At 59.8% G+C, this 44,133-nt stretch carries 38 protein-coding genes and 1 pseudogene; 9 read left to right on the forward strand and 30 right to left on the reverse strand.

What is annotated here, in order from left to right:
- The 3 genes from F6S12_RS14370 to kdpF all read right to left on the reverse strand — a co-directional run.
- A partial coding sequence (locus F6S12_RS14370; protein ID WP_315869013.1) for an HAD-IC family P-type ATPase occupies window positions 1–1,199 on the reverse strand: 1,199 nt, incomplete at its 3' end.
- A gap of 10 nt (window positions 1,200–1,209) precedes the next feature.
- On the reverse strand, window positions 1,210–2,904 hold the full coding sequence (gene kdpA / locus F6S12_RS14375; protein WP_161466124.1) for a potassium-transporting ATPase subunit KdpA: 1,695 nt from the start codon (window positions 2,902–2,904) through the stop codon (window positions 1,210–1,212).
- A gap of 11 nt (window positions 2,905–2,915) precedes the next feature.
- The gene (gene kdpF / locus F6S12_RS14380) at window positions 2,916–3,005 is read right to left on the reverse strand and encodes a K(+)-transporting ATPase subunit F (protein ID WP_019092894.1); all 90 of its coding nucleotides are present in this window, start codon (window positions 3,003–3,005) and stop codon (window positions 2,916–2,918) included.
- 342 nt (window positions 3,006–3,347) lie between these two features.
- Here kdpF and eat point away from each other — a divergent pair, with 342 nt between their 5' ends.
- Together eat and F6S12_RS14390 are read left to right on the forward strand one after the other, a co-directional pair.
- Entirely contained in the window at window positions 3,348–4,712 is a 1,365-nt protein-coding gene (gene eat, locus F6S12_RS14385; protein WP_053159716.1) for an ethanolamine permease, read from the forward strand.
- A 132-nt stretch (window positions 4,713–4,844) separates the two neighbouring features.
- Window positions 4,845–5,012 (forward strand): DUF2897 family protein, encoded by a 168-nt coding sequence (locus F6S12_RS14390; RefSeq protein WP_011062571.1) that lies wholly within the window; start codon window positions 4,845–4,847, stop codon window positions 5,010–5,012.
- Window positions 5,013–5,056: 44 nt separating this feature from the next.
- Here the strand turns inward: F6S12_RS14390 and F6S12_RS14395 are convergent, their stop codons facing one another.
- The gene (locus F6S12_RS14395) at window positions 5,057–5,908 is read right to left on the reverse strand and encodes an urea carboxylase-associated family protein (RefSeq protein ID WP_011062572.1); all 852 of its coding nucleotides are present in this window, start codon (window positions 5,906–5,908) and stop codon (window positions 5,057–5,059) included.
- Window positions 5,909–5,923: 15 nt separating this feature from the next.
- On the reverse strand, window positions 5,924–6,577 hold the full coding sequence (locus F6S12_RS14400) for a GntR family transcriptional regulator (RefSeq protein ID WP_041119412.1): 654 nt from the start codon (window positions 6,575–6,577) through the stop codon (window positions 5,924–5,926).
- Between the two features lie 194 nt (window positions 6,578–6,771).
- Between F6S12_RS14400 and F6S12_RS14405 the strand changes: the two genes are divergently transcribed.
- Window positions 6,772–7,332, forward strand: a complete 561-nt coding sequence (locus F6S12_RS14405; RefSeq protein ID WP_072442838.1) for a TetR/AcrR family transcriptional regulator — start codon at window positions 6,772–6,774, stop codon at window positions 7,330–7,332.
- 25 nt (window positions 7,333–7,357) lie between these two features.
- Here the strand turns inward: F6S12_RS14405 and F6S12_RS14410 are convergent, their stop codons facing one another.
- The 15 genes from F6S12_RS14410 to mtnA all read right to left on the reverse strand — a co-directional run bounded on the left by F6S12_RS14410 (window position 7,358) and on the right by mtnA (window position 26,520).
- Window positions 7,358–8,152: an SDR family NAD(P)-dependent oxidoreductase gene (locus tag F6S12_RS14410; RefSeq protein WP_103289558.1), complete on the reverse strand. Its 795-nt coding sequence runs from the start codon at window positions 8,150–8,152 to the stop codon at window positions 7,358–7,360.
- Between the two features lie 201 nt (window positions 8,153–8,353).
- On the reverse strand, window positions 8,354–8,683 hold the full coding sequence (locus tag F6S12_RS14415) for a ComEA family DNA-binding protein (protein WP_125063004.1): 330 nt from the start codon (window positions 8,681–8,683) through the stop codon (window positions 8,354–8,356).
- Between the two features lie 111 nt (window positions 8,684–8,794).
- A complete protein-coding gene (locus F6S12_RS14420; RefSeq protein WP_125063003.1) occupies window positions 8,795–10,789 on the reverse strand; it encodes a polysaccharide biosynthesis protein in 1,995 nt (664 codons plus the stop codon).
- A gap of 92 nt (window positions 10,790–10,881) precedes the next feature.
- A complete protein-coding gene (locus tag F6S12_RS14425; RefSeq protein WP_125063002.1) occupies window positions 10,882–11,901 on the reverse strand; it encodes an MraY family glycosyltransferase in 1,020 nt (339 codons plus the stop codon).
- Between the two features lie 88 nt (window positions 11,902–11,989).
- Window positions 11,990–12,952 (reverse strand): UDP-glucose 4-epimerase family protein, encoded by a 963-nt coding sequence (locus tag F6S12_RS14430; RefSeq protein ID WP_125063001.1) that lies wholly within the window; start codon window positions 12,950–12,952, stop codon window positions 11,990–11,992.
- A gap of 445 nt (window positions 12,953–13,397) precedes the next feature.
- Window positions 13,398–13,694, reverse strand: coding sequence for an integration host factor subunit beta (gene ihfB, locus F6S12_RS14435; protein ID WP_053153140.1), 297 nt, complete (start codon window positions 13,692–13,694; stop codon window positions 13,398–13,400).
- Window positions 13,695–13,834: 140 nt separating this feature from the next.
- Window positions 13,835–14,116, reverse strand: coding sequence for a hypothetical protein (locus F6S12_RS14440; protein WP_125063000.1), 282 nt, complete (start codon window positions 14,114–14,116; stop codon window positions 13,835–13,837).
- A 198-nt stretch (window positions 14,117–14,314) separates the two neighbouring features.
- Window positions 14,315–16,009: a 30S ribosomal protein S1 gene (gene rpsA, locus F6S12_RS14445; protein ID WP_007931318.1), complete on the reverse strand. Its 1,695-nt coding sequence runs from the start codon at window positions 16,007–16,009 to the stop codon at window positions 14,315–14,317.
- Between the two features lie 121 nt (window positions 16,010–16,130).
- Entirely contained in the window at window positions 16,131–16,820 is a 690-nt protein-coding gene (gene cmk, locus F6S12_RS14450; RefSeq protein WP_011062580.1) for a (d)CMP kinase, read from the reverse strand.
- Window positions 16,817–19,024, reverse strand: coding sequence for a bifunctional prephenate dehydrogenase/3-phosphoshikimate 1-carboxyvinyltransferase (locus tag F6S12_RS14455; RefSeq protein ID WP_152686815.1), 2,208 nt, complete (start codon window positions 19,022–19,024; stop codon window positions 16,817–16,819). Before F6S12_RS14455 ends, cmk begins: the two co-directional genes overlap by 4 nt.
- Window positions 19,025–19,052: 28 nt before the next feature.
- Entirely contained in the window at window positions 19,053–20,165 is a 1,113-nt protein-coding gene (hisC, locus tag F6S12_RS14460) for a histidinol-phosphate transaminase (RefSeq protein WP_152686354.1), read from the reverse strand.
- A gap of 10 nt (window positions 20,166–20,175) precedes the next feature.
- Window positions 20,176–21,270, reverse strand: coding sequence for a prephenate dehydratase (gene pheA / locus F6S12_RS14465; protein WP_011062583.1), 1,095 nt, complete (start codon window positions 21,268–21,270; stop codon window positions 20,176–20,178).
- Complete coding sequence (gene serC, locus F6S12_RS14470) at window positions 21,270–22,355, reverse strand: 3-phosphoserine/phosphohydroxythreonine transaminase (RefSeq protein ID WP_161466125.1); 1,086 nt, start codon at window positions 22,353–22,355, stop codon at window positions 21,270–21,272. Before serC ends, pheA begins: the two co-directional genes overlap by 1 nt.
- 64 nt (window positions 22,356–22,419) lie before the next feature.
- The gene (gene gyrA / locus F6S12_RS14475; protein ID WP_011062585.1) at window positions 22,420–25,089 is read right to left on the reverse strand and encodes a DNA gyrase subunit A; all 2,670 of its coding nucleotides are present in this window, start codon (window positions 25,087–25,089) and stop codon (window positions 22,420–22,422) included.
- Between the two features lie 354 nt (window positions 25,090–25,443).
- The gene (gene mtnA, locus F6S12_RS14480; RefSeq protein ID WP_123431300.1) at window positions 25,444–26,520 is read right to left on the reverse strand and encodes an S-methyl-5-thioribose-1-phosphate isomerase; all 1,077 of its coding nucleotides are present in this window, start codon (window positions 26,518–26,520) and stop codon (window positions 25,444–25,446) included.
- Window positions 26,521–26,629: 109 nt separating this feature from the next.
- Here mtnA and F6S12_RS14485 point away from each other — a divergent pair, with 109 nt between their 5' ends.
- The 5 genes from F6S12_RS14485 (at window position 26,630) to F6S12_RS14505 (ending at window position 31,491) form a co-directional block, all read left to right on the forward strand.
- On the forward strand, window positions 26,630–27,961 hold the full coding sequence (locus F6S12_RS14485) for a TRZ/ATZ family hydrolase (RefSeq protein ID WP_065365452.1): 1,332 nt from the start codon (window positions 26,630–26,632) through the stop codon (window positions 27,959–27,961).
- Window positions 27,962–28,023: 62 nt separating this feature from the next.
- Window positions 28,024–28,722 carry a bifunctional 2-polyprenyl-6-hydroxyphenol methylase/3-demethylubiquinol 3-O-methyltransferase UbiG gene (gene ubiG / locus F6S12_RS14490; RefSeq protein ID WP_011062588.1) on the forward strand — a complete coding sequence of 233 codons (699 nt, stop codon included), beginning with the start codon at window positions 28,024–28,026 and terminating at the stop codon, window positions 28,720–28,722.
- A gap of 3 nt (window positions 28,723–28,725) precedes the next feature.
- Window positions 28,726–29,397: an N-acetylmuramic acid 6-phosphate phosphatase MupP gene (gene mupP, locus F6S12_RS14495; RefSeq protein ID WP_072442814.1), complete on the forward strand. Its 672-nt coding sequence runs from the start codon at window positions 28,726–28,728 to the stop codon at window positions 29,395–29,397.
- A gap of 56 nt (window positions 29,398–29,453) precedes the next feature.
- Window positions 29,454–30,194 carry a YciK family oxidoreductase gene (locus tag F6S12_RS14500; RefSeq protein WP_015636577.1) on the forward strand — a complete coding sequence of 247 codons (741 nt, stop codon included), beginning with the start codon at window positions 29,454–29,456 and terminating at the stop codon, window positions 30,192–30,194.
- 370 nt (window positions 30,195–30,564) lie between these two features.
- Window positions 30,565–31,491 (forward strand): GGDEF domain-containing protein, encoded by a 927-nt coding sequence (locus F6S12_RS14505; RefSeq protein WP_152686355.1) that lies wholly within the window; start codon window positions 30,565–30,567, stop codon window positions 31,489–31,491.
- A gap of 96 nt (window positions 31,492–31,587) precedes the next feature.
- Here the strand turns inward: F6S12_RS14505 and F6S12_RS14510 are convergent, their stop codons facing one another.
- The 7 genes from F6S12_RS14510 to F6S12_RS14540 all read right to left on the reverse strand — a co-directional run bounded on the left by F6S12_RS14510 (window position 31,588) and on the right by F6S12_RS14540 (window position 39,408).
- Window positions 31,588–32,340, reverse strand: coding sequence for a TenA family transcriptional regulator (locus F6S12_RS14510; RefSeq protein ID WP_409999841.1), 753 nt, complete (start codon window positions 32,338–32,340; stop codon window positions 31,588–31,590).
- Window positions 32,341–32,417: 77 nt separating this feature from the next.
- Entirely contained in the window at window positions 32,418–34,877 is a 2,460-nt protein-coding gene (locus F6S12_RS14515; RefSeq protein WP_011062592.1) for an EAL domain-containing protein, read from the reverse strand.
- Window positions 34,878–35,085: 208 nt separating this feature from the next.
- A complete protein-coding gene (locus F6S12_RS14520) occupies window positions 35,086–36,867 on the reverse strand; it encodes an ABC transporter ATP-binding protein (RefSeq protein WP_169892275.1) in 1,782 nt (593 codons plus the stop codon).
- A gap of 31 nt (window positions 36,868–36,898) precedes the next feature.
- Entirely contained in the window at window positions 36,899–37,501 is a 603-nt protein-coding gene (locus F6S12_RS14525; protein ID WP_169892285.1) for a DsbA family protein, read from the reverse strand.
- Between the two features lie 36 nt (window positions 37,502–37,537).
- Window positions 37,538–38,479 (reverse strand): rhodanese-related sulfurtransferase, encoded by a 942-nt coding sequence (locus tag F6S12_RS14530; protein WP_011062595.1) that lies wholly within the window; start codon window positions 38,477–38,479, stop codon window positions 37,538–37,540.
- Window positions 38,480–38,580: 101 nt separating this feature from the next.
- The gene (locus tag F6S12_RS14535) at window positions 38,581–38,880 is read right to left on the reverse strand and encodes a BolA family protein (RefSeq protein WP_011062596.1); all 300 of its coding nucleotides are present in this window, start codon (window positions 38,878–38,880) and stop codon (window positions 38,581–38,583) included.
- Window positions 38,881–38,892: 12 nt separating this feature from the next.
- Window positions 38,893–39,408 carry a DUF2059 domain-containing protein gene (locus F6S12_RS14540; protein ID WP_015636579.1) on the reverse strand — a complete coding sequence of 172 codons (516 nt, stop codon included), beginning with the start codon at window positions 39,406–39,408 and terminating at the stop codon, window positions 38,893–38,895.
- Window positions 39,409–39,601: 193 nt separating this feature from the next.
- Here F6S12_RS14540 and F6S12_RS14545 point away from each other — a divergent pair, with 193 nt between their 5' ends.
- The gene (locus F6S12_RS14545; RefSeq protein WP_011062598.1) at window positions 39,602–40,996 is read left to right on the forward strand and encodes a class II fumarate hydratase; all 1,395 of its coding nucleotides are present in this window, start codon (window positions 39,602–39,604) and stop codon (window positions 40,994–40,996) included.
- Window positions 40,997–41,069: 73 nt separating this feature from the next.
- Here the strand turns inward: F6S12_RS14545 and F6S12_RS14550 are convergent, their stop codons facing one another.
- From F6S12_RS14550 to F6S12_RS14560, 3 genes and pseudogenes are all read right to left on the reverse strand, one after another.
- A complete protein-coding gene (locus F6S12_RS14550; RefSeq protein WP_019093385.1) occupies window positions 41,070–42,029 on the reverse strand; it encodes a DMT family transporter in 960 nt (319 codons plus the stop codon).
- Window positions 42,030–42,176: 147 nt separating this feature from the next.
- Window positions 42,177–43,361, reverse strand: a complete 1,185-nt coding sequence (locus tag F6S12_RS14555) for a thiolase family protein (RefSeq protein ID WP_011062600.1) — start codon at window positions 43,359–43,361, stop codon at window positions 42,177–42,179.
- Window positions 43,362–43,463: 102 nt separating this feature from the next.
- A pseudogene (locus F6S12_RS14560) lies at window positions 43,464–44,133 on the reverse strand (polyphosphate kinase); the annotation flags it as partial.

Below are 44,133 nucleotides of genomic sequence, written 5' to 3' on the forward strand. Positions count from 1 at the left end.
TAATCGACCCCGGACAGCCGGGTTTCAGCGCTGAAAGGCACTGCCGTCAGCAGATCGCTGCCCGGCTCGGGCTGTGGATAAAGCTCCCGCAGGTACTCGACGATGGACTTGCCTTCGGCGGTGTCGTCCGCCAGGGAGGCCATCAAAGCCGCTTCGGCCAGTACCTGGGCACTGACGCCCGGCGCCGGGTAGATGGCGCTGCAACGGCGGTTACCGAAAGTGATGGTGCCGGTCTTGTCCAGCAGCAACACGTGCACGTCACCCGCCGCCTCCACCGCACGCCCGGACTTGGCGATCACGTTCAAGCGCACCAGGCGGTCCATCCCGGCGATCCCGATGGCCGAGAGCAGGCCGCCGATGGTGGTGGGGATCAGGGTCACCAGCAGCGCCACCAGGAACACCAGCGGCAGGCTGCCATTGGCAAAGTGGGCGAAGGGCTGCAGAGTCACCACCACCAGCAGGAAGATCAGGGTCAGGCCGATCAGCAGGATATCCAGGGCCACTTCGTTCGGTGTCTTCTGCCGCTTGGCGCCTTCCACCAGAGCGATCATGCGGTCCAGAGTCGACTCGCCGGGGTTGCTGGTAATGCGCACCAGCAGCCAGTCGGAGACCAGCCGGGTATTGCCGGTCACCGCCGAACGGTCACCGCCGGATTCCCGGATCACCGGAGCCGATTCACCGGTGATTGCCGCTTCGTTGACCGCGGCGATACCTTCGATCACCTCGCCATCGCCGGGAATCATTTCGCCGGCTTCGACCCGTACCACGTCGCCTTTGCGCAGATTGACCGCCGGCACCAGCTGATAGCTGCCGTCGCTGGCCCGGCGGCGGGCGCTCAAGCCCTCGCTACCGGCCTTGAGGCTGTCGGCACGAGCCTTGCCGCGGCCTTCCGCCAGGGCCTCGGCGAAGTTGGCAAAGAGCACCGTGAACCACAGCCAGAGAGCAATCTGGGCGGCGACGAAGGTCGGCACTGCGGTGTCCGAAATGAAACACAGCACGGTGGTCAGGATCGCTGTCAGTTCCACCACCAGCATCACTGGCGAGCGCTGCAACTGGCGCGGGTCAAGCTTGACGAAAGCCTGGATCAGCGCCGGGCGCCACAGGGCCGAGATTGCGGTACTCGCCACTTCGGCCTCGGCCGGCTGGCTCTTGGCGAGCGCATCGGCGGCTTTGTTCGAGGCAGGAACATGCATATTCATCATCAGGTCCTCAGAAGCCCATGCTCAGGTGTTCGGCGATTGGGCCCAGCGCCAGGGTCGGCAGGAAGGTCAGGCCGCCCACCAGCAAGATGGTCACGGTCAGCAAGGCCACGAACAGCGGGCCATGGGTGGGAAAACTGTTCTGGCCGATGGGTGCGGTCTTCTTCATCGCCAGGCTGCCGGCCAGGGCCAGCACCGGCAGGATGTAGCCGAAGCGACCGATCAGCATGCCCAGGCCCAGCATCAGGTTATGGAACGGGGTATTGGCGCTGAAGCCACCGAACGCCGAGCCGTTGTTGGCGCTGGCCGAGGTGTAGGCGTAGAGCAGTTGACTGAAGCCATGGGGCCCCGGGTTGCTGATGGCTGCTGCCGGCCCCGGCAAGCTGGCGGCCAGGGCGCCCAGCACCAGGACGCCGATGGGCATCACCATCAGGGTCACTACCAGCAACTGCACCTCCTTGGCCTGTAGCTTCTTGCCCAGGTATTCCGGGGTGCGACCGATCATCAGCCCGGCCAGGAACACTGCGATCAACACGTTCAGCAACATGCCGTAGAGGCCCGCACCGACGCCGCCGAAGATCACTTCGCCGACCATCATGTTGATCAGCGCCACCATGCCGCTCAGCGGGTTGAGGCTGTCGTGCATGCCATTCACCGAACCGTTGGAGGCCGCAGTGGTGGTCACCGACCAGAGCACCGTGGCAGTGGTGCCGAAGCGGACCTCCTTGCCTTCCAGGGGCGCAGCCTGCTCTACCGCTGCGTTCTGCAACGCCGGGTTGGGTTGATACTCCGCCCACAGCGAGGTAGCACCGCCGATCAGGAACAAGGCGAACATGCAGGCGATGATCGCCCGGCTCTGACGCAGGTCCTTGACGTAATGGCCGAAGGTGAACACCAGGGCCACCGGAATCAGGATGATCGATACCAGTTCGAACAGATTGCTCCAGGCCGTGGGGTTCTCGAACGGGTGCGCCGAGTTGACGCCGAAGAAACCGCCACCGTTGGTGCCCAACTGTTTGATGGCAATCTGACTGGCGGCCGGGCCCAGCGGAATGACCTGGTCATTGCCCTGCAGGGTCAGGGCATCCACGTAATGGGCAAAGGTCTGGGGTACGCCCTGCCAGACCAGGAACAGCGCCAGCAGCAGGCACAGCGGCAGCAGGCCGTAGAGGGTGGCGCGGGTCATATCGACCCAGAAGTTGCCCAGGGTGCGCACCGAACGCCGGCCAATGCCACGGCACAAGGCAACCAGCACCGCCAGCCCGGTGGCAGCGCTGACGAAGTTCTGCACGGTAAGGCCGACCATCTGGCTGAGGTAGCTCAGGGAGGCTTCGCCGCTGTAGGACTGCCAGTTGGTGTTGGTCATGAAACTGACTGCGGTGTTGAACGCCAGCGTCCATTCCTGCCCCGGAAGATGCTGCGGATTGAGCGGCAGGTGATCCTGAAACAGCAAGATGGCAAACAGCAGGACAAACCCGGCCAGGTTGAAGGCCAGCAGAGCCAGGGTGTATTTCTGCCAGCTCTGCTCAACCTGTGGATCGACCCCGGAGATTCGATAGCAGACACGCTCCACCGGGCCCAGAACCGGGGTCAGCCAGGTGCGCTGGCCCTCCATCACCCGGTAGTAGAAGCGCCCCAGCCAAGGTGCGGGCAACAGCACCAGAGCGAAGAAGGCGAGGATCAGCCAATAGTCATAACTGTGCATAACCGCAGCTCCTAGTTCCGATCCGCGCGCAGCAGCGCAACCAATAGATAAATGAACAGGCCCACTGCCAGCAGCAGCGACACCGCGTCCAGAATGTTCATTGAATGTCTCCGTGGTACGGCGATTGCCGCGAATGCAGACATTGTCCGCAGGGTGCCTGTAAAGGAACGAGATCGACGGGGCGGGCAGCGCATAAAGAAAGCGTAAAGACTGGCGTCATCCAGCCTTTACGAGGGGCGATGAAGCGCATCGCTCGCCTCTGGAGCGCGGCTGCCCCGATGCGAGGCATCACGCCCCCATGCACTGAAGGTCAATAGTGCTAAAAATCGGCGAAACATCCTCGATACGACAGCTTTTCGTGCTTTACGACGGTGTTCCAGGAACTGGCATGGGCACTGCACAGAACAGCCGCGAGCACGTCCTAATCGTTCAGGGAGCAACCGATGAGCACACAACTCAAGCCCACCTTGGGCACGCTGCATTTATGGGGCATCGCAGTCGGACTGGTGATTTCCGGGGAGTACTTCGGCTGGAGCTATGGCTGGGGCGTGGCAGGAACCCTGGGGTTTCTCGTGACCTCGCTGATGGTGGCGACCATGTATACCTGCTTTATATTCAGTTTCACCGAGCTGACCACGGCGATTCCCCACGCGGGCGGCCCGTTTGCCTACAGCCGTCGCGCCTTTGGTGAAAAAGGCGGCTTGATCGCGGGGCTGGCCACCCTGATCGAATTCGTCTTCGCCCCTCCCGCCATCGCCCTGGCCATCGGCGCTTACCTGAACGTGCAATTCCCGGCCCTGGATCCGAAACATGCCGCGGTTGGCGCCTACATCGTATTCATGGGCCTGAACATTCTCGGGGTGAAACTGGCAGCCACCTTTGAACTGGTGGTCTGCGTGCTGGCGGTGGCCGAACTCCTGGTGTTCATGGGCGTGGTGGCCCCGGCCTTCAGCTTCAGCAACTTCGCCCTCAACGGCTGGGCAGGCGCCGACGCCTTCGGCGCCCCGGCAATTGCCGGGATGTTCGCCGCCATTCCCTTCGCCATCTGGTTCTTCCTGGCCATCGAAGGCGCGGCCATGGCTGCCGAAGAAGCCAAGGACCCCAAGCGCACCATTCCCAAAGCCTATATCAGCGGCATCCTGACCCTGGTGCTGCTGGCCATGGGGGTGATGTTCTTCGCCGGCGGCGTGGGGGACTGGCGCAGCTTGTCGAACATCAACGACCCGCTGCCCCAGGCGATGAAGACCGTTGTGGGTGACAGTTCCGGCTGGCTGCACATGCTGGTATGGATCGGCCTGTTCGGCCTGGTGGCAAGTTTCCACGGGATCATTCTCGGCTACTCGCGCCAGTTCTTCGCCCTGGCCCGGGCCGGTTACCTGCCTGCCTCCCTGGCCAGGCTGTCGCGCTTTCAGACGCCACATCGGGCGATCATCGCCGGCGGCCTGATCGGCATCGCCGCCATCTACAGCGATGGCCTGATCAACCTTGGCGGCATGACCCTCACTGCCGCCATGATCACCATGGCGGTGTTCGGTGCCATCGTGATGTACATCATGAGCATGCTCAGCCTGTTCAAACTGCGCAGGGCGGAACCGAATCTGCCACGCAGCTTCCGCGCCCCGGGCTACCCGCTGGTGCCGGCCATCGCCCTGGCACTGGCCGCGGTCTGCCTGGTGGCCATGGCCTGGTTCAATGCCCTGATCGGCCTGATATTTCTGATGTTCATGGCCCTGGGCTTCATCTACTTCCTGCTGACCGGGCAACTGCGGGCCGACGCGCCGGTGGACGCCATGCTCACCGGCCGTTGAACCGCGCTCTGCTCGCACCAGGCGGATCAGGCATACAATGGAACCACTGCGAAGCGCTTTAACTCAAAGCGTTATAGGCAGGCCCGAAGGCGAACCTTCGCCTGCGGGCTACTGCCCATTAAGGAGAGCCCTATGCCCTGGTATGCCTGGTTGATTCTGGTGGTTGCTATCGGTTCTATCGTTGGCGGCTTGATGATGCTGCGCGACACCGCCAACAAGGTCGAGCTGACCGATGAGCAACGCAAGCGCGTGGCCGAGCGCAACGCACAAATGGATGCCAAGGAAGCGCAGGATCGTTAAGCCTACAGCCCCTTCACCCTAACGTGCAGGGGCTGCCTGGAAGCTCAGCGCTCCCATTCGGCCTTGGCAATGTGCAACCCGTGCTGGCCCTTATAGGCTGCACGTTGCGGCTGGCTCCAGCCTTCGAGCAGCGATTCGTCCAGACGATAGATTTCCACTCCCAGTGGACGGCACACGCTTAACGGGTCCTGGGCTTCAGGCCCCCACATCGGCAAGGACAGATCTCCGCCCGGACAGGTCGACAATGCACAGAGCAGGTCGATTTCGGCGAAGAACTCCAGATAATCCCCCTTCTGCGCCGGGCAGGCCTTCATGAAGTACATGTCGTCATGGTTCAGGCCCGTGCACTGGAAGATGTTCAACACATCATGCACATCGAACTCGGTCAGGCCATGAGGCAGCACTGCCCGCGTCAGGTTGGAATGGCAGTGATGGTGAAAGTCCTCGCCGGTAAGCATGCGATTCACATAGGGGTCGCAACGGGTGCCCAGTAGATCGTGCAGGCGGCCACCATGCTCGTCGATGCCGTAATGGGCCAGGCTGTCATCGGTGATGGTCACCAGCGGCCGCAGAAAAGGCAGGTTCGACCAGAGCCGGTCGTGGGTACTGACATGCGCCCCCTGCAACTGCCGGGTGCGCGCAGCCCAGAGGCGCTCACGCGGATCGTTGGCATTCCATACGTTGAAGTCGCCCACCTGCGGCCCTACCGGGGTGGTCACCCGAAATACGTGCCCGGCGGGCACCTTCCAGGCGCGTCCGGTACGGATCGGAACCTCGAACTGCTCGATCAGATGGCGTTGGCCCTGATTGTGCCGAATGCGTTCGTAAAACGCCTTGTCCACCTGTAGCGCCGAACCTTTGCTGACCTGATAAGCCGCTGGATAGTCTTTGTACATGGGTATCGCCCTCATTCAGTGACACAGGGATTGGTCGAGCATGTCCAACAGCAGGCGCTCCGAGTCGTCCAGGTACAACTCCATGGCCTCGATGGCGGCCGCCTTGTCACCCTCCAGAAGCCATTCATGGATCTGTCGGTCACGGACCAGCCAGGGCGCCTGAAACCGCGCCTCATCCGGCGCCGTACAAAACACCAGGCGCAACTGCGCCACCACGTTGGTGAAGAACTCATCGAATAGTGGCGAGCCCAGCAACCCCACCACATGCTGGTGAAAACGCAGGCCATGGGTTCCCACGGCGCGCCAGTCCTCGCGCTCCCGGGCAAGCTCCGCCGCTTCGATGGCATCGAGCATGCGATCGGACTGGTACTCGCGTAGCGGGCGAGCATTGGCGATGGCCTGCAACTCCAGGGTACGGCGCACTCGGAACAGATCCCGCACGTCATCAGCACCAAGGCGACGGACCACCACGCCTTTGTGCCGCACGTACCAGGTCAGCCCTTCCTGCCCCAGGCGGTGCAGGGCTTCACGGATGGTATTGCGTGAGGCGTTATAGGCACTGACCAGCTCGCTTTCCACCAGCGCCATTCCGGGCAATAAACGACCACCGATGATGTCAGCCCGCAGTTCCACAGTAATGTGGTCCGCCAGGGATAGTCCGTCGCTCATGGGGGCACCTCACGATTGTTCAACAATTCATGAACAGCAGGTAATCACTTATCGTGCCAACTTCAATCACCCCCCTTATGCCCTCACGAAAAGCTGTCGGGAAGCTGTCAACGCTGACAATCCCTGCCTAGAAGTAGGGGCATGATCTGATAATCCTTGGTTAAAATGGCCTTCTAGTTGCGGAGGTTTCTCAAATGCGTTACTCGCCAGACCATAAAGCCCAGACTCATCAACGCATTATCAAGGAAGCTTCAGAACGTTTTCGGCGTGACGGGATAGGTGCAACAGGTCTACAGCCCCTGATGAAAGCCCTGGGGTTGACCCATGGCGGCTTCTATTCCCACTTCAAGTCCAAGGATGAACTGGTAGAAGAAGCCCTGCGCGCCGCCGCCCAAGAGCTGGACGCCCATTGCGCTGCACTGTTCGCACAAGAGCATCCACTGCCAGCCTTTATCGATAACTACCTCTGCGAGTGGCACCAGAAGTCCCCTCATCAAGGCTGCCCGCTACCGACCATGAGCTCGGAACTCGGCCAGCGCGGGCAACCCAGTGCGACTACAGATGAGGTGCTCAACACCAGGCTGGAACAACTAGAATCGGTGCTGGAAGGCGAACAGAAAGCCGAGCGAAGCCTGATGCTCATGTCCACCTTGGTCGGTGCACTCATGCTTTCTCGTAGCGTGGAAAACCCGGAGTTGGGAACTCGGATACTGGAGGTGGTTCGCGAGGGCCTGAAGGAACAGGAGCGGCGCTGAAGCGATCCGCTCCAACCTACTCTTCTTATTTATAGCGAGCGGCCGCACTGCTCCTGGACAGATTGGGGCCAAGAGCCAAGCGCGCCGCCACCAAAGCCTGCCAATCCGCAGGATCGGGTAGCGAAGGCAATGTAATCAACTCACCCTGATCCAAGCCGCTCAACGCCGCATCGACCATCTCCTGTACCTCCATCACCATTTCCGCCGGAATGGCCTTGGCATCGAGCCCTGAACGCTCCCAGATTTCGGTACGAGTGACACCCGGCAAGACAGCCTGTACACGAACCCCGCTGCCCTTCAACTCAGCCTGCAGCGACTGAGTCAAACTGAGTACATATGCCTTGGTTGCACTATAAGTCGCGTTGAAACGCTCAGGAATCAAGGCCACCACCGAGGCAATATTGATAATCGCCCCACGCCCAGTCGCAGAGAAACTCGTTGCAGCCACCCCGGCCAGCCGGGTCAGTGCCACTACATTGAGCTGAATCATGTGCTCCATCTGATCCAGGTCGGCGCCAGCCAAAGCCCCGTTGGCAGCTACTCCCGCATTGTTCAGCAGCAAGCTGATACGGGAGTCGTCGCGCAAACGTTGCTCGACATTCAGTAAGTCCTTCTTGAGCGTCAAATCCGCCTTCAACACCTCCACTTGCACGTTATATTTATCGCTCAACGCATTGGCTGCCACCTTCAAACGTCCCTCATCCCGAGCAACCAGCAACAAATCAAAACCTCGCGCCGCCAGTCGCTCGGCATAAACCGCTCCAATACCGGATGAGGCCCCAGTGACCAATGCTGTACCTTGGGATTGAATCGAACTCATAGCTGGACTCCTGACAATGCATGAAAGTAATGAGCGCCTTCGGCCAGAAACATTTGGCGCCCAAAAATATTATTTCCATAATATTTTCGAGCCATCATGAAAATAATCAATCCAGGCGATAGAGATTCACTGTCAGCTACCCCACTCATGAAATACAAAAGGCCGGTCAGAGACCGGCCTTCAAACGTTATGCGGGAGAACTCAATTGACTTCGAGCTTATCCAGATTTCGTTCCAGAATTGCCCTGCCAATCCCCTTGACCTCCAGCAACTCGTCCACCGAAGCAAAGGGCCCATTTTCTTCCCGATAAGCGACAATCGCCTTGGCCTTGGCAGCCCCCACCCCATAAAGCTCGCGTTGCAGCACAGCCTCATCCGCCGTATTGAGGTTGACCTTGCTCGCTTGAATCGGCGCCTGCTCCGCCACTTGCGCAGAACCGGGCTGGGTCTGGGGACCCGGCGCTGCTTGAGTGACAAGTGCAAAGCTGGCGAGAAAAGCAAAGATCAATGAGGTGAAAAAAGAGTTACGCATAGTGACGCTCCATGACATCGAGTAAGGAAAGCAGCTTTCCAAAGCTGCCTTCCAAACCTAGGTTGATGCCACGAGCAAATCAAAAGCCAGAGAGTTACTGCTTATGTAGATTCAAGGTTTGAGACGACGCTGCTGATAGACCCAGTCGACGATTTCACCATCCGGTGTGTAGCCACTTACGGTCTCGCGAAGCAACTGGCGAACTCTTGCATAGTCGTCCAACTCAAGGGCTGCAAGGAGTTCAGCGAGCTTCAGCTTGAGTGTTTCCCACGGTAGATGATCCTCGTTGGCACTCATGATCATCGGGTGCTGAGTAGCGGCGACGTTGTCTCCAATCAGCAACTCTTCGTAAAGCTTTTCACCAGGCCGCAAGCCAGTAAATTCAATCGCGATATCACCATGAGGATTTTTCTCCGAGCGAACACTCAGCCCGGAAAGATGAATCATTTTTTCTGCCAGCTCGACAATTCTGACTGGCTCGCCCATATCCAATACAAATACGTCCCCTCCCTGCCCCATCGAACCTGCCTGAATGACCAATTGGGCAGCCTCTGGGATGGTCATGAAATAACGTGTGATCTTTGGATGCGTGACCGTCAACGGGCCACCAGACTTGATCTGCTTATGGAATAGCGGAATAACCGAACCTGAAGAGCCCAGTACATTCCCGAAACGGACCATGGTGAAACGAGTTTTATTAACCCGTGACACATTTGACAAATCATCGAACAGAACCGGGGCCAGCTCCTTGCTCAACGCCTGCAACGTAAGCTCCGCCAGTCGTTTGGTGCTACCCATGACATTGGTTGGGCGAACCGCCTTATCCGTAGAAATCAATACAAAGTTGGCTACACCACATTGCAGTGCGGCCTGCGCGGTATTGAGCGTCCCCATGACATTATTAAGTACACCTTCAGCGATATTATGTTCTACCATCGGAACATGCTTATATGCAGCAGCGTGATAAACCGTATCGACGCTCCAGATTTTCATGACTGACAGCAACTTTTCGTAGTTGCGTACCGAACCAAGAATTGGCAATAGTTTTACAAGCCGAGACTCTCTCGATACACGCTGCTCAAGTTCGGACAAGATACTGTAAAGATTGAACTCACTGTGATCGAGCAATATTAGCGTGCTAGGGCCCTGGAGCAGAATCTGCCGACAAAGCTCAGAACCAATAGACCCTCCAGCACCTGTCACCAGAACTGTCTGCCCCTTGATACAGTGCGCCAACAGGTCAACTTGAGCCGGGACCGCGTCACGCCCAAGCAGGTCAGCTATGTCCACCTCTTGAATGTCATCGACTTTCACTCGGCCACTGGCCAGATCCATGAAACCGGGAACACTTCGTACATGTAAGGGGAACCCTTCCAAATACCCCAGAATCTCTCTTCGACGGCTACGACTGGATGAGGGAATTGCCAGGAGAATCTCTTCTGCCCCCGTGTCATCAATCATTTGCTGCAAATGCTTGGGTTTATACACCTGCAGCCCAGCGATCATCCGATCGGCAATACTGCCGTCATCATCGATAAAGGCCACAGGACGCATCAGCCGCCCCAATCGCAACGCCGCCACCAGTTGATTGCCTGCCGCTCCAGCACCGTAGATAGCCACCTTAGGCAAACCATCATCACGATTGGTAAAGGGTACATGCTGGGCGGTGGTGAACCAGTCACCAAGAAAGTACTGACGCATCGCCAGCCTAAGTCCGCCAATCATCACCATACTCAACCACCAATAGTTGAATACGATTGAGCGCGGCACCACGGTCTGGTGATTGCTATGTAAATAGACAATCAGAGCGAGAATCAGCGCCGACAAGGTTACAGCCTTAACGATAGCAATAAGGGCATCGTTGCCGAAGTAACGCATGACGGCGCGATACATTCCGAACCGAATGAACAGCGGAATAGCCACTACCGGAGCGCTGGCGAATAGCCAGAAATGCACAATAAAGGGATTGTTCAGGTCATCAAAACCCAGCCTGACGACAAAAGCCATCCACAGCGCGATCCACACCAGCACAATATCGGTGACTACCTGCAACACCCTCTTCTGCCGCCGCGGGAGCCTCAACAGAAGTGTTCGTATCTTATCCATAATTCCTTTTTCGAACCTCGGCCTTCAGCCTCGATCTATGTTGCATACTGATGGAAAGCGCCCTATTTGGCAGTCTCGAATACTAGGCAGTATCAGCCTGTTTTCTCCAACTCACCCGCCCGAAACCTGAAAGCAAGAAAAACCAGCGGCGCGTAAGCCAGTACCAGACCAATAATACCATCCAACCCGAACAGCCCCACGCCTATGGCGATTGGCAGCAGCCAGAGTGTATTGATCCCCAAGACCGCCAAGGTCACTGGTAGATGCCGACCAAACTGGCGGGAGGCGAACTGATAAGCATGACTACGATGTGCTTCATAGACCTTGTCTCCGCGAACTAACCGCCGAATCAGAGTAAAAGTCGCATCAACAATGAAGACGCCAAGAAGAATCAACCACACCCAAAGAAAGTGCGAGGATGCCCAAGCTCCCTGTACGGAAAGAACCCCCAGAACAAGCCCAAGAAAACCGCTGCCAGCGTCCCCCATGAAAATACGTGCAGGAGGGAAGTTCCAATAAAGAAAACCCAGCACTGCCATCGACAATAACAGTGGCAGCCAAATCAATGATGGAGCATCAGCAAACCAGTAAATTACGCAGGCACCAAGACATGTACTCACTGCCTGAACACTGGCAATCCCATCGATACCATCCATAAAGTTGTATAGATTGAGCATCCAGACTAGGTAGAAAATTGCGCAGATATGCCCAAGCCATGAAAGATTAAGATCAAAGCCAAACACATGAATCGCAGGCAATCCCCCTAGCCAGCTCAGCGCCCAGATCGCTGCTATAAAATGCGCGAGCAGCCTCCAACGCGCCGCTATATGCCCATGATCATCTAAAAAACCAACTACAGCTATCAGTGCTCCTGCTCCCCATAAGGAGCCTATTGACAGCGGAGGAACATCAGCCAACACGCTCAACAGAGGCGCAGCGGCCAGAAAACTCAGGACAATTGCAACTCCTCCCCCTCTCGGGGTAGGCACCGAGTGAGAGCTGCGACTATTGGGAACGTCCATCAAGCTGCGAGCTAGAGCATAGCGTCGCAATACCCAAGTTAGTAGAAGCGAAACACCGGCTACCACTAACATAAAAAACAAAATCACCATGTAACTTTAATCCTTAAAGCGCATGAAAAATTTAAAGCCATTAGAGCCACGCCACGCAAACCAAAAAGCCCTTCAAACACATTAAAACTCAAACACAACTATCAATAAAGTATTTCGCTGTAGCATCAAGTGCTTTATCTACGCTCAGAGGAGGAACCCACCCCAATAGCTCGCGATTCTTGGATATATCAACCTGAAGAGAACCGCACAGTCGTTGGGAAATAGGCGTTTTGCCCATCAATGCAGCACTAAAACTCAGGATCCCACTAGGTATGGGCAGCAGGCGAGCAGGTTTACCCAATGCGCGCCCTGTTCTTTTCAGCAGTTCGGTTGTCGAAAGATCTTCACCATCACTAACTAAAAACACCTGGTTTGCAGCTAATGGATGATCAATACACGTAACAATCAGATCCACCAAATTATCTAATGCCACCAAACTACGACGATTATCTATTGCCCCAAAAGGTAAAGGCACTCCCTTATACAACCAGCGCATCATATTGAAAAAGTTTGCTCTAACACCAGGACCGTATACAAGGACTGGACGAATAATTACAACTTCCATTCCTGTTTGAGAGGCAATGATCATCAAGCCCTTTTCCGCTTCCATCTTGGAAATACCGTAAGGATCTGTAGGGGCGGGCTCATCATCAGCAGTGTAAGGAACATTGAGCAGTGTCCCCTCACCATTAACCTTGATGGAACTGATAAAAATGAATCGACCTACACCACGCTGAGCTGCCTGGCGAGCCAAATTTAGCGTCCCTTCCACATTGACCTTCCGGAAGGCCTCGAGAGGATCGAGTGAGGACTCATGCATTACATGGACACGGGCAGCCGCATGTACTACGACATCGCAATCAAGCAGTATCGAACTCCAATCCGTCATACCATCAATCTGTTCTACCTGAGTAACAGACGTGGTAGCTGCCAAGGCCGGAATGGGCTTTCGCAACACAACAGTTAACTTATGGGGTGAACTCTTAGATAAACACTCATGAACAGCGCCACCTACAAAACCGGATGCTCCCGTCAAAAGGATTCTGGCCATTATCTACCGTACCTTCTAAAACTGGCGCCACAGAGTAATATCTGAAACACTCGAAAATGACATTATGCGCCGCCAACAACCTGCCGAGCCATACTGTCCATCAAAAAAACATCCCACCCTCAATGCAACGCAGAATACCGCAGACACTGCTCCAGGTAATCGCGCAAGCAGCAGAACTGCCATCGCAAAGCATCAGTCGATATCAAAAAAGACTTAATGCCCACTTCGATTGAAAGGAAGAACAATCAACCCTGCGGGATTTTAAGACGGTAGAAACAAGGAAGTCGCCAGGAGAAACCCAGAAGTGGCACTATAAAAATAGCTTAAAAGCAACCCAACTCAAGCCAAAGACCTATTCGATCAACACAAGACAAGCATTCCGCCTTACTCGACGAACAAAAAGCATGCTAAAAGCGACTTCATCTAGAGTATTTTTATCTTAGGCTCACAGGCCATCCACCTCCTCTTCGTTAACTCGATCACGAAGCTCCTTACCCGGCTTAAAGTGGGGAACGAACTTTCCATCCAAGCTGACTGACTGACCTGTTTTTGGGTTACGACCTACACGAGGTGCGCGATAGTGAAGCGAAAAGCTGCCAAAGCCTCGGATCTCAATTCGATCGCCAGTGGCTAGGCATTGAGACATCTGTTCAAGCATCGTCTTGATGGCCAACTCGACATCCTTGGATGAGAGCAGCCCTTGATGGGTGACAATTCGTTCGATCAACTCCGACTTCGTCATATTTTTCCCTTCTTTTTCAAGCAGCTAGGTCAGTGCTTCAAAGGTTTTAGCATGCTCTGAGGGTTTTGAACAGCCCATCTGCGACACCAATACAAACTCCTTTCTTGTAGAAGATGCAGTGACAAAAACGCAAAGCCGCCCTATCGACACATGACCAGCATCGTTCGGGTCAGATAACCCGCCGGATTCCAACCGAAGGGATAATCCCCCTCCTCATCCTTGGCATCACTGGACTTGGTAATGACCTTGTAGCCATTGGTCTTACACTCACGCGCAGCACGCTTGTAGCATTTATCCCAATCCGACCCCAGCCCCGAACAGTCGACCTCTATGCCACTGACCCCGCGTGTCGCATGGGTCTTTACATTGGTCGTACACCCTGCCAAAAGAAGAATCAAAACCACTACACCCAACCTGCTCATGCTCTTCCTTAAGGCAGCTTATGCTGCTTGAATAATGCATCTATTGAGTAAGCCTAGACTCAAATACGCAGCCGACCCACCTAAGAAAGAGACAACTCATTGCACAAATTGGTTTCCCCAGCACCCTGCTCCCAACCTCTCAAATTTCAGGCACAAAAAAGGGCGACCGAAGTCGCCCTTTTTATGGTCTGACAGAACTTAGTTCTGCTTTTCCATTTGTGCACGCAGCAGGTCACCCAGAGTTGTAGGACCAGCAGCGATATCCGAAGCAGCTGGCTTGTCGCGCAGGCTCTGGATAGCTTCTTTCTCGTCTTCAACGTCTTTCGACTTGATCGAGAGCTGGATTACACGGCTCTTACGGTCAACGCTGATGATCTTGGCTTCAACTTCTTCGCCTTCTTTCAGAACGTTACGCGCATCTTCGATGCGGTCACGGCTGATTTCGGAGGCTTTCAGAGTAGCTTCGATATCGTTAGCCAGGGTGATGATGGCGCCTTTGGCGTCAACTTCTTTTACAACACCCTTAACGATTGCGCCTTTGTCGTTCTCTTGAACGTACTCGGAGAACGGATCGCTTTCCAGTTGCTTGATACCCAGGGAGATACGCTCGCGCTCTGGGTCAACCGACAGGATAACGGTGTCCAGCTCGTCGCCCTTCTTGAAACGGCGTACGGCTTCTTCGCCCACTTCGTTCCAGGAGATGTCGGACAGGTGAACCAGACCGTCGATGCCGCCGTCCAGACCAATGAAGATACCGAAATCGGTGATCGACTTGATGGTGCCGGAGATCTTATCGCCCTTGTTGAACTGGCCAGAGAAGTCTTCCCATGGGTTGGACTTGCACTGCTTGATGCCGAGGGAGATACGACGACGCTCTTCGTCGATGTCCAGAACCATAACTTCCACTTCGTCGCCGACTTGTACGACTTTCGAAGGGTGGATGTTCTTGTTGGTCCAGTCCATTTCCGAAACGTGTACCAGGCCTTCCACGCCTTCTTCCAGCTCAGCGAAGCAGCCGTAGTCGGTCAGGTTGGTTACACGAGCGGTAACGCGGGTGCTTTCTGGGTAACGAGCCTTGATAGCAACCCATGGATCTTCGCCCAGTTGCTTCAGGCCCAGGGAAACACGATTGCGCTCGCGATCGTACTTCAGAACCTTGACATCGATCTCGTCGCCAACGTTGACGATTTCGGAAGGATGCTTGATACGCTTCCAAGCCATGTCGGTGATGTGCAACAGGCCATCGACGCCACCCAGATCGACGAATGCGCCGTAATCGGTGAGGTTCTTGACGATACCTTTGACTTGCTGACCTTCCTGCAGGGATTCCAGCAGAGCTTCACGCTCAGCGGAGTTCTCGGCTTCGAGGACGCTGCGGCGGGAAACGACAACGTTGTTGCGCTTCTGGTCGAGTTTGATGACTTTAAACTCGAGCTCTTTGCCTTCCAGGTGCGTGGTGTCGCGCACTGGACGGACGTCAACCAGAGAACCTGGCAGGAACGCACGGATGCCGTTAACGTCGACAGTGAAGCCGCCTTTAACCTTACCGTTGATAACGCCCTTGACCACTTCTTCGGCTGCGAAGGCTGCTTCCAGAACGATCCAGCATTCAGCGCGCTTGGCTTTTTCACGGGAGAGCTTGGTTTCACCAAAGCCGTCTTCAACCGAATCCAGAGCAACGTGAACTTCATCACCAACATTGATGGACAGTTCGCCAGCATCGTTGTAGAACTGCTCAAGCGGGATCAGCGCTTCAGACTTCAGACCAGCGTGAACGGTTACCCAACGCGCTTGGTAGTCGATGTCGACGATAACACCGGTGATGATGGAGCCTGCCTGAAGGTTCAGGGTTTTTAGGCTTTCTTCAAAGAGTTCCGCAAAGCTTTCGCTCATTTTAATTCCTGTTGATAAGGGCGAAGAATCCGCCCATCTGCCACATCCCAGACGATGTGGGTTACGTTCATATAAAAGAACGATCGCAGGACTATGACTGGTCCCCTGCAATCCTTCTTGTTCACCCGGCGATATCGCGAATGGCGATTTCACTCAAGATGCGTTGCAACACCTGATCGATGGACAACTCCGTGGAATCCAGCTGTATGGCGTCAGCCGCCGGCTTGAGCGGGGCCACCGCTCGCTGGGTATCGCGCTCATCACGCGCACGGATCTCATCTAGCAGACTCGACAGACTAACACCATCGACCTTTCCCTTCAACTGCAAGTAACGGCGACGAGCACGCTCCTCGGCACTGGCAGTCAGGAAAATCTTCAACGGAGCGTCGGGAAACACCACGGTTCCCATGTCGCGGCCATCGGCAACCAACCCCGGCGGCTCCTGAAAGGCACGCTGACGCTGCAGCAGGGCGTCTCGCACAGCAGGCAACGCCGCAACCTGAGAAGCCCAGGCCCCGACCTGCTCGTTGCGCAGGTCATCCGTCACGTCATCACCCTCAAGAATGATCCGCTGCGGATGGTTCTCAGTAGCTCCGAGAAACTGCACATCCAAGTGAGCCGCCAACAATTTCAGCGACTCTTCATTGGTCAGATCGACGCCATGATTGCGCGCAGCGAACGCCAGCAGCCGGTACAGCGCTCCGGAGTCCAGCAGACACCAGCCCAGATGCTTGGCCAGCTTGCCAGCAATGGTGCCCTTACCCGAACCACTCGGCCCATCGATGGTGATCACCGGCGCCTTGATATTCACGACTGAGCCTCTTGCGTGACACGGATCCCCACCTGCGCGCACAGCGCAAGGAAGTTCGGGAACGAGGTCGCAACGTTGGCGCAGTCATGAATGCGGATCGGCGCGTTGGCGCGCAGCGAGGCGACACTGAAAGCCATGGCGATACGGTGGTCACCATGCCCATGAACCTCCCCGCCGCCGATCTGGCCACCCTCAATGATGATGCCGTCCGGGGTCGGTTCGCACTTGACCCCCAGGGTCAGCAGGCCATCAGCCATCACCTGGATACGGTCAGACTCCTTCACCCGCAGTTCTTCAGCGCCACGCAGCACCGTGCGCCCTTCGGCGCAAGCGGCCGCGACGAACAACACAGGGAACTCATCGATTGCCAGCGGCACCAACTCTTCGGGAATCTCGATCCCCTTGAGCTTGGCGGCGCGCACATGCAGATCGGCAACCGGCTCGCCACCCACTTCGCGCTGGTTTTCCAGACGAATGTCAGCGCCCATCAACCGCAGGATATCGATCACACCTGTACGGGTCGGGTTGATGCCCACGTGCTCCAGCACCAGCTCGGAACCTTCGGCGATGGATGCAGCCACCAGGAAGAACGCCGCGGAAGAAATGTCCGCAGGCACTTCAATATGGGTTGCCTTGAGCTTGCCGCCGGATTCGACCGAGGCCGTGGCGCCGTCGACATTCACCGAGTAGCCGAAGCCACGCAGCATGCGCTCGGTATGGTCACGGGTCGGAGCCGGCTCGGTGACCGTGGTTTTCCCTTCGGCATATAAACCTGCCAGCAACAGGCAGGACTTAACCTGCGCACTGGCCATCGGCAAGGTGTAGGTCAGCCCCTTGAGCTTGTGACCGCCACGAATCACCATCGGCGGGCGACCCTCGGCAGCCGTCTCAATGACCGCGCCCATTTCCCGCAGCGGGTTCGCCACACGATTCATCGGACGCTTGGACAGGGACGGATCGCCAGTCAACGTGCTGTCGAAGCTTTGTGCAGCCAGCAAGCCCGACAACAGGCGCATCGAGGTACCGGAGTTCCCCAGGTAGATCGGCCCCGGAGCCGGCTTCAAGCCGTGCAAGCCAACACCATGAATGGTCACACGACCATGATGCGGCCCTTCGATGACCACGCCCATGTCGCGAAAAGCCTGCAAGGTCGCCAGAGCGTCTTCACCCTCGAGGAAACCTTCCACTTCAGTGGTGCCCTCAGCCAGCGAGCCAAGCATGATCGAGCGGTGAGAAATCGACTTGTCGCCCGGTACACGAATCCGCCCAGACAGGCGGCCACCAGGATTTGCCAGAAAAATCAGATCGTTGGAGTTCATAGCGTCCACATAGGCCCGGCGGGCCAGGATTTTACCGAAATGCTCGCGGGCAACCCGGGCGCGAGTGAATACGCCCAACAATTGATGCCCGTCCCCTGCATCGACCGCGTCACGCAGAGCGTCGAGGTCGTTGCGAAATGTATCGAGTGTGCGCAGTACCGCCTCGCGATTGGCAAGGAAGATGTCGTGCCACATGACCGGGTCGCTGCCGGCGATTCTCGTGAAATCGCGGAACCCGCCCGCAGCGTAACGGAAGATATCGAGATTTTCACTGCGCTTGGCCAGGGAATCGACCAGACCGAACGCCAGCAGGTGCGGCAAATGGCTGGTCGCCGCCAGGACTTCATCGTGACGCTCGACCTGCATGTGCTCGACATCCGCCCCCAGCTCACGCCAAAGCCTGTCGACCAGGTCCAGCGCCGCGGCATCAGTCTGCTCCAGAGGCGTAAGGATCACCTTGTGCCGACGAAACAGCTGCGCGTTGGAGGCTTCCACACCACTCTGCTCGGAGCCCGCAATGGGATGCCCCGGGACAAAACGCGCAGGCATGCCGCCAAAAGCTTCTTGCGCAGCGCGCACCACATTGCCTTTGGCGCTGCCGACATCGGTCAGCACCGCCTGGCCCAGATCCATGCCGGCAAGCAGAGCCAGCAGCTTTTCCATGGCCAGGATCGGCACCGCCAGTTGAATCACATCGGCGCCCTGGCAAGCCAGGACCAGATCCTCTTCACAGCGATCCACCACCCCCAGTTCGACCGCCAACTGGCGGGACTGCGGATCCAGATCGACACCGACTACCTCGCGACACAGGCCACTTTCACGCAAACCCTTGGCAAAGGAACCGCCAATCAACCCCAGGCCGATCACCACCAGGCGACCGATCATAGGCACAGCAGATTGCATTGGAATGACATCAAGCACGGGCCAGAACCTTGGCCAAAGCCTCAAGGAAACGAGTATTTTCCGCCGGCAGGCCGATGGTGATACGTAAATGATTTGGCATGCCGTAGTTGGCCACCGGCCGCACGATCACCCCCTCGCGCAACAACCCCTGGAAAATCGGCGCAGCCTCACGCCCCAGGTCCACGGCAATGAAATTGCCCTTGGAAGGAATCCAGCTCAGGCCCAGATCACGGAACCCCGCCTCCAACTGCTGCATGCCGGCCTCGTTCAGACGACGACTCTCGGCCAGGTAGTCCACATCCTCAAGTGCGGCGCAAGCCGCAGCCAAGGCCAGGCTGTTGACGTTGAAAGGCTGGCGCACGCGGTTCAGCACATCCGCCACCACCGGGGTCGACAGCCCATAACCGACCCGCAGGGCTGCCAGGCCATAGGCCTTGGAGAAGGTTCGCGAAACCAGCAGGTTCGGGTAGGCCGCCAGGAAGTCCAGGCCATCCGGCAGGTCGCTGCCTTCGGCGTACTCGATATAGGCCTCGTCCAGCACCACCAGCACGTGGGCCGGTACATCCTGCAAAAACTCGTCCAGCTCCTCGGCACCGAACCAGGTACCGGTCGGGTTGTTCGGGTTGGCGATGAACACCACGCGGGTCCGATCATCGATCGCCTTGAGCATGGCTGGCAGGTCATGCCCCCAGTTCTTGGCCTGAACCACGCGAGCCTGGGCTCCGACAGCCTGGGTAACGATGGGGTAGACGGCAAATGCGTGCTCGCTGAACACCGCATTCAAGCCAGGCGCCAGGTAGGCACGAGCCACCAGCTCCAGAATGTCGTTGGAACCGTTGCCCAGGGTCACCTGGTCGATTTCCACGCCGCAGCGCTCGGCCAGCAGGGACTTGAGGGCAAAACCGTTGCCATCCGGATAACGGGTCAGCTCGGCAAGCTCGTCACGAATCGCCGCCAGGGCCTTGGGGCTGGCGCCCAGCGGGTTTTCATTGCTCGCCAACTTGACGATGGTGGCCGGATCGATGTCCAGCTCACGGGCCAGTTCGTCCACGGGCTTGCCCGGAACGTAAGGCGAAAGTTGTTGCACGCCTGGTTGTGCCAGTGCGAGGAAGTCGCCACTCATTGTTAAAGCCTCAGAGAACCGCTTTCGGGTAGGAACCCAGCACCTTGAGTGCTACTGCTTCCTGACTGATCTTTTCCAGCACACCCTTGACCAACGGATCACGGTGGTGGCCGACGAAGTCGATGAAGAACACATAGGTCCATTTGCCACTGCGCGAAGGTCGGGTCTCGATTCGCGTCAGGTCGATGCCATTGTCGTGGAATGGCACCAACAGCTCGTGCAAGGCACCGGGCTTGTTGCTCATGGACACGATGATCGAGGTCTTGTCGTCGCCGGTCGGCGGCACTTCCTGATTACCGATCATCAAAAAGCGCGTGGAGTTGTCCGGACGATCCTCGATTTTCTCTGCCAGGCGCGTCAGGCCATACAGGCCTGCCGCCATGTCGCCGGCGATCGCCGCCGAATTCCACTCGCCCTTGACCCGCTTGGCCGCCTCGGCGTTGCTGGACACCGCCACGCGCTCGACATTCGGGTAATGGGCGTCCAGCCACTTGCGGCACTGGGCCAGGGACTGGGCATGGGAATAGATGCGACTGATGCTGTCGGTCTTGGTGTTCTCGCCCACCAGCAGATGATGGTGAATACGCAGTTCGACTTCACCGCAGATCACCATGTCGTGCTCGAGGAAGCTGTCGAGAGTGTGGTTCACCGCACCCTCGGTGGAGTTTTCCACCGGCACCACGCCGAAGTTCACGGCGCCGGCCGCCACTTCACGGAACACCTCGTCGATCGCCGCCATCGGCTTGCTGATCACCGCATGACCGAAGTGCTTCATGGCCGCAGCTTGGGTGAAGGTACCTTCAGGACCGAGGTAGGCCACTTTCAATGGCTGCTCCAGGGCCAGGCACGAAGACATGATTTCGCGGAACAAGCGCGCCATCTCTTCATTGCCCAGCGGCCCCTGGTTGCGCTCCATCACCCGCTTGAGCACCTGGGCTTCACGCTCGGGACGATAGAATACCGGCACTTCGCCTTCGGCGAGAGAGCCCATCTTGACCCGCGCCACTTCCTGGGCACAGCGCGCGCGCTCACTGATCAGCTCCAGGACCTTCTCGTCCAGGGCGTCAATACGCAGGCGCAGGGCCTTGAGTTCTTGCTCAGACATCAGCCGTGTTCCTTCTCGAACTCCGCCATGTAGGCCACCAGCGCATTGACTGCGTTGATGTCCACGGCGTTGTAGATGGAAGCGCGCATGCCACCCACCGAGCGGTGGCCCTTGAGGTTCAACAGGCCGCGAGCCTCGGCGCCCACCAGGAACGGTTTGTCCAGGCGATCGTCGGCCAGACGGAACGGCACGTTCATCCAGGAGCGGTCGGTCTTGTTGATCGGGTTGCTGTACAGGCCGCTGGCGTCGATGAAATCGTACAGGGTGCGCTGCTTGGCCTCATTGAGATTGGCGATGGCTTCAACCCCGCCCTGCTCCTTGAGCCATTCGAACACCAGGCCGGACAGATACCAGGCCAGGGTCGGCGGCGTGTTGTACATCGAGCCGTTGTCCGCCGCGACCTTGTAGTCGAGCATGGTCGGGCACAGCGAACGGGCACGCCCCAGCAGGTCTTCGCGAATGATGTTCACCAGGATGCCGCTGGGGCCGATATTCTTCTGCGCGCCAGCGTAGATCATGCCGAAACGGGAGATATCCACAGGGCGCGAGAGGATGTCGGACGACATGTCGGCCACCAGGGGAACGTCGCCGGTTTCCGGGATCCAGTTGAATTCCAGGCCGCCAATGGTTTCGTTCGGCGCGTAGTGCACGTAGGCCGCATCTGGCGACAGCTGCCATTCGTTCTGGCCGGGAATTGCGAAATAGTCGTAAGGCTTGGCAGTGGCCGCCACATTCACCTGCCCGTAGCGGGAGGCTTCTTCAATGGCTTTCTGCGACCAGATACCGGTGTCGACATAGTCGGCCTTGCCACCCTCGGGCAGCAGGTTCAGTGGGATCTGGGCAAATTGCTGGCTGGCGCCGCCTTGCAGAAACAGCACTTTATAGTTCGAGGGGATATTCAGCAGATCACGCAGATCCTGCTCGGCCTTGGTGGCAATGGAAACGAACTCATCGCTGCGATGGCTCATTTCCATGACCGACAGGCCCTTGCCATGCCAATCCAGCAATTCGGCCTGGGCACGCAACAGGACAGCTTCAGGTAGCGCAGCGGGACCTGCGCAGAAGTTATAGGCTCGTTTGCTCACATCCACTCTCGCTATGCATTCACGGTAGCGGACAGAGCAAACACTCTGCCCTGCTACGATTTATTTAGTCTTGCGACTCTTCTTCGCCTGCGGCGTCTGCCTGTTGGCCTTCGGCTGCCTCATCGGTATCGGCAACCGCATCCAGCACGGCTCCCTCGAATTCAGCACCCTCTTCACCTTCGAACTCTTCGCCCTCGATTTCCGATGGCTCCTGCACCCGCTCCAGGCCCACCAGGGTTTCATCGCTGGCCAGCTTGATCAGGGTCACGCCTTGAGTGTTACGGCCCAGGCTCGACACTTCGTCGACACGAGTACGCACCAGGGTGCCCTGATCGGAAATCAGCATGATCTCCTCACCATCCAGCACCTGCACCGCGCCAACCAGGCGACCGTTACGCTCGTTGCTGACCATGGCGATAACGCCCTGGCCGCCACGCTTGTACTCGGGGAACTCGCCAATGGCGGTACGCTTGCCGAAACCACGCTCGGAGGCGGTGAGGATCTGGCTGCCTTCTTCCGGAATCAGCATGGAAATCAGCTTCTGACCTTCCGCCAGGCGCATGCCGCGCACACCGCGAGCGGTACGGCCCATGGCGCGCACGTCGGACTCCTTGAAGCGAGTGACCTTGCCTCCGTCGGAGAACAGCATGACTTCACGCTCGCCATCGGTGATGGCGGCACTGATCAGCACGTCGCCTTCGTCCAGCTCCAGGGCGATCAGGCCCACGCTGCGCTGGCGGCTGAAGGACTCCAGCGGGGTCTTCTTCACGGTGCCGTTGGCGGTCGCCATGAAGATGTAGTGACCTTCGGTGTACTCCTCTACCGGCAGCATGGTGGTGATGTATTCACCCTCATCCAGCGGTAGCAGGTTGACCAGCGGACGACCGCGTGCGGCACGGGATGCTTCAGGAATTTCATAAGTCTTCAGCCAGTACACCTTGCCCTTGCTGGAGAACAGCAGCAGCGTGGTGTGGCTGTTGGCAACCAGCAGGTGAGCGATGTAGTCCTCATCCTTGACGCCTGTGGCCGACTTGCCTTTACCGCCACGACGCTGGGCCTGGTAGGCTGCCAGCGGCTGGGTCTTGGCGTAGCCGCCGTGGGAAATGGTCACCACACGCTCTTCTTCCGGGATCATGTCACCCAGGGTCAGGTCGAGGCGGGCATCGAGAATCTCGGTGCGGCGCACGTCGCCGTATTCAGCGCGGATCACTTCCAGCTCTTCGCGGATCACTTCCATCAGGCGCGTGGCGCTATTGAGGATGCGGATCAGCTCGCCGATCTGGTTGAGGATCTCCTGGTACTCGGCCAGCAGCTTTTCGTGCTCCAGGCCAGTCAGGCGGTGCAGGCGCAACTCCAGAATGGCTTGTGCCTGTTCCGGGGACAGGAAGTACTTGCCGTCGCGCAGACCGTATTGCGGATCAAGGTTTTCCGGACGGCAGGAATCCGCACCGGCACGCTCGACCATGGTCATGACCGCGCTGGACTCCCAAGGGGTGCTGATCAGCGCTTCCTTGGCTTCCGACGGCGTCGGCGAGGCCTTGATCAGGGCGATCACCGGATCGATGTTGGACAGGGCAACGGCCTGGCCTTCAAGGATGTGGCCACGCTCACGAGCCTTGCGCAGCTCGAACACGGTACGCCGGGTAACGACTTCACGACGGTGACGAACGAAGGCTTCCAGCAGATCCTTGAGATTGAGAATCCGCGGACGGCCGTCGATCAGCGCCACGATGTTGATGCCGAACACTGCTTGCAGCTGGGTCTGGGCGTAGAGGTTATTGAGGATCACCTCAGGCACTTCGCCACGACGCAGCTCGATCACGACGCGCATACCGTCCTTGTCGGACTCATCGCGCAGTTCAGTGATGCCTTCGAGTTTCTTCTCTTTCACCAGCTCGGCGATCTTCTCGATCAACCGCGCCTTGTTCAGTTGGTAAGGCAGCTCGGTGATGACGATCTGTTGGCGGCCGCCAACCTTGTCGATGTCTTCGATGATCGAGCGGGCACGCATATAAATGCGGCCACGGCCGGTGCGATAGGCCTCGATGATGCCTTCGCGACCGTTGATGATCGCCGCGGTCGGGAAATCCGGGCCGGGGATGTACTGCATCAGTTCGTCGACAGTCAGCTCGGGATTGTCGATCAGCGCCAGGCAACCATCGATGACTTCACCGAGGTTGTGCGGCGGAATGTTGGTCGCCATGCCCACGGCGATACCGCTGGAACCGTTGACCAGCAGGTTGGGGATCTTGGTCGGCATGACCGCCGGGATCATCTCGGTGCCGTCGTAGTTCGGCACCCAGTCCACGGTTTCCTTGTGCAGGTCGGCCAGCAGCTCGTGCGCCAGCTTGGTCATGCGAACTTCGGTGTATCGCATGGCCGCCGCGTTGTCGCCGTCGACCGAACCGAAGTTACCCTGGCCGTCTACCAGCAGGTAGCGCAGGGAGAATGGCTGGGCCATACGAACGATGGTGTCGTACACCGCGGTATCACCGTGCGGGTGATACTTACCGATCACGTCACCGACAACACGGGCAGATTTCTTGTACGGCTTGTTCCAGTCGTTACCGAGCTCGCTCATCGCGTACAGCACACGCCGGTGCACGGGCTTCAAGCCATCGCGCGCATCAGGCAGTGCCCGCCCGACGATTACGCTCATCGCGTAGTCGAGGTAGGACTGTTTCAGCTCGTCTTCGATATTGACCGGGAGGATTTCTTTGGCCAGTTCGCCCATGAGAAGCCTGATTCCTTTTTCTGGTGAAACTTCGTCACATCCATATGGGACGAACGAAGCTCGCCGCTGCAGGCCTAGTGCCATGCACCGACTTACGACAAATCAACAAGTTATGCCATGGATTTGCGCAGTGAAGGCAGCCGCGTCGGACCACCTTGGAAACCGCCGGATGTTATCACAATCGCCGCCACGCACCTATCCCCCTGACGCGCATGGAGCATAGTTAGTTGACCGGTGACAGCCTGATAAGAGACGAGAGGGGCTCAGAGGCCAAATTCGCACATAATTAAGCGCTTTTTACTGAGCTGACAGCTTTCCCGGGAAGCTGGCACCAACGACTTGCCCGGACACTCGTCAGTGCAAGCGCTTGCGGCACATCAATTGCGCCATCTTGGCCGTGTCCGGCCGCTCGACAACGCCCTTCTCGGTGACGATGGCATCGATCAGGTCCGCTGGCGTGACATCGAACAACGGATTGAAGCCCTCTACCCCCTCCCCCATGCGCTTGCCCGCGATCTCCAGCAACTCCTCGCCCGCCCGCTCTGCCAAGGGAATGTCATCACCGCTGGCAAGGCTCATGTCGATGCTCGAACTGGGCGCCACCACCATGAAGCGAACACCGTGGTGCATGGCATTGACCGCCAGCTGGTAAGTGCCAACCTGGTTCGCTACATCGCCATTGGCAGTGATACGGTCCGCCCCCACCACGACCCAGGTCACGCCCTTGGTCTTCATGATGTGCGCGGCGGCTGCATCGACATTTACCGTTACCGGAATGCCTTCGCTGGCCAGCTCCCAGGCCGTCAGGCGCGAACCCTGCAGCCAGGGCCGGGTTTCATCGGCGTAGACCCGCTCCACCATACCTTCCAGCCAGGCCGCGCGAATCACCCCCAGGGCCGTGCCGAAGCCACCGGTGGCCAGGGCGCCGGTATTGCTGTGAGTCAACAGGGCCTGGGGGTTGCCCTGATGCCGCCGGATCAGGTCCACACCCAGCTGAGCCATGGTCAGGTTGGCTTCGCGATCGCTCTCATGAATGGCCAGGGCTTCAGCTTCCAGCGCTGCCAACGGATCAGCATGTTCCCTGACCCGCTCCAGGCGCTCGCGCATGCGATTGAGCGCCCAGGACAGATTCACCGCCGCAGGAGCGGCATCCGCCAGCAAGGTGAAATCCTCTTCCAGCGCCGTAAACCAGTCGCCACCTGCGACAGATCGTCCACGTGCTGCCAGAACCAGGCCGTAGGCAGCACTGATGCCAATGGCCGGCGCCCCACAGACCACCATCGAGCGAATCGCCTCGGCCACTCCAGCGGCGCTGTCATAGGCAATCCAGGACTCCTCGAAAGGCAAGGCCCGCTGATCGAGCAGGTACAGAGTGCTATCCCGCCATTCAATGGCCCTGACTTTCTCCGCAGCCAACAGACGATCGCGCATCCCTCACCCCGCACTCATGAACAAAAGCCGCCGATTATAGCGATCCCCCTGCCAGGACGCTCGGGTATACTTCGCCATCCTTTTATATAAAGCCTTGGACCGATACTCGATGCCGAACCGCGACATTGCGCTCGACCTGCTGCTGCTCCCGACCTGGCTGGTGCCGGTGGAGCCGGCCGGCGTCGTCCTCAGGGAACACGGCCTGGGCATCCGCGACGGGCACATCGTGTTCATCGGCCCACGCGCCGAGGCCTTGAAGTATCGCGCCACGGAAATCCGCGAACTGCCCGACACGCTGCTCACCCCGGGCCTGATCAACGCCCACGGGCACGCCGCCATGACCCTGTTTCGCGGCCTGGCCGATGACCTGCCGCTGATGACCTGGCTGGAAAAGCACATCTGGCCCGCCGAAGCCAAGTGGGTGGATGAAGCCTTCGTCCGCGACGGCACCGACCTGGCCATCGCCGAGCAGATCAAGGGTGGGATCACCTGTTTCTCGGACATGTACTTCTTCCCGAAGGTTGCCAGTGAGCGGGTGCACAACAGCGGCATGCGAGCACAGGTCGCCATCCCCATTCTCGACTTCCCGATTCCCGGTGCCCAGAATGCCGACGAAGCCATCCGCCAGGGCGTAGAGCTGTTCGGCGATCTCAAGCATCATCCGCGGATCAACATCACCTTCGGCCCTCATGCACCCTACACCGTTGGCGACGAGAACCTGGAAAAAATCCGGATCATTGCCGAAGAACTCGACGCTGCGATCCACATGCATGTACATGAGACCGCCCATGAGGTGCAGCAATCCGTGGAACAGCACGGTGAGCGACCGCTGGCGCGCCTGGCTCGCCTGGGCCTGCTGGGACCACGCTTCCAGGCCGTTCATATGACCCAAATCAGCGATGACGACCTGGCTTTACTGGTAGAAACCAACACCAGCGTCATTCACTGCCCGGAATCCAACCTGAAACTGGCCAGCGGCTTCTGCCCTGTAGAACGTCTGTGGCAGGCCGGAGTCAACGTGGCGGTAGGCACCGATGGCGCCGCCAGCAACAACGACCTGGACCTGCTGGGGGAAACCCGTACCGCCGCGCTGCTGGCCAAGGCCGTGGCCGGGTCGGCTACCGCCCTGGATGCCCATCGCGCACTGCGCATGGCTACCCTCAACGGCGCCAGGGCCATGGGCCTGGAAAGCCAAGTGGGCTCCCTGGAAATCGGCAAGGCCGCAGACCTGACAGCCTTCGACCTGTCCGGCCTGGCCCAGCAGCCGATCTACGACCCGGTGTCGCAACTGATCTACGCCACCGGCCGAGACTGCGTGAAACATGTATGGGTCGCCGGCAAGCAACTGCTGGATGACCGACGCCTGACCCGCCTGGACGAGCATCAGCTGGGCGCTACCGCCCGCGACTGGGCCCGGCGCATCAGCGGCCACCACCCATAACCCGGGCCTTGAGCACAGGCTCGAGGCCCGACAGAGAATTTTCTAGCTTTGGAGCACTACCCATGAGCAACGTCGACCACGCTGAAATCGCCAAATTCGAAGCCCTGGCCCATCGCTGGTGGGACCGTGAAAGCGAGTTCAAGCCCCTGCACGACATCAACCCCCTGCGGGTAAACTGGATCGACGAACGGGTCGGCCTGGCGGGCAAGAAAGTCCTCGACGTCGGCTGCGGCGGCGGCATCCTCAGCGAAGCCATGGCCCAGCGCGGCGCTACCGTGACCGGCATCGACATGGGCGAGGCCCCGCTGGCCGTGGCGCAATTGCACCAGCTGGAATCCGGCGTCAACGTCGAGTACCGGCAGATCACTGCCGAGGCCCTGGCCGAGGAAATGCCCGAGCAATTCGACGTGGTCACCTGCCTGGAAATGCTCGAGCACGTGCCGGACCCTTCGTCGGTGATTCGCGCCTGCTTCCGCATGGTCAAGCCCGGTGGCCAGGTGTTCTTCTCCACCATCAACCGCAACCCCAAGGCCTACCTGTTCGCCATCATCGGCGCTGAATACATCATGAAGCTGCTGCCGCGCGGCACCCACGACTTCAAGAAGTTCATCCGCCCATCCGAGCTCGGTGCCTGGAGCCGCTCTGCCGGCCTCACCGTCAAGGACATCATCGGCCTGACCTACAACCCGCTGACCAAGCACTACAAGCTGGCCCCGGACGTGGACGTCAACTACATGATCCAGACCCTGCGAGAGGAGTAAGACATGGCTATCAGAGCCGTTCTCTTCGACATGGATGGCACCCTACTCGATACCGCTCCGGACTTCATCGCGGTGTGCCAGGGCATGCGCCGTGATCGCGGCCTGCCGCCCATCGCCGACCAGCACGTTCGCGACGAGATCTCCGGCGGCGCCCGCGCCATGGTGGCGGTGACCTTCTCCATGGACCCCGAATCCCCGGGCTTCGAGGAACTGCGCCTGGAGTTTCTCGAGCGCTACCTCAAGCATTGCGCCGTGCACAGCAAGCTCTTCGACGGCATGGCCGAGCTGCTGGCAGATATCGAAAAGGCCCACTTGGTCTGGGGCGTGGTCACCAACAAGCCGCTGCGCTTCGCCGAGCCGATCATGCAGCAACTGGGGCTGGCCGAGCGCTCGGCACTGCTGATCTGCCCTGACCACGTGAAGAACAGCAAGCCCGACCCCGAACCGCTGATCCTGGCGTGCAAGATGCTCGACCTGGCCCCGTCCAGCGTGCTGTTTGTCGGCGATGACCTGCGCGATATCGAATCCGGCCGCGATGCGGGCACCAGGACCGCTGCGGTGACCTATGGCTATATCCATCCGGACGACAACCCACGGCACTGGGGCGCCGACGTGGTGGTCAGTCACCCGCTGGAACTGCGCCAGGTTCTGGACAACGCGCTGTGCAGCTGCTGAGCAGCGGCATGCCCGGCTAAGCGCCGGGGACGATCCAATTTCTGTTGAGGCCTTTTATGTTTGATTATTCCGCTCGCCCAGAACTGCTCAAGGACCGGGTCATTCTGGTCACCGGCGCCGGTCGTGGCATCGGCGCCGCCGCCGCCAAGACCTTTGCCGCTCATGGCGCCACCGTGCTGCTGCTGGGCAAGACCGAAGCCAACCTGACCGAGGTCTACGACGCCATCGAGGCGGCCGGCCATCCGCAGCCGGCGGTAATCCCGTTCAACCTGGAAACCGCCCTGCCGCACCAGTACGACGAACTGGCGGCCATGATCGAAACCGAGTTCGGCCACCTCGACGGCCTGTTGCACAACGCCTCGATCATCGGCCCGCGCACGCCTCTGGAGCAGCTCTCCGGGGAGAACTTCATGCGTGTGATGCAGGTCAACGTCAACGCCATGTTCATGCTTACCAGCACCCTGCTGCCCCTGCTCAAGCTGTCCCAGGATGCTTCGGTGGTCTTCACCTCCAGCAGCGTTGGCCGCAAGGGCCGGGCTTACTGGGGCGCCTACGGCGTGTCGAAATTCGCCACCGAAGGCTTGATGCAGACCCTGGCCGACGAGCTGGACACCGTGGCTCCGGTGCGTGCCAACAGCATCAACCCAGGCGCCACCCGCACCAGCATGCGGGCCCAGGCCTACCCGGGAGAAAACCCCAGCAACAATCCGACCCCGGAAGAAATCATGCCGGTCTATCTGTACCTGATGGGGCCGGACAGCACCGGGATCAACGGTCAAGCCTTCGACGCGCAGTAATACCCCCTCCCGTTCGTCGCGACGGAATACCGTCGCGACGCCTCGGCAATGCCTACCCCGCGTAGGTTTCAAGCCAAACAAATGTCATTTTTGACGACAGCCTTTTTACGCCGAAACCCAAGCTGCTGAATCCAAACAAGTTTTCCCAATATGAACCGAATGGCACGAGTTTCGCTCTAACGACACTCAATACACAGTGCATTGACGCTGTGGAAAACGGCTTGCGCTGAGGGCTTTATAGCCACAGGCGAGACGGCCTAAAATATGCGCGTTGTCCTACGGGACTGATGGAACAGTATGACGCGCAGCTCTGAGCCGCTCTCACCCAGGCAGTTAGACCGTACACAGTGCTCAGGGGGCTCAAGCTCAGATGAAAACACCGACCCAGACCAACGCAATTGACTTCGATAGCGCCAAATTGCAACGCCTGGGCTTTGGCCAGCAGTCGCCACTGATCAAGCAGCCCATCAGCCTCGCCCAGTTGCGCCAGCAACTGGGCCTGCAGCTGCAGACCAGCCTTGAACCGCAACGCATCCTGGGCCTGTTCTTTCGTGAGGTTCAGCGCCTGGTCCCCCTGGATGCCCTGCAGTACCAGCACACTCCGAGCGACCTGCGCCTGGAGTTCGGCCAGCGCGGCCATCACTCCATCAGCTACAGCCTGAGCCACGAAGGCGAACCGATGGGCGAGCTGATCTTTCGCCGCAACCAGCGCTTCAGCGAATCAGAACAGGGCTCCCTGGAATCGCTGCTCTCGACCCTGCTGTACCCGATGCGCAATGCCCTGCTGTATCGCGCCGCCACTCGCAGTGCCCTGCGGGATCCGCTGACTGATACCGGCAATCGCATCGCCATGGACCAGACCCTGCAACGGGAAATCGAAATGGCCCGTCGTCACCTGCTTCCACTGTCGCTGCTGATGCTGGACATCGATCACTTCAAGCGCATCAACGACAACCACGGCCACAGCGCCGGCGATCAAGTTCTCAAGGCCGTTGCCGCGGCAATCAAGGGGCAATTGCGCAATGTCGACATGGTGTTTCGCTTTGGCGGGGAAGAGTTCTTGATCCTGCTGTCCAACACCGGGCGCGAAGCCGCGGCGATGGTGGGCGAGCGTCTGCGCCATGCCGCCCAGGCCCAGGACTACCGGGCCGATGGTCAGCCGATCGAACTTACCGTAAGCCTGGGGTGTTCGACTCTGCTACCGGGAGAATCCGCAGAAAGCCTGTTGCGACGCGCCGACAGCGCGCTGTACGTGGCCAAGCGCGAAGGGCGCAACCGCCTGGCAATGGCGGGCTGAGCACAAGGTAGCGCCCTGCCCCGTTGATGCACGGGCAACTTCATCACCCCATACGCCCAGCGTGCGCGGCAATCGAAGCGCCCGACATTCCCTGACTCAGCCTTCGGCCAGTGCCAGGCGCTCGCGGGTCACCGCAGTCTTTTCCTGCTGCATGCAGCGTTCCAGGAACAGGTACATATAGTCATAGCTCTTGCAGATGGCCTGACGCAGCTCGGCCTGCAGGGCCTTGCTCGGGTTCAGCCCTGCCAGGGTGACGATGATTTCCAGCGCTTCCCAGGGATGGGCGTCGTCGTACTGGGCATGCATCTTCAGCCACTTCATGGCACGTTTGCGATCCTCTTCCGGGAACGCCGCGGCATAGATGCCGTTGGAACACACCAGCGCCGACCACTCGCCCGTGGCCCCTTCAATGGCGTAGTTAGTGGCGGCAATGGCCACGATCAGGGAATCGGCAGAACTGGTATGCCAGCACCAATGGCTCAAGGCATGCAGCTCTGGCGGTACTTGCTGGGCCTGCAGGTCTTCCAGGGTCACGCCATGGGCCCGGCTCCAGTGCACCCAGTAATCGGCATGATTGAGCTCGACCCGGATATTGCGCATCAGCCAGCGACGCGCCATGTCTTCGCCGGGATGGCGGGCAAAACGGGTCTTGGTCAGGTTTTGCGCCATGTACAGGGCGAACTGTTCAACCACCGGCCAGCCGCCAATCAGATACTGACGCATGACTTTGGCACTGAGTTTGTTATCGCGCATACGCTGGTACAGCTCATGCTCCACGACGCGGCGCTTGCTCTCGCTGCAGTCCTGGATCAATTGCTGGGTCCAGGCGGGGTAACTGGCAGCTTCCATGAGCGGGCCGGTTCGGCTGAATGTGTCGATCACTGTCGGGCTCCTTTTGATTGTGATGTACGGATCCAAAAGAGGTTTCAACGGAACGTACCGGGCGCCTTGAACAACAGTGGCTGTGGTCTCACGGGTCGACACTGCAGGCTGTCACAGGTGAACAATTGCGGGCGTTCAATAATGTAGCCTTGAGCATAATCCACGCCGATCTCAAGCAATGCCTGCTCGATCTGCGGCGTTTCAACAAACTCGGCAATCGTGCGCTTACCCATGACATGCCCGATGTGGTTGATCACTTCGACCATGGCGCGGTTAATCGGGTCGTCCAGCATATCCTTTACGAAACTTCCATCGATCTTGAGGAAGTCTACAGGCAAATGTTTGAGATAAGCGAACGACGACATTCCCGCACAAAAATCATCCAGGGAAAAATGGCAGCCTAAGCCCTTGAGTTCATTTATGAAACGAATGGCACTGCCCAAATTGGCAATCGCACTGGTTTCAGTAATTTCAAAACAGATCAACTTTGGCGGTACGCCATAGACGACAAACTGCTCGCGCAAGAAGTCGAGAAACGCATCATCACCGATGGTGATACCCGACAGGTTGATGGCGCACATTGCCATTGGCCCTTCCCGGCCTTCGGCAATGCATTGGGCAATGATCTTGAATACGTTCTGTACCACCCAACGGTCCAGAGAGGTCATCAGGCCGTAGCGCTCCGCCGCCGGAATGAAGCTGTCCGGCAGAATCATCCGACCCGCCTCGTCATGCAGGCGCAACAGAATCTCCACATGCCCGCCGCCACGCTCGACATGCCCCAGGGCGGTGATCTCCTGCGAATAGAGGCAGAAGCGGTTTTCCTCCAGCGCCATGTGCAGACGCTGGACCCAGGCCATCTCGCCAAAGCGCAGCGACAGCTCGGAATCGTCGGCATGGTAGACCTGCACACGGTTACGCCCCTTTTCCTTGGCCATGTAGCAGGCCATGTCCGCCGCTCTCAGCGAGGCTTCGAGGGTGGTCGGGGTCTGGGCGATGTGCACCAGGCCGATACTCACGGTGGTCACGAAGGGCCGGCCTTTCCAGACGAAATGCAGATTCTGCACGGTCTGGCGCAGCCCCTCGGCAATCTTCTCCGCGGCCTCTGGCGAGCAATTCTCCAGGAGGATGCCGAACTCGTCCCCACCCAGCCGTGCCAGGGTGTCGCCTTCGCGCAGGCCCGACTGCAGCAGCGCGCAGATATGCCGCAGCAACTCGTCCCCGGCAGCATGGCCACAGGTGTCATTGACCAGCTTGAACTGATCCAGATCGAGGAACATCAGCGCATGCCGTGCCGGCTGGCGAATCAGGCTGTGCAGGGCCTGCTCCAGGCGGAACTCGAACTCCCGGCGATTAGCCAGGCCGGTCAGGGCGTCATGGGTCGCCTGCCAGGAGAGGTTGGCTATGTATTGCCGCTCCTGGGTCATGTCGTGCAGCACCAGCACCGTGCCGCTGACCTTGCCGGCATTGCGGATCGGCGCCCCCACCAGGGTCACCGAGACCGTGCTGCCATCCAGACGCTGGATCAGTTTGGAATGCTCGCTGCCGCCGCTGAGCTGACCGCTGAGGATGTGTTCGATGAGGGTGAAACCGTCAGCCTGGGCATTTTCATCCAGCAGGTTGAACAAGGCTGCCAGGGGCAACCCCACTGCCTGCTCGGCCTTCCAGCGAGTCAGGTCCTCTGCCGCAGGGTTCATGTAGGCGATGGCACCTTCGACGTCGGTGGTGATCACCCCGTCGCCGATGGACTGCAGGGTGATCTGCGCCCGCTCCTTTTCCAGTTGCAGGGCGTCGGCAAAGGCATGGCGCTGGGCCAGCAGCTTGTGCGTGCGCAGCAGGGCCAGGGCAATCAGCACCAGCGCGGTTGCCAGGTTGGTCACCAGCAACAGCCGCAAGATCACCCGCGAACCCTCGCCCAAGGCATCGCTGAAGGCCTTGGCAGCGGGAGTGACGCCGTCATTGATGGCGAAAATCTGACTCTTCCAGCGCTGCACGTCGCCTTCGCTGGCGCTATTGCTGCCGATCCTCTGGTGCATCTCCCGGGCCACGGTGTCCAGTTGCAACAGGTATCCGTCCCCCACGGTCCACAGATCGATGGCCTTTTCCAGGTAGCTGAAATGACGGAAGTTGAGGTACAGCCAGATCAGGCTGGAGACATCGTCCGGGTGATTGCCGCCCTTGAGGATGCCCAGGCGTGCGGCCTCCAGATCCGGTGGCTGGTGATCCAGGGCAACCCGCAACTCATGCCCGCCCTGGGGCACGGCAATTGCGTTCTGGTACTTGAGGAAAGTGCCTTCGTCGCGGCTGTCGGCATACAGATTGAGGTAGTAGATGGCGTCTTTCTGGCCCTTGGACCACAGGCTTTCACCAGCCACATAACCCCGTACCGCCGACAGTACGTACAGGCTGAGGCCGCCCAACAGCGCTTGAAATAACACCACGGCGATGAAGGGCCAGACGATGCCCAACAAGCGCGGCGTTGCGAAAGTCCGCTTTTGCTTCATGAGGGTCCTTGCTTGCGCACAGCCAAATGAACACCCAGTAGTTGCGCCTCAGACAGCACAGGTTAGGCCAATTTCCACAGAACCGGCGCAGGGCAGGCTGCCGCTGACGCAGACTGGCTGGGGAAACGGGCCGCCGCGCTAAAGCTGAAACGGTTGTTCCACCAGGAAATTCAAGCACTAAGCACAGAAAGACGGATAAAACTCAAGGCTATCGAACCTGCTGCAAATGCCCGTACAGCTTGGCGTAAAGGCCGCCATCGGCAATCAGCTGCTGATGGTCGCCATCTTCGGCAATCTGCCCGCCATCGAACACCAAAACCCGGTCCGCCTGTTTTACCGCTGACAAGCGATGGGCAATGATCAGCGTAGTCCGCCCACGCAGAAAACGCGTCAAGGCCTGGTGCAGGTTGTACTCGGTGGCAGCATCCAGGGCGGAAGTGGCCTCATCGAGGATCACCACCTTGGGCTCGGCCAGAACCATCCGCGCAATCGCCAGGCGCTGGCGCTGGCCCCCGGACAAACGCACGCCGGAACGCCCCACCACGCTGTCCAGCCCCTGCGGCAAGGCCCTGACGGTAGCGTCCAACTGGGCAATTTCCAGGGCCTGCCAGCAGGCTTCGTCACTGCGCTCGCGCCCCATGGCCAGGTTGGCGCGGATGGTGTCGTTGAACAGCGCGGGATGCTGCAACACCACCGCCACGTTCTCCCGAACCGTCTCCAGGCCGATTTCCTGCTGGGTCGAACCACCAAAGCGGATCACCCCGGTCTGCGGTGTGTACAGCCCCAGCAGCAACTGCACCAGGGTGCTCTTGCCGCCACCGCTGGCACCGACAATGGCTACCTTTTCACCGGGAGCGATGGACAGGTCCATATTGTCCAGCACCCGCTCGTCACCGTAGCCGAAGCTCAAGCCGCGGACCTCGATGCCGACGGTCTCGCGCCCCACGAACGGGTCCGCACCCGGGCCGTACTGCGGTTCGTCGGCCCGCGCCAGCAGCTCGTTGATCCGGGTCAGTGCGCCGCCCGCGGCGTAGTAGGCGTATTGCAGGTTCAGCAACTGTTCCACCGGCCCGATCATGAACCACAGGTAACTGAATACCGCCAGCATCTGGCCGATGGACAGGTCGGAGAACAACACGGTCAGCATCGCCGCCGCGCGGAAGATATCGATGCCGAACTGGAACAGCAGCCCGCTGGCGCGGCCCGAGGCATCGCTTTTCCATTGCGAGGCCACAGCGTAGTCCCGCACCTCCTCGGCACGCCGCCCCAGGCGCCCGAGAAAGTAGCCCTGGCGATTGCTCGCGCGAATTTCCTGGATAGCCTCCAGGGTCTCGGTCAGGGCCTGGGTAAAGCGCGAGGTGCTGTCGTTTTCCAGCTTCTTCAGGTGCTTGACCCGCTTGCCCAACTGCACCGTGGCGAAGATCACCAGCGGGTTGAACAGCAGGATCAGCAAGGCCAGTTTCCAGTGCATCCACATCAGGATGCCCGCCGTGCCCACCAGGGTCAGCATGGCCACCAGGAAGCGGCTGAGGGTCTCGCCGACGAACTTGTCCACAGTGTCCAGGTCGGTGACCAGGTGAGTGGTGACCGTACCGCCCCCCAGGCTTTCGTATTCCCCCAGGGAAATGCGCTTGAGCCGCTCGATCAGCCGCACGCGGATGCGGTAGACGATGTCCTTGGCCAGCCCGGCAAACAGCCGCGCCTGAATCACGTTGAACACCAGCGCCGAGCAGCGCAGGATCAGCGTCACCATGAGCATCAGGCCGATATAGCCAGCGGCACTCTGCCATCCCTGGGGCAGGAAGCGGTTCATCACCTGCAGAGCGGCATCGCCGTGCCCCAACAGCACCTCATCCACCAGCAAGGGCAGCAGCAGCGGGATCGGCACACTGCACAGGGTCGCCAGCACGGCGACGCCGTTGGCGATCCACAGAGATTTCTTGTGCTCAAGAGCCAGGCGACGGATATGCGCCCAGCTCAGGCGATCGATCGGCTTGCCGCTGACGCTTGAATCCACCGGCTCAGGCACAGGCGGCACGCTCCAGCCAGCGCCCCAACAGAGGAGACAGCTCGCTCAGCGGCTGATAGCCGTTGGTCAGCAATGCCAACTGGCCATTACGCTCGGCCAGCAAGGTAGGAAAGCCGGCGATTCCCAGGTCCTGGACCCAGGTGAAGTCCGCCGCGGTAGCCACATGCTGCTCGGCCCGGTCGAAGGCCTCGGCGAATTCGATGCGCGGCACCCCTGCCCGCTCCGCCAGCTCCACCAGCACACTGGCCAGGGTGACATCCCGGCCTTCGACATAGAACGCCTGCTGGATCAGCCCCAGCAGGGTCCAGGCGCAGTCCGCCGCCAGGCCACGTGCGGTGACGATGGCGCGACAGGCCGGTTCGGTGTCATAGACAAAGCCATCGGGCAAGGCGCCCTCGAAGCCGAACGGTTGGCCGGTGGCCTGGTGCACCGCCTGCCAGTGCTCGAGGATGTAGCGCCGGGTATTGGGTTCCAGGGCCGCACCGCTACCGGTACGCAAGCCCCCCACCACCAGGTGCACCTCGACCCCGGCGGCCCGGGCCTGCTCCGCCAGGGCCTGGGCCACGGGCGCAAAGCCCCAGCACCATGAACACATCGGGTCCATCACATAGAGCAGGCGGGCAGACATGGCTCAAGCCTCGGAAGAAGATTGCTTGTAGTTGTAACCAATCGGGTGCGGCATGTTGCGAGCCTTGGCCAATTCGATCTGCTTCTGCCGGTCGATGGCACTGCGGCGGGTCTTCTCGCTCAGCTTGTCCCAGCAGTGCGGGCAGCTGATACCAGGCACATAGTGCTCGGATGCACGATCCTCGACGCTCACTGGAGTACGGCAGGCATGACATTGATCGTAGTCGCCTTCGCTCAGGTCGTGGCGCACGGTGACCCGGTTATCGAACACGAAGCAGTCGCCCTGCCATTTGCTCTCTTGCTGCGGCACCTCTTCGAGGTACTTGAGGATCCCGCCCTTGAGGTGGAACACCTCGTCGAAGCCTTCACTGAGCATGTAGCTCGAGGCCTTCTCGCAACGGATGCCGCCGGTGCAGAACATCGCCACCTTCTTGTGCTTGCTCGGGTCGAAGTGGGCTTTGATGTAGTCCGGGAATTCGCGGAAGCTGGTGGTCTTGGGGTCGATGGCGCCTTCGAAGGTGCCAATGGACACTTCATAGTCGTTGCGGGTATCGATCAGCAGCACTTCCGGATCGCTGATCAGGGCGTTCCAGTCCTGTGGCTCGACGTAGGTCCCGACCTTCTTGTTGGGATCGACGCCGGGCACGCCCAGGGTAACGATCTCTTTCTTGAGCTTGACCTTGGTGCGGTAGAACGGCTGCTCGTCGCAGTAGGATTCCTTGTGATCGATATCCACCATGCGCGGGTCGTTCTTCAGCCAGGCCAACAGCCCGTCGATGCCTTCGCGGCTGCCGGAAACCGTGCCGTTGATGCCTTCTTCGGCAATCAGCAAGGTGCCCTTGATGCCGTTGTCGAGCATTGCCTGCAACAGGGGCTCACGCAGGTTGACGTAATCTTCGAGGGTGACGAACTTGTACAGTGCCGCCACGACAATAGGTTGTGCCATGGGTAATCTCCAGGTGGCTACCCTCGTAAAGGGTGAACCGGATGCAAAAAAAACGCGCCGGCATAAGCGGCGCGTTGCGGATTCTAACAAAAAAACCGCGGTTAATGCTGACTGCCACCGGCACAGGTCGGCGAAGCCGGAGCCACACCGATCTTCGACCATTCCTCAGGCGTATAAGTGTGCAGCGCCAACGCATGGAACTGGCCCATCAGCTCACCCAGGGTGGCGTAGACCTTCTGATGGCGCTTGACGCTGTTGAGGCCGGCGAACTGCTCGCTGACCAGTACCGCCTTGAAGTGGGTTTCCAGGCCACGGCTGTGCATGTGGCTTTCATCCAGCACTTGCAGGTGCTCGGGCTGCAATGCCCCGAGCGCCGCTTCGATACGTTGTTGCATGGTCATTGCGGGCTCCGCTTACTTCTTCTTCGCCGGGGCAGCCTTGGGCTCGAGCTCGGCGGTCATGTCAGCCAGCAGCTTGTTCACTACCGGTACCGCGCTTTCCAGCTTGGCCTGGGTCATCTGCGCCGATTGCTGGGTCAGCTGGGGCATTTTTTCCAGGACTTTCTTGCCCAGTGGCGACTGATAGAAAGCCACCAGTTCCTTGAGCTCCGATTCGCTGAAATTGCTGGTGTAGAGCTTGACCATGTCCGGCTTCAGCTTGTTCCAGCCAATGGCCTGGTCCAGGGCGGCATTGGCCTTGGCCTGGTAGGTTTCCAGCAGGGCACGCTTGGATTCCGGGGCTTTGGTCTGCTCGAAGCGCTGGGCGAACATTTGCTGAACTTGCATGTACACCGGGGTACCGAGCTTGTCCGCATGGGCCAGGGTCAGGAAGGCCTCGGCACTGGCGTTGTGGCTGGCGGTATCGGCAAGAACCTGGCCGCTGGCACACACCAGAACAACCGCGGTACAGATGGCACGAAAACGGGTCATCGAGTTTCCTTTATCTAGCAGGCGAGGTAGAACCCCAAGGGCGCCCATTCTGCGCCTATTAATCCGCGTCCCTCAACCCCACGCCGACCGGCCCCCGGTTTTGCTCGGCCATGGCGGGGAAAAACCCCCGGCATGGAACCCGAGCCGCGGATCACGGCCTAAACTGGCCTGTCAGACTAGGAGGATTGCCACGATGAACCGAATCGAAACCGACAGCCTGGGCCAGGTTGAAGTCCCGCAAGAAGCCTACTGGGGCGCGCAGACCCAACGTTCGCTGGTCAACTTCGCCATCGGCAACGAACGCATGCCCTTGGCGGTGCTGCATGCCCTGGCCCTGATCAAGAAAGCCGCGGCGCGGGTCAACGACCGCAACGGCGACATCCCTGCCGATATCGCCCGCCTGATCGAACAGGCCGCCGACGAAGTGCTCGCGGGCGAGCATGACGACCAGTTCCCTCTGGTGGTGTGGCAGACCGGCAGCGGTACCCAAAGCAACATGAACGTCAACGAAGTGCTGGCTGGACGGGCCAACGAGCTGGCGGGCAACCCTCGGGGCGGCAAGACGCCGGTGCACCCCAATGACCACGTCAATCGCTCGCAGAGCTCCAACGACTGCTTCCCCACTGCCATGCACATTGCGGCGGCCCAGGCGGTGCAGTTCCAGTTGCTGCCAGCGATCACCGAGCTCTCCGGCGGCCTGGCCGAGCTGTCGGCGCGGCACATGAAGCTGGTGAAGACCGGTCGCACCCACATGATGGACGCCACCCCCATTACCTTCGGCCAGGAAATCTCGGCCTTCATCGCCCAACTGGGGTACGCCGAGCGCGCCATCCGCAGCGCTTTGCCGGCCGTCTGCGAACTGGCCCAGGGCGGCACCGCGGTAGGCACCGGGCTCAACTCACCCCACGGTTTCGGCGAGGCCATCGCCGCCGAGTTGGCGGCGCTCTCGGGCCTGCCCTTCGTCACGGCATCGAACAAGTTCGCCGCCCTGGCCGGCCATGAACCGCTGACCAGCCTTTCCGGCGCCCTGAAGACCCTCGCCGTGTGCCTGATGAAAATCGCCAACGACCTGCGCCTGCTGGGCTCGGGGCCACGGGCAGGCCTGGCCGAGGTCAAGCTCCCCGCCAACGAGCCCGGCAGCTCGATCATGCCCGGCAAGGTCAACCCGACCCAGTGCGAAGCCCTGTCGATGCTGGCCTGCCAGGTCATGGGCAACGATGTGACCATCGGCTTTGCCGCCAGCCAGGGCCACCTGCAACTGAACGTGTTCAAGCCGGTGATCATCCACAACCTGCTGCAATCGATCCGCCTGCTGGCCGATGGCTGCAGCAACTTCCAGCACCATTGCATCGCCGGGCTGGAGCCTGACCCGCAACAGATGGCCGCGCACCTGGAGCGCGGGCTGATGCTGGTGACCGCGCTCAATACCCATATCGGCTACGACAAGGCCGCCGAGATCGCCAAGAAGGCCTATGCCGAGAACCTGACCCTGCGCGAGGCGGCGCTGGAACTCGGGTACCTGACCGATGAACAGTTCGATGCCTGGGTCCGCCCGGAAAACATGCTGGAGGCCGGGAAGCAGGGGTAAGACCGCAGTCGCCTTCGCTGGCAAGCCAGCTCCTGCCACAACCCGACTGCAGGAGCTGGCTCGCCAGCGAAGCTCAGCCCGCCGCGATCCGCTGCCGCCGCGCTCGCAACCCCGCCATCAACGACGGACCCAGTGCCGTCAGCGCCGACCCCAGCACCACCAGCAGCGCCCCGCCATAGCCCAGGCCATTGATCTGCTCGGCCTGCACATACTCGGGCCAGAGCCAGGCTGCCCAAGCCACCGCGACAAAGGTCACCAGCGGCGTAATGGCCAGGGTCGCGCTGACCCGCGACGCTTCCCAATGGGCCAGAGCCTCGGCAAAGGCGCCATAGGCAATCAGGGTATTGAGGCAGCACGCCAGCAACAGCCAACCCTGCAACGGGTTCAATTCCAGCGCCTCCAGCGGGTGAGCCCAAGGGGTGAGCAACAAGGCGCAGAACAGGTAGATCACCATCATTACCTGCAGGGAATTCCACACGCTCAGCAGTTGCTTCTGGCCCAGGGCGTAGAAGGTCCAGACTGCGGAAGCGGCAAGAATGGTCAGGACCCCCGCGGTGTAGTCGCTCAGGGAAGTCAGCAGTTCGCTCAGGCGCTGATTGAAGAACAGCCCAAAGCCGATCAGCAGCACCAGAAGCCCCAGGCCCTGGCCGAGACTGAACCGCTCCTTGAATACGAACAGGCTGGCGATCAATAGCAGGATAGGCCCCATCTGCACCACCAGTTGCGCGGTGCCCGGGCTCAACAGATTGAGGCCCATGAGGTACAGCACGTAATTGCCTACCAGGCCACAGACCGAGATCGGCACCAGCCAGATACCCTTGGGCCCCAGCACTCGCCAGCGCGGCAGGCGCCCCACCGCCGCCAGGTAGGCCAGCAGGCAGCCACCGGACACCGTCAGGCGAAACCAGGTCACGGTGACCGGGTCCATCACTTGCAGTACCTGCTTGAGCTTGATGGGCAGGATGCCCCACAACAGCGCGGTCAATAAGGCCAGGAACAGACCATAGACCCAGCGACCGGACGAGACGTGCATGCGAACCCCACAAGGCCTTACGAGCAAGGCTCACATACTAGGCCCGCGCCGGCAGCCGACACAGAGACAGTTGGCGACAAAGCGCAAACGGGATTGTGCAGGTCGCAAACCGGCCCCACGGGAGCCGGCTTGCCGACGAAGCGAAACCTAGCGTACCGCCTCGAACAACCCCGTGGCCCCCATGCCGCCACCCACGCACATGGTGACGATGCCATAGCGCAGGTTGCGCCGCTGCAGCTCGCGCACCAGATGCCCGACCTGACGCGAGCCGGTCATGCCGAACGGGTGGCCGATGGAGATCGAGCCGCCATTGACGTTGTAACGGGCATTGTCGATCTCCAGGCGGTCGCGGGCATACAGGCACTGGGAAGCGAACGCTTCATTGAGCTCCCAAAGATCGATATCAGCCACGCTCAGGCCCTTGGCCTTGAGCAGCTTGGGCACCGAGAACACCGGGCCGATACCCATCTCGTCCGGCTCGCAGCCGGCCACGGTAAAGCCGCGGAAGAATGCCTTGGGCTTGAGCCCCAGGGCCAGGGCCCGCTCCAGGCTCATCACCAGGGTCATCGAAGCACCGTCGGACAGCTGCGAGGAATTGCCCGCCGTCACCGAACCGTCGTCGGCAAACACCGGCTTCAACGCCGCTAGGTTTTCCAGGGTGGTGTCGGGGCGGTTGCAATCGTCGCGGTCCACCACGCCATCAAGGATCTGCACCTCACCGGTGTTCTTGTCCTCGACCTTGTACTTGACCGTCATCGGCACGATCTCGTCGCTGAAAAGGCCGGCGGCCTGGGCCTGGGCGGTACGCTGCTGGCTTTGCAGGGAGTAGCGGTCCTGGGCTTCGCGGCTGACACCGTAGCGCCGGGCCACCACTTCGGCGGTCTGGCCCATGGGGAAGTAGATGCCCGGTACCTGCTCCTTGAGCAGCGGGTTGACCAGGTTTTCGGTGTTGACGCTCTTCATGGTCAGGCTGATGGATTCGACGCCACCGGCCACGATGATGTCGCTGCAGCCGGAGGCGATCTGGTTGGCGGCGATGGCGATCGCCTGCAGGCCCGAGGAACAGAAGCGGTTGAGGGTCATCCCCGCGGTGCCGGTGCCCAGGGCCGAGAGCACCGCGACGTTGCGCCCTATGTTGAAACCCTGGGCCCCTTCATTGGAGCCGGCGCCGACGATGCAGTCCTCGACACTGGCCGGGTCGATGCCGTTGCGGGCGAGCAGCGCATTGACGCAGTGGGCGGCCATGTCATCCGGACGGGTCTGGTTGAACTTGCCCCTAAAGGACTTGGCCAGGCCAGTCCGTACGCTGTCGACGATCACCACTTCACGCATGACGCACCTCATTGTTGTTGGCGGCAGGAAGAGCATCGAGCATAGATCCCCCTCCTGTCCCGCCGCGACAATCATTCACTGGGCGTATGCGCGACCATCGACCTACTTCTTGTCTTTCTTGTCGTGCTTGTCCGAGCGCTCGAACGCGGCTTCCAGGGCGCGGTTGATGGTGCGCAGAACCTTGACCCGGGCCCAGCGCTTGTCGTTGGCCTCCACCAGAGTCCAGGGCGACACCTCGGTGCTGGTGCGGTCGACCATGTCGCCGACGGCTGCGCGGTAATCGTCCCACTTGTCGCGGTTGCGCCAGTCGTCCTCGGTGATCTTGAAACGCTTGAAGGGAATCTCCTCCCGGGCCTGGAAGCGCTCCAGCTGGGTGTCCTTGTCGATGGCCAGCCAGAACTTGACGACGATCACCCGGGCATCGGCCAACTGCTCCTCGAAGTCGTTGATCTCGCTGTAGGCCCGCAACCAGTCGGCGGGGCTGCAGAAGCCCTCGATGCGCTCCACCAGCACCCGGCCGTACCAGGAACGATCGAAGATGGTGAACTTGCCCCGGGCCGGGATATGCCGCCAGAAACGCCAGAGATAGGGCTGGGCGCGCTCCTCTTCCGTGGGCGCGGCAATCGGCACGATGCTGTACTGGCGCGGGTCCAGGGCCGCCGCGACCCGGCGGATGGCCCCGCCCTTGCCCGCCGCGTCGTTGCCTTCAAACACTGCCACCAGGGCGTGCTTACGCATGCGCTTGTCCCGCAGCAGGCCGGCCAGGCGCGCC

The sequence above is a fragment of the Pseudomonas sp. JV245A genome (assembly GCF_032424515.1).
In the GTDB taxonomy this organism is placed as follows: domain Bacteria; phylum Pseudomonadota; class Gammaproteobacteria; order Pseudomonadales; family Pseudomonadaceae; genus Aquipseudomonas; species Aquipseudomonas protegens.

Bases quoted from the DNA above. Each gene is read 5' to 3' on its own strand.
- kdpA (WP_161466124.1), bottom strand. From the start codon at position 2,904: ATGCACAGTTATGACTATTGGCTGATCCTCGCCTTCTTCGCTCTGGTG.
- kdpF (WP_019092894.1), bottom strand. From the start codon at position 3,005: ATGAACATTCTGGACGCGGTGTCGCTGCTGCTGGCAGTGGGCCTGTTC.
- eat (WP_053159716.1), top strand. From the start codon at position 3,348: ATGAGCACACAACTCAAGCCCACCTTGGGCACGCTGCATTTATGGGGC.
- F6S12_RS14390 (WP_011062571.1), top strand. From the start codon at position 4,845: ATGCCCTGGTATGCCTGGTTGATTCTGGTGGTTGCTATCGGTTCTATC.
- F6S12_RS14395 (WP_011062572.1), bottom strand. From the start codon at position 5,908: ATGTACAAAGACTATCCAGCGGCTTATCAGGTCAGCAAAGGTTCGGCG.
- F6S12_RS14400 (WP_041119412.1), bottom strand. From the start codon at position 6,577: ATGAGCGACGGACTATCCCTGGCGGACCACATTACTGTGGAACTGCGG.
- F6S12_RS14405 (WP_072442838.1), top strand. From the start codon at position 6,772: ATGCGTTACTCGCCAGACCATAAAGCCCAGACTCATCAACGCATTATC.
- F6S12_RS14410 (WP_103289558.1), bottom strand. From the start codon at position 8,152: ATGAGTTCGATTCAATCCCAAGGTACAGCATTGGTCACTGGGGCCTCA.
- F6S12_RS14415 (WP_125063004.1), bottom strand. From the start codon at position 8,683: ATGCGTAACTCTTTTTTCACCTCATTGATCTTTGCTTTTCTCGCCAGC.
- F6S12_RS14420 (WP_125063003.1), bottom strand. From the start codon at position 10,789: ATGGATAAGATACGAACACTTCTGTTGAGGCTCCCGCGGCGGCAGAAG.
- F6S12_RS14425 (WP_125063002.1), bottom strand. From the start codon at position 11,901: ATGGTGATTTTGTTTTTTATGTTAGTGGTAGCCGGTGTTTCGCTTCTA.
- F6S12_RS14430 (WP_125063001.1), bottom strand. From the start codon at position 12,952: ATGGCCAGAATCCTTTTGACGGGAGCATCCGGTTTTGTAGGTGGCGCT.
- ihfB (WP_053153140.1), bottom strand. From the start codon at position 13,694: ATGACGAAGTCGGAGTTGATCGAACGAATTGTCACCCATCAAGGGCTG.
- F6S12_RS14440 (WP_125063000.1), bottom strand. From the start codon at position 14,116: ATGAGCAGGTTGGGTGTAGTGGTTTTGATTCTTCTTTTGGCAGGGTGT.
- rpsA (WP_007931318.1), bottom strand. From the start codon at position 16,009: ATGAGCGAAAGCTTTGCGGAACTCTTTGAAGAAAGCCTAAAAACCCTG.
- F6S12_RS14455 (WP_152686815.1), bottom strand. From the start codon at position 19,024: ATGATCGGTCGCCTGGTGGTGATCGGCCTGGGGTTGATTGGCGGTTCC.
- hisC (WP_152686354.1), bottom strand. From the start codon at position 20,165: ATGAGTGGCGACTTCCTCGCACTGGCACAACCAGGCGTGCAACAACTT.
- pheA (WP_011062583.1), bottom strand. From the start codon at position 21,270: ATGTCTGAGCAAGAACTCAAGGCCCTGCGCCTGCGTATTGACGCCCTG.
- gyrA (WP_011062585.1), bottom strand. From the start codon at position 25,089: ATGGGCGAACTGGCCAAAGAAATCCTCCCGGTCAATATCGAAGACGAG.
- mtnA (WP_123431300.1), bottom strand. From the start codon at position 26,520: ATGCGCGATCGTCTGTTGGCTGCGGAGAAAGTCAGGGCCATTGAATGG.
- F6S12_RS14485 (WP_065365452.1), top strand. From the start codon at position 26,630: ATGCCGAACCGCGACATTGCGCTCGACCTGCTGCTGCTCCCGACCTGG.
- ubiG (WP_011062588.1), top strand. From the start codon at position 28,024: ATGAGCAACGTCGACCACGCTGAAATCGCCAAATTCGAAGCCCTGGCC.
- mupP (WP_072442814.1), top strand. From the start codon at position 28,726: ATGGCTATCAGAGCCGTTCTCTTCGACATGGATGGCACCCTACTCGAT.
- F6S12_RS14500 (WP_015636577.1), top strand. From the start codon at position 29,454: ATGTTTGATTATTCCGCTCGCCCAGAACTGCTCAAGGACCGGGTCATT.
- F6S12_RS14505 (WP_152686355.1), top strand. From the start codon at position 30,565: ATGAAAACACCGACCCAGACCAACGCAATTGACTTCGATAGCGCCAAA.
- F6S12_RS14510 (WP_409999841.1), bottom strand. From the start codon at position 32,340: ATGGAAGCTGCCAGTTACCCCGCCTGGACCCAGCAATTGATCCAGGAC.
- F6S12_RS14515 (WP_011062592.1), bottom strand. From the start codon at position 34,877: ATGAAGCAAAAGCGGACTTTCGCAACGCCGCGCTTGTTGGGCATCGTC.
- F6S12_RS14525 (WP_169892285.1), bottom strand. From the start codon at position 37,501: ATGTGTTCATGGTGCTGGGGCTTTGCGCCCGTGGCCCAGGCCCTGGCG.
- F6S12_RS14530 (WP_011062595.1), bottom strand. From the start codon at position 38,479: ATGGCACAACCTATTGTCGTGGCGGCACTGTACAAGTTCGTCACCCTC.
- F6S12_RS14535 (WP_011062596.1), bottom strand. From the start codon at position 38,880: ATGACCATGCAACAACGTATCGAAGCGGCGCTCGGGGCATTGCAGCCC.
- F6S12_RS14540 (WP_015636579.1), bottom strand. From the start codon at position 39,408: ATGACCCGTTTTCGTGCCATCTGTACCGCGGTTGTTCTGGTGTGTGCC.
- F6S12_RS14545 (WP_011062598.1), top strand. From the start codon at position 39,602: ATGAACCGAATCGAAACCGACAGCCTGGGCCAGGTTGAAGTCCCGCAA.
- F6S12_RS14550 (WP_019093385.1), bottom strand. From the start codon at position 42,029: ATGCACGTCTCGTCCGGTCGCTGGGTCTATGGTCTGTTCCTGGCCTTA.
- F6S12_RS14555 (WP_011062600.1), bottom strand. From the start codon at position 43,361: ATGCGTGAAGTGGTGATCGTCGACAGCGTACGGACTGGCCTGGCCAAG.